The organism is Nocardioides sp. (genome assembly GCF_035481145.1).
Taxonomy (GTDB): domain Bacteria; phylum Actinomycetota; class Actinomycetes; order Propionibacteriales; family Nocardioidaceae; genus Nocardioides.
In genome coordinates this window covers 1-52,402 of record NZ_DATIHB010000139.1, presented here as the reverse complement: position 1 = coordinate 52,402, position 52,402 = coordinate 1, and the positions used below count along the sequence as shown (strand labels likewise).

Genomic DNA, 52,402 nt, shown 5'->3' with positions numbered 1-52,402 from the left:
GCTGCCGACGGCGCGCTCCCCTTCGCGCTCGTCCTCAGCCAGGGCAGCTACAACCCCGGCGGCGACCCGACCTCGGCCGGCACCCACGACGGCGGCGGGGTCGTCGACCTCTCCGTCACCCGCCTCACCTGCACGCAGCGGTGGCAGGCCGTGCAGGCGCTCCGCACCGTCGGTTTCGCGGCCTGGCTGCGCACCCCCGACCAGGGCGACTGGCCGGCGCACATCCATGCGGTGGCGGTCGGCGACACCGACGTCTCCGCGGTCGCCCGCAACCAGGTCGCCGACTACCACGTCGGCCGCAACGGACTGGCCAACCACAGTGGCGACAACACACCAGCGGCGTACCGGGTGCCGTTCACCTGGTGGGAGCGGCACCTGCGCGCCTGACGAAGAGCGGGGCCTTGCTTGCGTGATGCACGGAGTTCACCGGAGCGACACCCGTGGCCGCCGCGGCCGTCACCCGCCCCTCCTACCGTCACGAAGCATGACGACGACTGGAATGCGGAGGCGGGCGCTCCCCCTCTTCACCGACGGACCACACGGGTCCCGCTCTGCCGCCACCTGCCACTACCGCTGCGGCAACGCGTGCGACGCTCCCGAGCCCAACACCTCGGGCAACCCCCACATCAGCTCCGTCCTGCGCCAGGCGCTCGGCCGCCGGACCGTCCTCGGCGGCACCGGCGCCGGCGTCGGCGTCGTGCTCCTCGGCGGCTCGCTCGGCACGGCCGCGGTCGCCGGCCGCGGCGCTGGTGGGGGCAGCGGCACCGGGGTCACCGGCGCCTGGACGCCGGTCCCGCCCAACGTGCGCGACGCGATCACCGTCCCCGAGGGCTTCCGCAACCGCACTGTCATCGCCTGGGGCGACAAGGTGTACGCCGACGCCCCGGCGTTCGACCCCCACGCGCAGACCGAGGAGTCCGCGGCCCGGCAGTTCGGCTACAACTGCGACTACGTCGGCGTCCTGCCGCTCAACGACACCCAGGCGCTGCTCGTCACCAACCACGAGTACACCAACGAGGAGCTGATGTTCCCTGCGGGCGTCTACTCCCCCGAGCAGGTCAAGCGGATCGCGATCCAGTCCCACGGCATGTCGGTGGTGAAGGTGCAGCGCAACGGCCCGTCGGCCGGCGAGTGGCGCACCGCCGACCCGGACAACCGCTACAACCGCCGGATCACCGGCACCACGCCGTTCGACCTGACCGGCCCGGCTGCCGGCGACGCGCGCCTGCGGACGACCGCCGACCCCTCGGGCCGCCGTGTGCTCGGCACCTTCAACAACTGCGCCGGCGGCACGACCCCGTGGGGCACGGTGCTCTCCGGCGAGGAAAACTTCAACCAGTACTTCGGGGCGTCGGGCGCGAAGGACGCCCGCTACGCCACGTCGTACGCCCGCTACGGGATCACCGGTTCGGGCGACCGGGGCTGGAAGGACGTCGACCCGCGCTTCGACCTGACCGCCGAGCCGCACGAGCCGTTCCGCTTCGGCTGGATCGTCGAGCTCGACCCGCTCGACCCGAAGTCGACCCCGCGCAAGCACACGATGCTCGGCCGCTTCAAGCACGAGGGCGCCAACATCCAGATCGCGCCCGACGGCCGCGCAGTGGCCTACATGGGCGACGACGAGCGCGGTGACTACCTCTACAAGTTCGTCTCCGCCGACACGTTCGACCCCCGCGACACCCAGGCCGCGAAGCTGCGCAACCTGCAGCTGCTGACCCGCGGGACGCTCTACGTCGCCCGGCTCACCGGCGACGACCCCTACACGGTCGACGCGGCGGGCAACTTCACCCCTGCCGACGGAGCCTTCGACGGCACCGGCGAGTGGATCCCGCTGACCAGCGACACCACGTCGTACGTCGCGGGGATGAGCGTCGCCGACGTCCTCATCGACACGCGGCTCGCCGCCGACAAGGTCGCCCCGACGCGGATGGATCGTCCCGAGGACGTCCAGCCAAACCCGGTCAACGGCAAGGTCTACGCCGCGCTGACCAACAACTCCGATCGCGCGAAGAAGTGGCCGGTGGACGAGGCGAACCCGATCGGCTCGTCGTACGTCCGCGCGGAGCTGGGTGCGCCGCTGGAGAAGAAGTCCGGCAACCGCAACGGCTACGTCCTCGAGCTCACCGAGGCCGGCGGCAACCACGCCGGCACGCGCTTCGCCTGGGCGCTGCTGCTCGTCGCGGGCGACCCGGCCTCGGCGGAGAGCTGGTTCAGCGGCTTCCCGAAGGAGAAGGTCAGCCCGATCTCCTGCCCGGACAACCTCGCCTTCGACACGCTCGGCAACCTGTGGATCTCCACCGACGGCAACGTCCTCGGCTCCAACGACGGCCTCTTCCGCTGCCCCGTCGAGGGTCCCTCGCGCGGTCACGTCGAACAGTTCCTCACCGTGCCCGTCGGCGCCGAGACGTGCGGCCCGCTGCTCACCCACGGCGACCGCTCGGTCTGGGTCGCGGTGCAGCACCCGGGCGAGAGCACCGGATCGACCTTCGACTCCCCCGCCTCGACCTGGCCGCACACGCATGACTTCCCGCGGCCGGGCGTCGTGGTGACCTGGAAGGCCTGACCACCACCTCGCAAAGCAGTTGCAGACCCCACTAGTTTGGGGGCATGTCAGACGTACGCCGCGGCCTCCTCCTGGGGGCCGCGGCGTACGGCATCTGGGGGCTCTTCCCGCTCTTCTGGCCGCTGCTCGAACCGGCGACGCCGCTGGAGATCCTCGCGCACCGCGTGCTCTGGTCGGTGCTGGCGATGGGTCTGGTCGTGGTGGCGCTGCGACGCGGGCATGCGGTGCGTCGGCTGTGGGGCGACCCGCGCCGTCGGGCCTGGCTGGCACTCGCCGCGGTGGTCGTCGCGTGCAACTGGGGCGGCTACATCTGGGGCGTCAACAACGGCCACGTCGTCGAGACCTCGCTCGGCTACTTCATCAACCCGCTGGTCACCGTGCTGCTGGGCGTGACCGTCCTCGGCGAGCGCCTCCGCACGTTGCAATGGGCCGCCCTCGGCCTCGCGCTGGTCGCCGTCGTGGTGCTCACCGTCGACTACGGGCGGCCGCCCTGGGTGGCGCTGGTGCTCGCGGTCTCGTTCGGCGTCTACGGGCTCGCCAAGAAGCAGGCCGCCGCGGGTGCTGTCGAGAGCCTCGCCCTCGAGACCTCCTTCCTCGCTCCGCTCGCCCTCGCATACGCCGTCGGCCTGTCGCTCACGGGTGGCGCGACGTTCGCCTCGGACGGCGTCGGCCATGCCCTGCTGCTGGCGTCCGCGGGGCTGGTGACTGCCGTACCGCTCGTCCTCTTCGGCGCCGCGGCCACCCGGATGCCGCTGGTGATGCTCGGCCTGCTGCAGTACTTCGCGCCGATCCTGCAGTTCGCGCTCGGCCTGCTGGTCTTCGACGAGGAGATGCCCCCGGGCCGCTGGATCGGCTTCGGCCTGGTCTGGGTGGCGCTCGTCATGCTGACCGCCGAATCGCTCCGGCACCACCGTCGCGCCCAGCTCGCGCGTGCGGCCGAAGCCTTCACCGCCGCCTGACCTTCGCCGAGCCGGCGCAAACCTGCAGCAGACACACCCCGAGGCGGCGCAAACCTGCAGCACACGTGTAAGTGCGCGCCGCCTCGGCGCGTCAGACGTGCAAGTGCGCGCCGCCTCGGCGCGTCAGACGTGCAGGTTCGCGCCGCCTCGGCGAAAGCGGGCGGATCAGGCGGTGCGGGTGGCGACCACGTCGGCGAACGCCTCCAGCGCGTCACGCACGGGTCCCTCGGGGAGGACCTTGAGGAGATCCTTCGCCTCGCGGGCCCGCTCGACCACGTAGGCCCGTGCCTCGGTCATCGCCGGGTGGGCGCGCAGCAGGCCGAGGGCCTCGGCCAGGTCCGCGTCAGCCTCGAGCCCGCCGTCGAGCAGCGAGATCAGCCGCGCATCCTCGGGGCGGCCGGCGCGACGCACCAGGAGCACCGGAAGCGTGGGGACGCCCTCGCGCAGGTCGGTGCCGGGGGTCTTGCCCGACTCCTCGGTCTCGGAGGCGATGTCGAGGATGTCGTCGCTGATCTGGAAGGCGGCGCCGACGATCTCGCCGTACGCCGCGAGGGCCTCCTCGACCTCGGCCGGGGCCCCGGCGAAGCGCGCGCCGTAGAGCGCGGAGGTGGCGATCAGCGAGCCGGTCTTGCCGGCGACGACGCGCAGGTGATGCTCGAGCGCGACCTCCTCCGACTTCGGCGGCACGGTCTCGAGGATCTGGCCCTCGACGAGGCGCGAGAAGGTCTCGGCCTGGATCTTGACCGCATCCGGGCCGAGGCCGGCGGTGAGCTCGGACGACTTCGAGAAGAGCCAGTCGCCGGTGAGGATCGCGACGTGGTTGTCCCAGCGGGCGTTGGCCGAGTCGGCGCCGCGGCGCAGGGCGGCCTCGTCCATGACGTCGTCGTGGTAGAGCGAGGCGAGGTGCGTGAGCTCGACGACGCATGCGGCGTCGATGACCTCCTGCGACGCAGCCCGCGGACCGCACTCGGCCGCGAGCAGCACCAGCAGCGGGCGGAACCGCTTGCCGCCGGCGTCCATGAGGTGGCGGGCCGCCTCGGTGACGAAGTCGGCCTCGCTCCGGATGTGGCCGGAGAGCGCCTCCTCGACCTCGACCAGGCGTGCCTTCAGACGGGCAGCCAGAGCCTCGTCGAGGACGGGCAGGGCCAGACCGCTCGAGGCGGCGGAACCAGTAGGAGTCGTGCTCACCTGATGAAGTCTCCCGCATGGGCCGCGAGATCGAGAACCGGGCCGGGTACGACGCCCAGGACGACCGTCGCGACGGCCGTCACCGCGATCGTCGCCGACGTCAGGATCGACGGCACCGCGACCGCCGGACCGTCGGCCGCAGGCTCGCTGAAGTACATCAGGACGATGACCCGGATGTAGAAGAACGCCGCCAGCGCGGAGGTCAGCACGGCGGCCACGACGACCGGCCAGGCACCCCCACCCATGGCCGAGGCGAAGACGACCCACTTGCCCGTGAAGCCAGCCGTGAACGGCAGGCCCGCGAGCGAGAGCAGGAAGAGTGAGAAGACACCCGCGACCACCGGCGAACGCCGGGCCAGTCCGGCCCAGCCGCGCAGCTCACCGGACTCGCCCGCCGCATCGCGCACCAGCGTGAGCACCGCGAAGGCGCCGAGCGTCATGAAGCCGTAGGTGACGAGATAGAAGAGGACCGCCTGCGTGGCGCCGATCTGGTCCTCGCCGAGTGAGGCGCCCGCGCCGAGGATGCCGGTCAGCACGAAGCCGGTGTGCGCGATCGAGGAGTAGGCGAGCATCCGCTTCACGTCGGACTGCGCGACCGCCAGGACCGCACCGATGACCATCGTGAGCAGTGCGACGGCCCAGAGCATCGGCAGCCACGACCAGCGCTCGCCGCCGAGCGCGACGGAGAAGAGGCGCAGCATCGCGACGAACGCCGCCACCTTGGTGCCGGCGGCCATGAACGCCGTGACCGGGGTCGGAGCGCCCTGGTAGACGTCGGGGGTCCACGCCTGGAACGGCACCGCGCCGACCTTGAAGAGCAGGCCGACCGAGAGCAGGCCGATGCCGGCGAGCAGCAGGCCGCGCGAGCCGGTGGTGTTGGCGATCGCGTCGGCGATGCCCGCGAACTGCACGGTGCCGGCGTAGCCGTAGACGAGGGCGATGCCGTAGAGCAGGAAGCCGGAGGAGAAGGCGCCGAGGAGGAAGTACTTCATCGCCGCCTCCTGCGAGAGCAGGCGCCGACGCCGGGCCAGCCCGCAGAGCAGGTAGAGCGGCAGCGAGAGGACCTCGAGCGCGACGAAGAGGGTCAGCAGGTCGTTGGACGCGGCGAAGAGAAGCATGCCGCCGACCGCGAAGAGGAGCAGCGGGTAGACCTCGGTGTGCTCGAGGCCGCGCTCCCCCACGCGGCGTTCGGCGTCGGTGCCGGGCAGCGCCGCCGCCTGGCCGGAGAACGCCGAGACGCCGCCGTCGAGGTGTCGCTCGGCGAAGAGCAGGACGCCGAGGAAGGCGACGAGGAGCAGCAGGCCCCACGCGAAGACAGCCGGGCCGTCGATGGCGACCGCACCCTCCGCGACGACCGAGCCACGCGCCGCTCCCTCGGCGCGCTCGTCCAGCCGGGTCGCGACCAGGATCGTGCCACCGAAGGCGACGCCGAGGGCGACCAGGGTCAGCAGGACCTGGGTCAGGTAGCGCCACGCGCGCGGCACGAACGCCTCGACGACGATGCCGGCGCACGCGGCGCCAAGCACCACGAGGAGCGGCCAGATCAGGTCGTAGCCCAGCGCGGGGTTCTCGAACGCGGTCACGGTCGGACCTCCTCAGTGGCCTGAATGCAGGGCTGTTCGGCGGTCTCGACACAACCGGCGATCTCGACCGTCCGCAGGCTCGACGGGTTGATCACCGACAGTGCGAGCTGCGGCGCAAAGCCGAGCAGGAGCATCAGCGCGACCAGCGGCGCGACGACGGCGACCTCCCGGGCACCGACGTCACGGATGCCGGCCAGCGACTCCCGCTCGGGGCCGGTGACCGCGAGGCGGTAGGCCCGCAGCACGTACGCCGCGGCGAGCACGATGCCGGTGACGGCGATCGCGCCGACCCACCAGGCGTACTGGAAGGCACCGAGCATCACGAGGAACTCCGAGGCGAACGGTGACAGGCCGGGCAGCCCGAGCGTGCCGAGCCCGCCGAGGAGCAGCAACGCGGCGAGCACGGGGGCCTTCTTCTCGACGCCACCCATCTGCGAGAGGAGCGGCGTGCCGGTGCGCGTGATCAGGTAGCCCGCGGCGAGGAAGAGCACCGCGGTCGCGAGGCCGTGGTTGAGCATGTAGAAGGTCGCGCCCGAGACACCCTGGTCGTTGAGGACGAAGATGCCGAGGACGATGAAGCCGAAGTGGCTCAGCGACGTCAGGCCGGTCAGCACGAGCAGGTCGTCCTGGCCCAGCGCCAGCAGCGCGCCGTACACGATGGAGATCAGCGCGAGGCCGACGACGACCGGCGTCGCCCACTCCGAGGCGCCCGGGAAGAGCTCGAGGCAGAAGCGGAGCATGCCGTAGGTGCCGATCTTGTCGAGCACGCAGATCAGCAGGACGCTCGTGCCGGGGGTCGCGTTGCCGGTGGTGTCGGGCAGCCAGGTGTGGAACGGGAAGAGCGGTGCCTTGATCGCAAAGGCGAGGAAGAAGCCGAGGAAGAGCAGCCGCTCCTCGTTCGTGGACAGCGTGAGGCCGGAGAGGTCCGAGATGAGGTACGACGCCGCGCCCTCGCGTGCCGAGAAGGCATAGAGCGCGACGACCGACGCCAGCATCACCAGGCCGCCGGCGAGCATGTAGAGCAGGAACTTCACCGCCGCCGCCGTACGCGCCGGGCCGTGGCCGAAGCTGCCGATGAGGAAGTACGCCGGGATCAGCGTCGCCTCGAAGACGAGGTAGAAGAGGAAGACGTCCTGCGCGCAGAAGACCGCGAGCGCGAGCGACTCGACGACGAGCATGAGCGCGAAGAAGCCGCGGGTGTTACGGGCATCGGCGTCGTGCCACGACGCGCCGATGACGACCGGGACGAGCAGGACGGTGAGCAGCACCATCGTGACGCCGAGGCCGTCGACGGCGAGCGCCCAGTGCGCGCCGATCGGCTCGATCCAGGTGTGCTCCTCCGCCCAGGTCTTGCCCGAGTCGGCGTTGGCGATCCCGATGATCGCTCCGACCACCAGGGTGGCGAGCGAGAAGGCGAGCGCGACCCACTTGGGCAGCACGTCGCCCGGGCGGCCCGGCAGGAAGGCCACGACGAGGGCGCCCACGAGCGGCAGGGCGATGAGCAGGCTCAACATCATTTGGCGGGGTCCCCGTTCGGAGCGGAGCGGAGCGAGCATTCGAATGGGGTGGCCATCAGAGGTTCACCACCAGGAGCGCGAGGACGACGAGCACGGCACCGCCGGCGACGGAGAGCGCATAGGAGCGGACGAAGCCGTTCTGGATCCGGCGCAGCTGGAGCGAGCCGCCGACCGTCGCGGCAGCCTGGCCCATGACGACGCCGTCGATGACCGCCTTGTCGAAGACCATCAGACCGTCGACGAGCCGCATGGTCGGCTGGACGACGAGGCCGTCGTTGATCGCGTCGCCGTAGAGGTCGGCGCGGGCGGCCCGGACCGGCCACGCGACGTCGGCCGGAGCCTTGCGCGGGATGAAGCGCGTGCCGTGGGTGAACCACGCGATGGCGACACCGGCAGCGACCGTCAGCATGACGAGCAGCGTGATCACGATCGCCGGCATCGGCAGCTCGTGGTGCTCGGCGTGGCCGACGACCGGCTCCAGCCAGTCGGTGATCCAGCCGCCGGCGAGCATCAGGCCACCGAGGACGGAGAGGGCCGCGAGGACGATGAGCGGGATCGTCATCACCCGCGGGGACTCGTGCGGGTGGACGCCCTTCTCCCAGCGCTTGTCGGTGAAGAAGGTCAGCAGCATCAGCCGGGTCATGTAGAAGCCGGTGATGCCCGCGCCCAGCAGCGCAAGCGCGCCGACGAGCGGGTTCTCGGCGAACGCAGTCTCGATGATCTTGTCCTTCGACCAGAAGCCCGAGAAGCCCGGGAAGCCGATGATCGCCAGGTAGCCCATCGCGAAGGTCAGGAAGGTCACCGGCAGCAGCCGGGCCAGCCCGCCGTAGTGGCGCATGTCGACGTCGTCGTCCATCGCGTGCATCACCGAGCCGGCCCCGAGGAACATGTTGGCCTTGAAGAAGCCGTGCGTGATCAGGTGGAAGATCGCGAACGCCATGCCGACGGGGCCGAGCCCCGCGCCGAGCATCATGTAGCCGATCTGGCTCATCGTGGAGCCGGCGAGCGCCTTCTTGATGTCGTCCTTGGCGCAGCCGAGGACCGCACCCCACAGCAGTGTCACGACGGCGACCACGACGACCGCGGTCTGCGCGATCGGCGCGGCCTCGAAGACGGCGCCGGAGCGGACGATCAGGTAGACGCCGGCGGTCACCATGGTCGCGGCGTGGATGAGTGCCGAGACCGGGGTCGGGCCCTCCATCGCGTCGAGGAGCCAGGCCTGCAGCGGGACCTGTGCGCTCTTGCCGCAGGCTGCGAGGAGGAGCGCGAGGCCGATCCAGGTCAGCGTCTGCTCGCTCGGCACCGGCAGCCCCGGGTAGGCCGTCGCGGCGCCTCCATGGACGCCCATCTCGACACCGAGGAAGCTGATCGACCCGAAGTTCACGAACATCAGGAACATCGCCAGCAGCAGGCCCATGTCACCGACGCGGTTCATCACGAAGGCCTTGCGCGCGGCCAGGGCCGCGGAGTGCTTGTGCTGCCAGAAGCCGATCAGGAGGTACGACGCCAGGCCGACGCCTTCCCAGCCGATGAAGAGCATCAGGTAGTTGCCGCCCAGGACCAGCAGGAGCATCGCGGCGACGAAGAGGTTGAGGTAGCCGAAGAAGCGGCGGCGACGTGCGTCGTGCTCCATGTAGCCCACGGAGTAGAGGTGGATCAGCGAGCCGACGCCGGTGATCAGCAGCACGAAGAGGATCGAGAGCCGGTCGGCGTACAGGTCGGCGCCCACCTGGAGCGAGCCGACGTGGAGGAAGGTCCACAGGTGCTGCGAGACCGCACCCCCGTGGTCGCCGGCGGCGATCCGGCCGAAGGCGACCAGCCCCAGCACGAACGACGTGGCGACCGTCGCGACCCCGAGCCAGTGGCCCCAGCGATCGGTGGAGCGGCCACCGAGCAGCAGGATCGCGGCGCCGAGGAGCGGCAGGCCGATGATCAGTGCGAGCACGTCAGCACCTCACAGCTTCAGCAGGTTGGCGTCGTCGACCGAGGCCGAGCGGCGGGTGCGGAACAGGGTCATGATGATCGCCAGGCCCACGACGACCTCGGCCGCGGCGACGACCATCACGAAGAACGCCGCGATCTGGCCGGTCAGGTTGCCGTGGTGGCGGGCGAAGGCGACGAGCGCGAGGTTCGCGGCGTTGAGCATCAGCTCGACGCACATGAAGACGACGATCGCGTTGCGGCGTACGAGCACGCCGATGCAGCCGATCGTGAAGAGGATCGTCGACAGCACGATGTAGGGACCGACCTGGAACGACTCGTTCACCGCACGTCACCGCCCTTCGACTCCTTGACGAGGCGTTCGATCGCCTTCACGTCCTTCGGCGGGGTCGCGGCGTCGCTCCGGCGGACCAGCGTGCGGTTGAGGGAGTCCTCGCTCGGTGAGCCGTCGGGCAGCAGCGCGGGGGTGTCGACGGCGTTGTGGCGGGCGTAGACACCGGGGGCCGGGAGGGGGCCGAGGTGGCGTCCGGAGTCGGCGTACTCCTGGACCCGGCGGGCGGCGAGCTCCTTCTGACCTGCCTTCGGCTCGAGGCGCTCGCGGTGGGCGAGGACCATCGCGCCGACGGCGGCGGTGATGAGCAGGGCAGAGGTGGTCTCGAAGGCGAGCACCCAGTCGGAGAAGAGCAGGTCCGCGAGGGCCGGGACGTTGCCGCCCTCGTTGGCTGCCGAGAGGCCGACCGCCGTGCCGTAGGAGACCTGGCCGACCGCGAGGCCGATGGTCAGGCCGAAGAGGACGCCCACCACGAGTGCTGCGATCCGGTGGCCCTTGATGGTCTCCGTCAAGGAGTCGGAGGCGTCGACGCCGACCAGCATCAGCACGAAGAGGAAGAGCATCAGGATCGCGCCGGTGTAGACGATGATCTGCACCGCGAAGAGGAACGGCGCCTCGAGGCTGGCGTAGAGCACCGCGAGGCTGATCATCACGACCGCGAGCAGCAGCGCGGCGTGCACGGCCTTGCGGACGACGAGGATGCCGAGCGCGCTCACCACCATGATCGGGGCGAGGGTCCAGAAGGCGATCACTGGTGGCCCTCCTTCAGCAAGTCGGCGAGCCGCGCGGGCTCCTCGACGAACTCACCGCGGAAGTAGTTCTTCTCGTCACCGAAGCGGGGCGCGTGGGGCGGGGCCTCCATGCCGGGCTGCAGCGGCGCGAGCAGGTCGGACTTCTCGTAGATCAGGTCGGCGCGGTTGTCGTCGGCCAGCTCGTACTCGTTGGTCATCGTCAGCGCGCGCGTCGGGCAGGCCTCGATGCAGAGCCCGCACAGGATGCAGCGCAGGTAGTTGATCTGGTAGACCGCGCCGTAGCGCTCCCCCGGACTGAACCGCTGGCTGTTGCCGTCGGCATCCAGCTCGTCGGAGTTGTCGGCGCCCTCGACGTAGATCGCGTCGGCCGGGCAGGCCCAGGCGCAGAGCTCGCAGCCGACGCACTTCTCCAGACCGTCAGGCCAGCGGTTGAGCTGGTGGCGGCCGTGGAAGCGCGGTGCGGTCTGCGCCTTCTCGAAGGGGTACTGCTCCGTCACCGGCTTCTTGAACATCGTCCGGAACGTCACGCCGAAGCCGGCGATCGGGTCCCAGAGGGTTTCCTTCACGCCCATCAGCGGTCACTCTCCTCGAAGACGAGCGGGGCAGCGGCGCCGCGCACGGCACCGGCCTCCGGAAGGTCGGGGGTCGGGAACGCTCCCGGTCGTACGGTGGGGCGCGCGGCCGGCTCCGTCGCGCCGGCGGCGGGGGCCGGCGTACGGGAGGGCCAGAACATCAGCGCCAGGCAGGCCACGATGACGAGTCCGGCGACGATCGGCACGACCGGCCCCTCGAGATTGTCGAACGTGCCCTCGTTGCGGGCGACGCGCAGGGTCGCGACGAGCATGATCCAGGCCAGCGAGACCGGGATCAGCACCTTCCAGCCGAACGCCATGAACTGGTCGTAGCGCAGCCGCGGCAGCGTGCCGCGGAGCCACACGAAGAAGAAGATGAAGACCAGGATCTTGCCGAAGAACCACAGCAGCGGCCAGTAGCCCTCGTTGGCCCCGGGCCAGACCTGCGCGAGGCCGAACGGCGCGCGCCAGCCGCCCAGGAAGAGCGTCGTCGCGAGCGCGGAGACCGTCGCCATGTTGATGTACTCGGCGAGGAAGAAGAGCGCGAACTTCAGCGAGCTGTACTCGGTGTGGAAGCCACCGACGAGCTCGCCCTCGGCCTCCGGAAGGTCGAACGGCGCGCGGTTGGTCTCGCCGACCATCGCGATCACGTAGATCGCGAAGCTGGGCAGCAGCACGAAGCCGAACCAGACATCCTCCTGCGCGGCGACGATCGCACTGGTCGACATCGAGCCGGCGTAGAGGAAGACCGCGACGAGGCTGAGCCCCATCGCGACCTCGTAGGAGATCATCTGGGCGCTCGAGCGCAGGCCGCCGAGCAGGGAGTAGGTGCTGCCCGAGGCCCAGCCGCCGAGGACGATGCCGTAGATGCCGATGCTCGCGATCGCCATCACGAAGAGGACCGCCATCGACATGTCGGTCAGCTGCAGCGGCGTCGTGCGGTCGGTGAACGGCAGCCCGACCACGGGCCCGAACGGGATCACCGCGAAGGTGATGAACGCCGGGATCGTCGCGATCACGGGGGCGATGATGAAGACCACCTTGTCGGCGGCCTTGGGGATGATGTCCTCCTTCAGCGCCAGCTTGACGCCGTCGGCGAGCGACTGCAGCAGGCCGAAGGGACCGTGCACATTGGGGCCGATGCGGTGCTGCATGCGCGCGACCACGCGGCGTTCGAACCAGATGTTGAAGAGGGTCAGCAGCACCAGCACGAGGAAGATCGCCAGCACCTTGGCCAGGATCAGCCACCACGGGTCCTGGCCGAACGCCGAGAGGTCCTCGGCCGCCATGCTCACGAACGGGGCGGTCATCGCTGGACTCCCTTCACCGAGACGGAGGCACCGGGGCCGGCGAGGGTGGCGAGTACGCCGCCCGGCCACGCGTTGGCGGGCACCCAGACCACGCCTTCGGGCAGGTCGGCGACCTCGACCGGGAGCGTGACCTGGCCACGGTCACCGGTCAGCGTCACCTCGGTCGCACCGCGGAGCATGTCGTGGGTCTCCGCGGTGATCCGCGCGACGGCCGGACGCTGCGTCTCGAGCAGCACGTCGGCGTCCTCGAGGAGCGAGCCGTGACCGACCAGCTGCTTCCAGGTGGCGAGCACGAGCTTGGTCTTGAGCACCTTGCGCTCCGGAGCGGGCGCCTGCGTGGGAGCGGCAGGACGGAGGCCGTCCCACGGGCCCACCTGCTCCATCTCCGCGCGGGCACCCTCGGTGGTCGAGAAGCCCAGCGGCGTGCCCATCTCGTCGGCGATGCCGGCCAGCACGCGGAGATCGGGCAGCGAGCCGGGCACCTCGAAGATCTTCGCGAAGGTCCGCGGACGGCCCTCCCACGTCACGAACATGCCGGCCTTTTCCGTCACCGGGGCGACCGGGAGCACGACGTCGGCCAGGCGCGTCACGCTGGTCTCGGTCAGCTCCAGGCTGACCACGAAGCCCGCGGCATCGACCGCGGCGAGCGCGTGGGCCGGGTCGGCGAGGTCCTCGGCATCCACACCACCGATGACGAGGCCACCGAGCTCGCCCGAGGCGGCAGCGGCGAGGATGGCGTCACCGTCGCGACCCTCGGTCGCGGGTAGGTGCTCGACGCCCCAGGCGGCACCGAGGTCGACACGGGCGCCCGGCTCCTCGACAGGACGGCCACCGGGCAGGAGGTTGGGCAGGCAGCCGGTCTCGACCGCGCCCCGGTCACCAGCACGGCGGGGCACCCAGGCCAGTCGGGCACCACTGCTCGCCGCGAGCGCGGCGGCCGCGGAGAGGGCACCCGGGCTCGTGGCGAGGCGCTCACCGACCAGGAGCACGGTGTCGGCTCCGATGTCGGTGAGCTCCGCGATGACGCGCGCCTCCTCACCGGGGGCGGCGGTCACCAGCTCGCCGCCGAGCTTGCGTAGGCCCCGGCTCGCGAACGGCGCCACCGAGACGACCCGGAGTCGGCTCGCCCGCACGGCCTTGCGCAGCCGCAGGAAGAGCGTGCCGGCCTCGTCCTCCGGCTCGAGGCCGAGCAGGACGACGGACGCGGCGCGGTCGAGATCGGCGTACTGGACGTCGTTGCTGAGCGCGACCGTGGAGGCGAGGAACTGCGCCTCCTCCGCGGAGTGCGGACGGGCGCGGAAGTCGATGTCGTTGGTGCCGAGGACGACGCGGGCGAACTTGGAGTACGCGTAGGCGTCCTCGCCGGTCACCCGCCCGCCCGTCAGGACGCCGATGCCGCCGGTCTGCTGCGCGGCTGCGAGCCCGCGGGCGGCGACGGTGAACGCCTCGGGCCACGAGGCGGCACGGAGCTCGCCGGTCTCGGCGTCACGGACCAGCGGGTGCTGCAGGCGAGCAGCAGGACGCTGGTAGCGGAACGCGTAGCGGTCCTTGTCGGAAATCCACTCCTCGTTGACCTCCGGGTCATTGCCGGAGAGCCGGCGCACGACCTTGCCGCGGCGGTGGTCGACGCGGATGGCCGCACCGCAGGCGTCGTGCTCGGCGATGCTCGGGCTCGAGACCAGGTCGAAGGGCCGCGCGCGGAACCGGTAGTCGGCCGACGTCAGCGCGCCGACCGGACAGATCTGCACGATGTTGCCGGAGAAGTAGGAGTCGAACGGCGCGTCCGTCGCGGTGCCGATCTGCTGCATCGCGCCGCGCTGGATCAGCGCGATGCCCGGGTCGCCCGGGATCTCGGCGGCGAAGCGGGTGCACCGCTGGCACACGATGCAGCGCTCGCGGTCGAGGAGGATCTGCGGCGAGATCGGGATCGGCTTCTCGAAGGTCCGCTTCACGCCGCCCTGTGCCGCGAAGCGGCTCTCACCCTGGCCCGACGACATCGCCTGGTTCTGCAGGGGGCACTCGCCGCCCTTGTCGCAGACGGGGCAGTCGAGCGGGTGGTTGATCAGCAGCAGCTCCATCACGCCGCGCTGGGCCTTCTCTGCCACCGGGTTGGAGACCTGGGTCTCCACGACCATGCCCTCGGCGCAGGTGAGCGTGCAGGAGGCCTGCGGCTTCGGGATCGGACGGCCGTTGCCCCCGTCAGGGACCTCGACCAGGCACTGGCGGCAGGCACCGACGGGTGCGAGCAGCGGGTGGTCGCAGAACCGCGGGACCTGGACGCCGACCTGCTCGGCGGCACGGATGACCAGGGTGCCCTTCGGCACCGTCACGCTCATGCCATCGACGGTCAGCGTGACCTTGTCGGTCTGCTGGGTGAGCTCGCTCATGCGTGCACCTCCTGCCCCTGGTTGCGTGGTGCCCACGCGGTCGAGGCCGCGGGATCGAAGGGACAGCCGCCGTGCTCGAGGTGCGCGAGGTACTCGTCGCGGAAGTGCTGGATCGACGACACGACCGGCGAGGTCGCGCCGTCACCCAGCGCGCAGAAGGAGCGGCCGGCGATGTTCTCGCACTGGTCGAGCAGCTGGTCGAGGTCGGCCGCGCTGCCCTGGCCGTTCTCCAGCCGGGTCAGCACCTGCACGAGCCACCACGTGCCCTCACGGCACGGCGTGCACTTGCCGCACGACTCGTGCTTGTAGAACTCCGACCACCGCAGCACCGCGCGTACGACGCACGTGGTCTCGTCGAAGATCTGCAGCGCGCGGGTGCCGAGCATCGAGCCCGCCGCACCGACCGCCTCGTAGTCGAGCGGGACGTCGAGGTGCTGGTCGGTGAGGATCGGGGTGCTCGAGCCACCCGGCGTCCAGAACTTGAGCTGGTGCCCGTGGCGCACTCCCCCGGCGAGGGCGAGCAACTCGCGCAGCGTGATGCCGAGCGGCGCTTCGTACTGCCCCGGACGGGTCACGTGCCCCGACAGCGAGTAGATGACGAAGCCCTTCGACTTCTCGGTGCCCAGGCTGGCGAACCACTCCTGGCCGCGACCGATGATCGCCGGCACCGAGGCGATCGACTCGACGTTGTTGATGACCGTCGGGCTCGCATACAGACCAGCGACCGCGGGGAACGGCGGACGCAGTCGCGGCTGGCCCCGTCGCCCCTCGAGCGAGTCGAGGAGCGCGGTCTCCTCGCCGCAGATGTAGGCACCGGCACCGGCGTGGACGATGAGGTCCACACCCGCCGGGCTGTCCGGACCGAGGTGCCCTGCGGCGTACGCCTCGGCGACCGCGGCGCGCAGGCGGCGGATCACGTGGAGCACCTCGCCGCGGACGTAGATGAAGGCCTGCTTCGCGCGGATCGCGTAGCTGCTGATGATGACGCCCTCGACGAGCGTGTGGGGCGACGCCATCATCAGCGGGATGTCCTTGCAGGTGCCCGGCTCGGACTCGTCGGCGTTGACCACCAGATAGCGCGGGGTCGGCGACTCCTCGTCGTACGGCGGCAGGAAGCCCCACTTCATGCCGGTGGGGAAGCCGGCGCCTCCACGACCGCGGAGGCCGGAGTCCTTGACCGCCGCGACGACCTCGTCGGGGCTCTTCGTGAGCGCCGTGGCCAGCGCCTCGTAGCCGCCCTGCTGGGTGTAGGCATCGAGCGTCCAGCTGCGGTCGGCGCCCCAGTTGGCGGTGAGGACCGGGGTGATCGGACTCGTCACTTCTCCTCCAGGGTGCGGAGACCAGCGAGGGAGGCCTCGCCCGCGGACGGGCCCTCGTCGGCACGGCCGTCGTCGTAGCCGGCGAGCACGCGCTCGGCCTCACGCCACGAGCAGATCTTCGCGCCACGCGAGGCGGTGACCTCACGGCCCGCGCGCAGGTCGTCGACGAGCTGCTTCGCCGACTCGGGGGTCTGGTTGTCGAAGAACTCCCAGTTGACCATCACGACGGGCGCGTAGTCGCAGGCGGCATTGCACTCCACGTGCTCGAGGGTGACCTTGCCGTCCGGGGTCGTCTCGTCGTTGCCGACCTGGAGGTGCTCCTTGAGCTCGGCGAAGATCTGGTCGCCGCCCATCACCGCACAGAGGGTGTTGGTGCAGACGCCGACGTGGTGCTCGCCGACGGGCTTGCGCTTGTACATCGTGTAGAAGGTCGCGACGCCGCTGACCTCGGCGGCCGTCAGCCCGAGGATCTCGGCGCAGGCGTTGATGCCCTCGGGTGTCACCCGGCCCTCGGCGGACTGCACGAGGTGGAGCATCGGCAGCAGCCCCGAGCGGGCCTGGGGGTAGCGTGCGGCGATCTCGCGCAGCTCGGCGTACGTCGTCTGGTTGATGGCCATCAGCGCTGACCGACCCCTCGGTCGCTCGCTCGTGCCTCGCTCGACTCGGTCGGGGTCATCGGTCCACGCCTCCCATCACGGGGTCGATCGAGGCGATCGCGACGATGACGTCGGCGACCGCGCCGCCCTCGCTCATCACGCTGGTCGCCTGCAGGTTGGTGAAGCTGGGATCGCGGAAGTGCACGCGGAAGGGGCGGGTGCCGCCGTCGGAGACGACGTGGGCACCGAGCTCGCCGCGCGGGCTCTCGATCGGCACGTAGGCCTGGCCGGCGGGGACCCGGAAGCCCTCGGTGACGAGCTTGAAGTGGTGGATCAGCGCCTCCATCGACTCCCCCATGATGTGGCGGATGTGGTCGAGGGAGTTGCCCATGCCGTCGGCGCCGATCGCGAGCTGGCTGGGCCAGGCGATCTTCTTGTCCGCCACCATCACCGGCGCGCCCTCCAGCCCGGCGAGCCGGTTGGCCGCCTGCTCGACGATGCGCAGGCTCTCCTCCATCTCGGCCAGGCGGACCCGGAAGCGGCCGTAGGCGTCGGCGGTGTCCCAGGTGATGACATCGAAGTCGTAGTCCTCGTAGCCGGAGTACGGGCTCGTCTTGCGGAGGTCCCACGCGTAGCCGGTGGAGCGGAGCACCGGGCCGGACATGCCGAGCGCGAGGCAGCCCTCGAGGTCGAGGTGGCCCACGCCCTCCAGCCGCGCCTTGAAGATGGGGTTCGCGTTGCACAGCGCGGCGTACTCCGGGAGGCGCTTGCGCATCAGCGCGACGAAGCCGCGGATCTCGTCGAGCGCGCCCGGCGGGAGGTCCTGGGCGACGCCGCCCGGGCGGATGAACGCGTGGTTCATCCGGAGGCCTGTGATCAGCTCGAAGAGGTCGAGCACCAGCTCACGCTCACGGAAGCCGATCGTCATGACCGTCAGCGCGCCGATCTCCATGCCACCGGTGGCGATGCAGACGAGGTGCGAGGAGATCCGGTTGAGCTCCATGAGGAGGACGCGCATGACCTGCGCCTTCTCCGGGATCTGGTCCTCGATGTCGAGGAGCCGCTCGACGCCGAGGCAGTAGGTCGCCTCGTTGTAGAACGGCGACAGGTAGTCCATGCGGGTGCAGAACGTGACGCCCTGCACCCAGCTGCGGAACTCCATGTTCTTCTCGATGCCGGTGTGGAGGTAGCCGATGCCGCAGCGGGCCTCGGTCACCGTCTCGCCCTCGAGCTCGAGGATCAGCCGGAGCACACCGTGGGTCGACGGGTGCTGCGGGCCCATGTTGACGACGACCCGCTCGTGGGCGTCATCTCCGAGCTCGTTGGTGAACTCGTCCCAGTCCTGGCCGCCGACCGTGAAGACCCGGCCCTCGGTGGTCTCGGTGCTGGTCGCGGCGTACGCGTCTGCTGCTTCGTTCTGCGTGCTCATCGGGGTCCCCGTGCAAAGCGGAGCGAAGCGAGCATTTGGATGGGGTGATTCATCAGCTGTAGGACCTCCGCTGGTCCGGCGGCGGGACGGTGCCGCCCTTGTACTCGACCGGGATGCCGCCGAGGGGGTAGTCCTTGCGCTGCGGGTGGCCCGGCCAGTCGTCGGGCATCTGGATCCGCGTCAGCGCAGGGTGGCCGTCGAAGACCATGCCGAAGAAGTCCCACGCCTCGCGCTCGTGCCAGTCGAGCGTCGGGTAGATCGCGACGCAGCTGGGCAGGTGGCGGTCGCTGTCGGGGGTGGTCGTCTCCACCCGGATCCGCCGGTTGTGCGTCATGCTCAGCAGGCTGTAGACCGCGTGGAGCTCGCGCCCCGCGTCGTCGGGGTAGTGCACGCCGTTGACGCCCGCGCAGAACTCGAAGCGCTGCTCGTCGCGGAGCGTCCGCATCGCCTTCTGCAGGTTGCCGCGCGCGATGTGGAAGGTGATCTCGCCACGGTGGATGACGACGCTCTCGACAAGGCCCTCCAGCGAGTCGGCGACGATGTCGTGCCACCCGCCGTACGGGCGCTCGGCCTGGCCGGGGTAGACGATCGGCGCCACGAGGCCGCCGTAGCCGCTGGTGTCGCCGCCGTCCTTCGCGCCGAACATCCCCTTGCGTACGCCGACGGCGGGGCTGCGGACGAAGCCGGACGTCGAGTCGGTCGTCGCCTCGATCTCGGGCGAGCTCGGCTCGTGGGTGGCCGGCTGGGGGTCCTTGCCCGGGCCGCCGGGGGTGGTGTCACTCACCGCGCATCAGGCCCTTCATCAGGCTGGTGGGGGTGGCGATCAGGCCCTCTGCCTCGAGGTCGCGGATCTGCGCGGTGCGGTTGGCGCCGAGCTTGCCGTGCTGGACCTGGTCGTGGAGCTTGAGGATCGCGTCGATCAGCATCTCGGGGCGCGGCGGACAGCCGGGGAGATACATGTCGACGGGGACGACGTGGTCGACGCCCTGGACGATCGCGTAGTTGTTGAACATGCCGCCCGAGCTCGCGCAGACGCCCATCGCGAGCACCCACTTGGGCTCGGCCATCTGGTCGTAGATCTGGCGCAGGACCGGAGCCATCTTCTGGCTCACACGGCCGGCGACGATCATCAGGTCGGCCTGACGGGGGCTCGCGCGGAAGACCTCCATGCCGAAGCGGCCGAGGTCGTACTTCGGGCCGCCGCTGGTCATCATCTCGATGGCGCAGCAGGCCAGGCCGAACGTCGCCGGCCAGAACGCCGCCTTGCGCATGTAGCCGGCGAGGCCCTCGACCGTCGTCAGCAGGACTCCGCTGGGGAGCTTCTCTTCCAAGCCCATGTCAGGCCTCCTCTGAGGGTCGGGAGGTGCGCGCGCTGCCAAGGCGGAGGAAGGAAGGCGACCTTCGTGCGGAGCGCAGCGGAGCGGTCGCCGACTGACGACAACGCAGGCAGGGTGCGTACATCTCGGGCCTCAGTCCCAGTCCAGTCCGCCGCGGCGCCATACGTAGGCGTAGGCCACGAACACCGTGCCGAGGAAGACCGCCATCTCCGCGAGACCGAACCAGCCCAGGGCGTCGAAGTGGACCGCCCACGGGTAGAGGAAGACGATCTCGATGTCGAAGACGATGAAGAGCATCGCGATGATGTAGTACTTCACCGGGAAGCGGCCGCTCAGCGCATTGGGCGTCGGCTCGATGCCGCACTCGTAGGCGTCGAGCTTGGCGCGGTTGTAGCGCTTCGGGCCCGTGAAGCTGCTCATCACGACCGAGAAGATCGCGAACCCAGCCGCCAGCACTGCCAGTGCCAACACGGGAACGTAGAGCTCCACAACACCCTCCTGCGCGCTTGTGAATTGGTTCACTAAGTGGCCCGGGTCACAGTCTAGGGATGTGGCGGTCATGCGCAAGGAGGGGGGTCTGCGCGGCGTGGAGGAAGCCGGACATTCCGGCGTACGGCGGGGTGGTGGGGCGCGGGGCAGCGCCGCGTGCGGCGTGTTCGGGTGGCGGTGGGGGCGCGCCGCGTGGCGGTGGGGCGCCGGCAGGGGGCGGCGGCATTCATGAGTTCGCACATGCGCGTCGGGGCCAGGTCGTGCACAGTCAGGACCGTGCACCGATTCGCGCGTGCGAACTCATGAATGCAAGTAGTCGCTCTTCACCGGGAAGTGCGGTCTCCAGTCCTCGCTCAACACCCGAGGAAGTCCGGGAAGTCGCGCCTTGCGCAGCACTCTGGCGAGACGATCGAGCGTCCGGTCGGGCCTGCGGAAGATGTCCTTCGCGACGAACACGAGGATGCGCCACTCGTCGTCGTCAATCGCCTCGCGACGTTCGAGATCGGCCTCCCACTGCTCGATCACCTCGACGTGGTGACGGCCGTCGTACTCGACGATCATGCGGACTCCGGGCCAGCTCAGGTCGTAACGACGGACGCCTCGCCCACCTACGCCCCGAATCTCGCGATTGACCTCGGGCTCCGGGATGCCAGCCAGCACGATCAGCATCCTCAGGCGAGTCTCCATCGGTGAGTCCACTCGCTCGCGGACGTACACAACGGCCTGGCGTGCACCTGCGGCGCCAGCGCCAGATGCACGCTTGCAGGTGGCGCGGAGCCGATCGAGGCTGACCAGCCGTTGCCGCACCAGCCAGTCGCCCACGACGACCAGATCAACCAGGGTCAGCTGCTCGCCGAGCTCGACGAAGACTTGCGCTGGCGCTGACGCACGGATGCCGTCGACGAGCACCACCCGAGCAGACTTCCCGCCGACGTGACACCGAACTCCGCTGCGCCGCAGTCGCTCGGCGGCTTCGCGCACACACGCGTGCTCGTCAGGGAGCGGCGGCAGCGGTACGCCGAGGAGCCGGGCCGCCGTCGCATGGCTGACCCACGCAGACGGCGGAAGCAGGCACAGGACGGCGGCCGCCTGGAGGGCAGGCGTCGCAGGGACCGAAGCCTCGACGTACACGCCAAGCAGGAGGCGGCGGAACCGCCCCGACTGCAGGTCCTTGCGTGTAAGACCCGCGGCCAGCCCCTCCTGCGAGGTGAATGGCTTCCGCGGGTCAAACGTCCCTGCCGGTCGCGGAGTACGCCTACGCTTCCTACGGGTGGTCTGTTCGGTCACTCGACCAGCGTGCTCGACTTTGGCAGGAGCGGTCGCCCGTCATCCACAGGCTGCCGCACCATGGCGCGGAGGCCGCCGCGCCCCGGCCGACGGCCATCAATGCGCAGCTGCGAATCCGTGCCGAGTCATGGACTCGCACGGCCTGCCACGGCCTCGCATATGCGAAGTCCGATCGGTGACCATGGGAGCGGTTGCTACCGGTAGCAACCGCCTCCCCCGCCGCCTACGACGGCGTACGGCGCATCGGGCAGGCGTACACCGTCAGGCAGGCGGCCGCGCGTCAGGCGTCGGGCGCGACCTTCGCGAGAGCGTTGATGATCCGGTCGTGGGCATCGCCCTTGTGGTCGGTGAGGTTCGCCATCAGCTTCAGCGTGAAGCGCATCAGTGCGGGGCGCGGGAGGCCGTGCTTGGTCGCGAACTTCATCACGCGCGGGCTGCCGATGATCTTGGCGAAGCCACGACCGAGGGTGAAGTACCCGCCGTAGGCCTGATCGAGCGCAGTCGGGTAGCCCTCGAGCACGCGCTCACGGCCGAGACCGGCGGGCCGCGCGAGGGCCTGGACCATCACCTCGGCGGCGAGGTGGCCGGCCTCGAGGGCGTAGTCGATGCCTTCGCCGTTGAACGGGTTGACCATGCCACCGGAGTCGCCGACGAGCAGCAGGCCAGCGCGGTAGTGCGGCTTGCGGTTGAAGCCCATCGGCAGGGCGGCAGAGCGGACCTCGCCGACGAGGTTCTCCTCGGTGAACCCGAGTACAGGGTCGGTGTGCGCGAGCCAGGCGCGGATCGCGGCCTTGGAGTCGTAGGTGCGGAACGCCGAGGACGAATCGAGGATGCCGAGGCCGACGTTGGCGGTGCCGTCGCCGCACGGGAAGATCCAGCCGTAGCCGGGCAGCTGGTTGGACTGGCCGGGAGCGCCGTCCCAGAGCTCCAGGTGCGACTCCATCCACGGGTCGTCGTGCATGGGCGTCTTGTAGTAGGCGCGAGCCGCGACGGCCATCGGCCGGTTGGCGCGGCGCTCGATGCCGAGGCCCGTGGCCAGGCGCGACGAGACGCCGTCGCAGGCGACGACGAGCTGTGCGCGGTAGGTGACCTCGTCACCGGCACGGCGTCCGTTGGCGTCGAGGGCGCGTGCGGTCACGCCGACGACGCGACCGGAGGCGTCGAGGACCGGACCGGTCACCGACGTGCGCTCCATGAGGCGGGCGCCGGCCTTCTGCGCGTGGCGGGCGAGGAGCTCGTCGAGCTGCATGCGCGGCCGCACCATGCCGTACGACGGGAAGCTGGCGAGGTCGGGCCAGGGCAGCTCGATCCGGTGGCCGGCACCGATGATCCGCAGGCCCTTGTTCTTCTGCCAGCCCGGCTCGTCGAGGTCGAAGCCCATGCCGATGAGCGACTTCACCGCGCGTGGGGTGAGGCCGTCGCCGCAGACCTTGTCGCGCGGGAAGGAGCCCTTCTCGAGCAGCAGCACGTCGATCCCGGCGTTGGCCAGGTGGTAGGCGGTCGCAGCGCCGGCGGGGCCGGCACCGACGACGATGACCTGCGCCTCACGCTCGTCACGCGCGGGGGTCAGGCCGAAGAGCGCGTCGGCGGGCGACGACATCAGGCGACCCCGCGGTGCAGGGCGACGATGCCGCCGGTGAGGTTGCGGTGCTCGACCGAGGTCCAGCCGGCCTCCTGGAGCAGGCGCGCGAGACCCGCCTGGTCGGGCCAGGCCCGGATCGACTCGGCGAGGTAGACGTAGGCGTCGGGCGACGAGGACACACCGCGGGCGACGGCCGGGAGCCCCTTCATCAGGTACTCCAGGTAGGCGGTGCGGAAGACCGCGTTGGTCGGGTGGGAGAACTCGCACACGACGAGCCGGCCGCCCGGGCGGGTGACCCGCCGCATCTCGCGCAGGCCGGCGACGGTGTCGACGAAGTTGCGCAGGCCGAAGGAGATCGTGACCGCGTCGAAGGTGTCATCGGCGAACGGGAGCTTCGTGCCGTCGCCCGCCACGAAGTCGAGCGTCGGCCGGACCTTCTTGCCGGCCTGGAGCATGCCGACCGAGAAGTCGCACGGGACCACCTGGACGCCGGCCTCGGCGAAGGCGACGCTGGAGACGCCGGTGCCCGCCGCGAGGTCGAGGACCCGATCCCCCGCGCGCGCGTCGACGGCCGCGATCATCTCCTTGCGCCACTTCCGGTCGATGCCCGCCGAGAGCACGGTGTTGGTCACGTCGTAGCGCTTGGCCACGGCGTCGAACATCCGGCGTACGTCGGTGGGCTTCTTGTCCAGCTCGGCTCGGGTCACAGGCAAAGAGTAGGACCTTCACGCAGGCCGGCCGCTGACGCCCCATCCGGCAGGGCAACCGCACCGAATCACCCCTGAACCCTCCCGTTAGGCTGCGCCCATGAACGAAGCTGGCGACGGCGGCTCCGCGACCCGGAGCGCCCTCGACGTCCGGACCGTCCTGGTCCCCACGTCGGACCCGGCCGCCAGCGCAGAGCTGATCGACCTGCTCCCCGCGGACGCACCACTCAGCTGGCTGCGCCGGGGCGAGGGACTCGTCGGGTGGGGCGTCGCCGCCACGGTGCGGACGAGCGGACCGACCCGCTTCTCCGACGCCGCGAAGTGGTGGGCCGAGACGGTCGCCGCCGCGACCGTCGACGACGCCGTCGAGGAGCCCGGCACCGGCCTGGTCTGCTTCGGTGCGTTCACCTTCTCCGACGAGGCGCACGTGGACGGCAGCGACTCGGTGCTCGTCGTGCCGCAGGTCGTCGTCGGCCGCCGTGGCGACCTCACCTGGGTCACCACCATCGGCATCGCCTCGGCCGACGTCGCGGTCACCGACGCGCCCGCTCCCCCGGTCGACCTCACCTTCGCCGACGGGGCCCTCAGCGGCACCGAGTGGATGGACGTCGTCGCCGATGCCGTCGCACGGATCGAGGCCGGCGACCTCGAGAAGATCGTGCTCGCCCGCGACCTCGTCGCCACCGCGTCGGCCCCGATCGACATCCGCTGGCCGCTGCGGCAACTCGCGGCGACCTACCCCACCTGCTGGACCTTCCACGTCGACGGTCTCTTCGGCGCCACCCCCGAGATGCTCGTACGCCGCGAGCGCGGCCTCGTCACCTCCCGGGTGCTGGCCGGGACCATCCGGCGTACGGGTGATGACGAGCGCGACCTCGCCCTGGCCGCGATGCTCGCGCACTCGAGCAAGGACCTCGAGGAGCACGAGTACGCCGTCCGGTCGGTCGCCGAGGCACTGGAGCCGTACTGCTCGTCGATGAACGTGCCGGAGACGCCGTTCGTGCTGCACCTGCCGAACGTCCTGCACCTCGCGACCGACGTTGCGGGCGTCGCGCGCGACGGGGAGAGCGCGCTGGAGCTCGCTGCCGCCCTGCATCCCTCCGCCGCGGTCGGCGGCACGCCGACAGCGGTCGCGCGGTCGCTGATCACCGAGATCGAGGGCATGGACCGCGGCCGCTACGCCGCTCCGGTCGGCTGGATGGACGCCGACGGCGACGGCGAGTGGGGCATCGCGCTGCGCTCCGGCGTGCTGTCGGACAACCAGGTCCGGCTCTTCGCGGGCTGCGGCATCGTCGGCGGCTCGGACCCGGCCGCCGAGCTCGCTGAGTCGCAGGCGAAGTTCGTGCCGGTGCGCGAGGCGCTCGGCGGCTGAGGAGCCGTCAGCCCGTCAGGAGGTCGCTGCCCTCGGGCAGGCGGGAGTAGTCGTGCCCGAGGGCACCGAGGAAGCGGCCGAAGTGAGCGTCGGCGATGCCCAGGCCGCGCTCGCTGTAGACCTCGTCGTGGATGCCGAGGTTGTGAGCCGCGCCCACCCCGCGCGCGAAGTCGATCGCCTCGGAGATCTTGAGCCACGGTGCGCTGACCGGCAGGCAGAGCACGTCGACGTGCTCGCTGGGAGCCGTGAGCGCATCACCGGGGTGGAAGAGGCGGGTCTGCCCGTCGCTGACGAGGTAGCCGCTGTTGTGGACGCGCGGGAGCTCCTCGTGGATGACCGCGTGCAGCTCCCCGACCGTCTCGACCTGGAGCCCGGCGGCCGTGAAGCCGGTGCCCGGCGGGAGCACCCGGACCCGCTCGTGCAGGTCGGGCGCCTCCCCCGCGAGGTGCTGCGCGACACCGAGCACGGTGAAGACCTCCGCATCCGTACGCCGCAGCAGGTCGGCGTTCACGTGATCGGGATGCTCGTGCGTGACGAGGACGACGTCGACGCCGTCGACGGCCTCCGGCGAGGTCCACCCGCCCGGATCGATGACGAGTGCCTTCCCGCCGTGCTCGATGCGGACGCAGGCGTGACCGAACTTCGTGATCCTCATGCCCTCGAAGTTACGCCGTGGTGTGGTCGAGGTAGCACCAGCGCCAGTCCTCGCCGGGCTCCGCGGACTCCATCACCGGGTGCCCGGTCGCGTGGAAGTGGGCGGTCGCATGCTGTCCGGCCGAGGAGTCACAGCACCCGGTGTGACCGCACGCGAGGCACTCGCGCAGCGAGACCCAGGCGCGGCCCTCGGCCACGCACTCCTCGCAGAACGTGCCCGTCGTCTCCCGCGCCGGGAAGCTCCGCAGGTGGCTGCAGTCCGCGCCGGCCTGCCGAGCGCTGCTGGCCGTCACGACCCGCGAACGCTCCGCCGTGGCGGTCACGAGCACCGACTCCTCGACGTCCAGCATGCCGAGCACCTGGCGTACGACGTCGGACGGCACCGTGCCGGCGCTGCGGATCTCGAGGACCCGCTCGCGCTCGGCCGCGATCAGCTCGAGCCGGATCCGCGAGTAGAGGTCGCTGGGACTCTCGTGGTCCTCAGCGGTGGCGAGCCGCTCCCACGCGGCGAAGTTGCGCCGGTCCATCTGCTGCCGGACCAGGTCCACGACGCCGTGCCGGTCGTCGTACTCGAGGTCGTCGAGGCGTTCGTGGGCTGCCTTCGTGGCCTGCTGGAGGAGGGTGGCCCGGGCGAGCGCGTCCTCCGTGGGGTCGGGACTCGGCACGGCAAGGGTGCGTGCCAGCCACGGCAGGCTCAGCCCCTGCAGGAAGAGGGTGCCCGCCACCACGGTGAAGGCGATGAGGAGCAGCACCTCACGGTGGGGTGTGTCGGTCGGGATGACGAACGCCGCCGCCAGCGTCACCACACCGCGCATGCCGGCCCAGCCGAGGAGGAAGGTGTAGGTCCACGGCGCGCGCTCGCCGGTGACCGGATCGTTGCCCGGCCGCACGAGGAGGTAGCGCGCCGGGAAGACCCAGAGCAGGCGGAGGACGATGACCGCCGCGAGCGACGCACCGCAGACCGCGACGATGCGCGCCCAGCCCAGCGTCGAGTTCCCCGCGTCCTGGATGATCCACGCCGCCTGGAGCCCGATGAGGAGGAAGACGGCGTTCTCGAGGACGAAGGCGATCGTCTTCCAGTTGGTGCGCTCGGCCATCCGGCTCTGCGCCGACTGCAGGATCGGCGCCTTGTGGCCGAGCAGCAGGCCCGCGACGACCACGGCGATCACCCCGGAGGCGTGGAAGCGCTCCGCCGCGACGTACGCCGCGAAGGGGGTCACGAGGCTGACCGCGGTGTCGAGAACGGGGTCGGTGAGGAGCTTGCGCACCTTGGCGACGATCACGAAGGCGAGCAGCCCGACGAGTACGCCGCCACCGGCCGCCTTGAGGAAGTCGAGTCCGACATGGGTCACCGAGAAGGCGCCGGCGCTGGCGGCGATGGCGGTGCGGAGCGCGACGAGCGCAGTGGCGTCGTTGAGCAGGGACTCGCCCTCGAGGATCGTGACGAGCCGGCGTGGGAGTCCGATGCGCCGGGCGATCGCCGTGGCCGCCACGGCGTCCGGCGGCGCGACGACGGCACCGATGGCGAGCGCGGCGGGCCAGCCGAGGCCGGGGATCAGGGCATGGACGACCGCACCGACCCCGATGGTCGTGAAGACCACGAGGCCGACGCTGAGCAGCAGGATGGGTCGCCGGTTGGCGTTGAAGTCGACGAGGCTGGTCTGCAGCGCCGCGGCGTACAGCAGCGGCGGCAGCAGGCCGAGGAGCACCACCTCGTGGTGCAGGTGCACCTCCGGGACGAAGGGCAGGTAGGACCCGAGGACACCCAGCGCGATCAGAGCCAGCGGTGCCGGGAAGCCGATCCGCTCGGACAGGGACGAGCCGGCGAGCACCGCGACGGCGAGCAGGACGAGAAGGAACGCGATCTCCACGCGCACATCCTCCCCCGAAGTGGGGCTTGTGGTGCGTCGAGGTGGGGCTTGTGGTCAGGCCAGGGCGCGGATCGCGGCGTCGAGCTCGCGCCGGTTGTCCCGGCGTACGCGGACCTCGATGACCTCGATGCCCCCGTTGGGGCTTGCGAGCGCCTGCTGCAGCTCGGGAAGGCTCTCGACCTTCCAGTGCGGGGTGCGTGTGCTCGCGCAGAGGCTGGCGATGTCGACGCCATGCGGGGTGCCGAAGAGCCGGTCGTACTGCGCGGCGTACGCCGGGGCGCCCTGCTCGAGCATGGTGAAGATCGAGCCGCCGTCGTCGTTGACGACCACGAGGGTCAGGTCGGGGCGGGGCTCCTGGGGACCGAGGACGAGGGCGCCCGCGTCATGGAGGAAGGTCACGTCGCCCATCAGCGCGAGGACGCGGGCGTCGGGGTCGCGGGTCTGGCGAGCGAGCGCGGCGCCGATCGCGGTCGAGATGGTGCCGTCGATGCCTGCGACGCCACGGTTGGCGATCGTCTTGCGGCGTCCGCCGACCTGGCTGGGCCGGGTCATCAGGTCCAGGTCGCGGATCGGGCTGGAGGCGCCGACGACCAGCAGACCCCCGCTGGGTACGGCGGCACTCACCGCCCCTGCCACCTCGTGCGGGGTGAGCTCGGGTTGTTCGTGGAGCAGGCGGTCCAGCGCCCGGCCGGTGGTGCGGTCGAGCTCGCGCCAGGCGTCGAGCCAAGCCGGATCGGTCTCGCCCTCCTCGACCCAGACCGCGGAGTGCTCGGAGGCGACGGGGAAGGGACGCTCGGCCCAGATGCCGGCGTGCGCGACGGAGATGACCTCGACGTCCTCGCGGGCGAGGAGCCGCGCGACCGGCCTGCTGAGGGTGGGGTGGCCCACGACGACGACCTGCTCGATCTGGTGGGCGAGGTCGGTGTCGAGCAGCACACGATAGGTGCGGAGGGCGTGGTCACCGGTGCGCGAGCCGGAGGTGGGTTCGGCGAAGAGCGGCCAGCCGCCGGCCTCGGCGATCTGGCGGGCACGGGCTCCGGCGTCGTCGCCGGCGACCACGACCGTGCGGGGGCCGAGGGTGAGGAGCGTCGGCTCCTGGCGCTGGTCCGGGCCGTGGCAGCGACCGGTCGCTGGCTCGGGTGCTGTGAATGCCGATGGCTCCCCCTCGGGCGTCAACGGCAGCTCGAACTGAACATTGAGGTGCGCGACGCGAGACGGCGGGTGGCCGTCGTACGAGAACCAGCCGTACTCCTCGGCGACCAGGGCGGCGAGAGCTTCGGCCCCCTCGGACTCCCGCAGCTGCCGGGAGCCGCGGAGTTCGGCCCGCTCGCTCTCGCGGGCGAAGTCGGCAGCCGACAGGTCGAGGAAGCGGGCGAAGCAGCCGAAGACCTCGACCTGATCCGTGGTCTGGCTGGCGCCGGTGCCGCGGAGGTTCGCCGGACGGTCGGCGGTGACGACGACGAGCGGGATGCCGGAATGCGCGGCCTCCATCACCGCTGGCAGGAGGTTGGCGACCGCGGTGCCGCTCGTGCACGCGACAGCAGTCCGACGACCCGACTTCGTCAGCCCGAGCGCGAGGAATCCCGCCGTCCGCTCGTCGATGCGCGTGTGGAGCCGGAGCAGGCCCTGCTGGTCGGCGTCGTACGCCGCGAAGGCGAGCGGCGCGTTGCGGCTGCCTGGGGCGAGGACGAGCTCGGTGACGCCGGCGTCGATGAGCGCCTGGACGACGGCTCGGGCGAGGGTGGTCGACGGGTTCACAGGGGCCGATCCTGCCGCACGCGCGCGAGGTCGCGCTCGGGGTCGTGCTGCACACGCGTGAGCCGCCGCTGCCAGTGGGCGCTTCGGTCGGCGTCGGCCGCGAGGCGGGCCAGTGCGGCCCGGTCTGCATGCACAGGACGGACGGGCAGGGAGCCATCCACAGGCAGCAGCGGCTCGGCCGCGACGTCGTCGGTGAGCAGCTGGACTGTGGCCAGACCACAGGCGTGGGGCAGCTCCGGCAGTGCGGCCGCGAGCGCCACCCCCGCCGCGATCCCGAAGGAGGTCTCCAGTGCACTGGACACGACGACCGGCAGGCCGATCTCCTCCGCGATGCGCGGGCAGGCCCTCACACCGCCGAGCGGCTGCACCTTGAGGACGGCGATGTCCGCTGCCTCCAGGTCGCGCACCCGATAGGGATCGGCGGCGCGGCGGATCGACTCGTCCGCCGCAATCAGCACACTGGCCCGGCGCCGCACCGTGGCCAGCCCCTCGACCGTGGCGACCGGCTGCTCGGCGTACTCCAGGCCCCCGGCAGCACGATCGAGCACCGACAGCGCCCTGACGGCGGTGTCGACGTCCCAGCCTCCGTTGGCGTCCACGCGCACGAGGCCCGATGCGCCGAGTGCGTCCCGCACCGCTTCGAGGCGGGCCTCGTCGTCGGCGAGCGTCTGGCCGGGTTCTGCCACCTTCACCTTGGCGGTCCGGCAACCGCCTGCGGTGACGATGGCGTGCGCCCGCTCGGGGTCGACCGCGGGCACCGTGACGTTGACCGGCACGGCGTCACGCAGCGGCGCGGGCCAGTCGCCGGCGAGCGCCTCGAGCGCGCACTCCAGCCAGGGGCGCGCGACCTCGTCGTCGTACTCGAGGAAGGGTGACCACTCGCCCCAACCACCCGTGGCGGGGTCGTGGAGGAGCACGCCCTCGCGCGCCGTGATGCCGCGGAAGCGGGTACGCATCGGGATCGAGAAGACGTGGGTCTCGACCGTCACGAGGCACCCTCAGCGAGGGCGCGGACCGCCTGGCGGTCGACCTTGCCGTTGGCCAGGAGCGGGAGCTCCTCGACGACGACGAGCCGGCGAGGTGCCCAGGTCCGGGGGTGAGCCGCGGCCACCCAGTCGCGGGCCTCCTCGAGCCGCATCGCCGGCATGGAGGCGAGGCCTGGCGTGGCGACGACCGCGACGACGGCCTGCCCCCACTCGGGATCGGGGACGCCGACCACCTCGGCGCCGGCGACCGCAACGTGCTCGGCAAGGCGGCGCGCGACCGCGGGGCCGGGCACCTTCACGCCCCCGCTGATCACCATGTCATCGACACGGCCGATCACGGTGAGGCGGCCGTCGTCGGCCAGCTCACCGAGGTCGGAGGTGATGTACCAGCCGTCGACCAGGGTCGTGGCCGTCAGCCCGGGGTCATCGAGGTAGCCGTCGAAGAGCATCGGTCCGCGCAGCTTGATCCGGCCGTCATCGGTCAGCGCCACCTCGACGCCCGGCAACGGGTAGCCGTCGTACACGCAGCCGCCGCAGGTCTCGCTCGAGCCGTAGGTCGCGTGCACGTCGACCTCCCACGAGCGCACCTGCGCGACCGCGAGGCGATCGACCGGACCGCCGCCGACGAGCACGCAGTCGAGCTCGCGGAGCGCTTCGCGACCCTCGTCGTCCGCGATCAGCCGACCGAGCTGAGTCGAGACGAAGCTGGCGAAGCGGGGGCCGTGCTTCCACGTGAGCCCGTTGGCCACGACCGGGTCGTGCCCTGCCAGGAGCGAGCGTGCGATCACGTTGACACCGGCGACGTAGTTCGACGGCAGCGCGAGCACCCACTGGCCGTGCCCCATGGCGCGGGCGGAGGCGCCGGCCGATGCGAGCACGGCGGACCGCGAGAGCAGCACACCCTTCGGCGTACCGCTGGAGCCAGAGGTCTCGATGAGGAGGCGCTGGTCGTCCTCTGCGGCCAGCCAGTGGCGCAGCTCGCGGATGTCGGTGTGCGGGTCACCGGTCAGGCGCAGTGGCTCGGTCGACGAGGACATGGGCCGAACCTACCGCCGTTCGCTGCGCGTCGGGCCCACCCGGATACTGGCGCCATGGACCTCACCTGGGAGCTCGTGCACCACCGCGCGCTGACCGCCCGGCAGACCTACGAGATGTTGCGGCTCCGCGGGATCGTCTTCGTCGACGAGCAGCAGGTCCCTGCGGAGATGGAGATCGACGGCGTCGACCTCGCCGGCGAGACCCACCACCTCTTCGGCTGGCTCGACGGCGCACTCCTCGCCTATGCCCGAGTGCTCGAGCCCGACCAGCACGGCGCCTCCCACCTCGGCCGCGTCGTCGTGGCACGCGACGCGCGCGGCGGCACCGGCACCGAGCTGGTACGCCGGGGAGTCGTCGCCTGCGAGGAGCTCTGGCCCAGCCAGCCGATCATGCTCGGCGCGCAGAACCACCTGCGCGCGTTTTACGGGCGGCACGGGTTCGAGCCGGTCGGCGAGATCTACGACGAAGCCGGGATCCCGCACATCGACATGGTCCGTCCGCCTGCTTGAATCACCTCCCATGGCCACCCCCGCTGAATGGATCGCCGGCGCCCGTCCGCGCACGCTTCCCGCCGCCGTCGCTCCTGTCCTCGCCGGCACCGGCGTGGCCGCCTGGTTCCACGAGCCGGTCTGGTGGAAGGCGGCTCTCGCGCTGGTCGTCTCGCTGGCCCTCCAGGTGGCGGTCAACTACGCCAACGACTACTCCGACGGCATCCGCGGCACCGACGACGAGCGCGTGGGACCGATGCGCCTGGTCGGCTCCCGCCGCGCGACGCCGCAGGCGGTGAAGCGTGCGATGCTGCTCGCCTTCGGCGTCGCGGGCCTCGCGGGCGTCGTCCTCGCGCTCACGACGGCGTGGTGGCTGATCGCCGTCGGACTCGTGTGCGTCGTCGCCGCGTGGTTCTACACCGGTGGCTCGAAGCCCTACGGCTACCTCGGCCTCGGTGAGGTCATGGTCTTCGTCTTCTTCGGGCTGGTCGCCACGGTCGGCACGACGTTCGTGCAGGTCACCGGCGGCCCACAGCTGCGGTGCTACACCTGCGGGCCGAGCTACGACTGGCTGCTCCCCGCCCTCCTGGCCGGCACCGCGATCGGCGCACTGGCCTGCGCGATCCTCGTCGCCAACAACCTGCGTGACATCCCCACCGACACGGTCGCCGGCAAGATGACCCTCGCCGTACGCCTCGGGGAGGAGCGCACGCGCGGGTTCTACGCCGCGCTCGCCGCGCTCGCGCTGGCGGCGCTGGTCGGGCTGGCCGCCCTCACCAGTTGGTGGGCGCTGCTCGGCCTGGTCTTCCTGCTGCCGGAGATCAAGGGTGTCCGCACCGTCGTCTCCGGCGCGACCGGCCCGGCGCTGATCCCCGTGCTGCAGTCCACCGGCATCGCCGAGCTGCTCCTCGGGGTCGGAGTCTTCGTCGGCCTGCTCATCGCCTGACTCGCCGCCTCCGACGCGCAGGTTCGCGCCGCCTCGGCGACCTCGACGCGCAGGTTCACGCCGCCTCGGCGACCTCGACGCGCAAGTTCGCGCCGCGTCAGGAGCGGAGCAAGGCCTCCAGCTCCGCGGCGTACGGCGCGGGGTCGATGCCCTGCTCGGCGAGCCAGGGCTCGGAGTAGTAGGTGTGGGCGTAGCGCTCGCCACCGTCGCAGATCAGCGTGACGACCGAGCCCACCTCGCCAGCCGCCCGCATCGATGCGATCAGCTGCAGCGCACCCCACATCGACGTGCCGGTGGACGCACCGACGCGGCGACCCAGCACGCGCGAGCACCACTGCATCGCAGCGACCGAGGCGGCGTCGGGCACCTGCAGCATGTGGTCGACGACGCCTGCGACGAAGGAGGGCTCGACGCGTGGCCGGCCGATGCCCTCGATGCGGGAGCCACACGCGGTCACCGACCGGTCACCCGTCTGCCAGGACGAGAAGAAGGCCGAGCCCTCGGGGTCGACGACACAGAGCCGGGTGTCGAGCTGGCGGTAGCGGAGGTAGCGGCCGATGGTGGCCGACGTGCCGCCGGTGCCGGCCCCGACGACCACCCAGGTGGGCGCCGGGTGCCGCTCCAGCGCGAGCTGGTCCAGCACCGACTCCGCGATGTTGTTGTTGCCGCGCCAGTCGGTCGCGCGCTCGGCGTACGTGAACTGGTCGAGATAGTGGCCGCCGCACTCCTCCGCCAGCGAGCGCGCGACGTCATACACGTCCCCGGCAGAGTCGACGAAGTGGCAGCGACCGCCGTAGAACTCGATCAGCTCGACCTTCTCGACCGATGTCGTGCGCGGCATGACGGCGACGAACGGCAGCCCGAGCAGACGCGCGAAGTACGCCTCGGAGACCGCCGTCGAGCCGGACGACGCGTCCACCAGCGTGGTGTCCGGGGTGATCCAGCCGTTGGCCAGCCCGTAGAGCACCAGCGAGCGGGCCAGACGGTGCTTGAGCGAGCCCGTCGGGTGGACCGACTCGTCCTTCAGGTAGAGGTCGATGCCCCACGACGCGGGCAGCGGGAAGACGTGCAGGTGCGTGTCGGCGGACCGGTTCGCGTCGGCCTCGACGCGGCGTACGGCCTCGGCCGCCCACGCACGCGACATCAGTCCTCCCGGGTCCGCATCTCGTCGATCTTCGAGACCGCCTTCGACGCACGCTCCTCGACCCGGCGGGCGAGCGCCTCGCGCTGGCGCGCGAGCACGAAGTACGACGCGACACCGGAGATCAGGAACGCACCGATGACCGCCCAGAAGAGCTCTCCGGAGGAGACGCTGTCGTCGCCGAGGGCCAGCTTCCAGACGCCGAGGATGACCACCAGCGAGCAGACGAAGAGGACCAGGCGGAGCAGGGTGTACACGACGAAGGCCTTCACGGAGCACAGCGTAGGCGGCCACCCTCGACCGCTGGGACGCCGGTCTACATTGGAGGTGTGCTGAAGTTCCTGCTCGTCGTCGTGGCCATCGCCCTGGTGGTCTACGGCTGCGTCATGCTCGTGGACCGTCAGCTCAACGGCACCAAGCGCCCCGGCCCGTTTCGTCCCCCGCGGCCGGGTCGGGGTTCCACGCCGCAGCGTCCGCTCGGTCCCGACGACGACCCCGACTTCCTCTGGAAGCTCAACCAGCGCAACCGTCGCAAGCCGCCGAAGTCCGACGACTCCTGACCTCACGACGCCTTCGGCCGTACGCCGAGGCGCGCGGGCGTCTCGTCGTCGCACGCCGCGAAGAAGCCGCCCACCGCGTCGACCATGTGGTCGAACGACTCGGCCGCGAAGAGCACCGGCTGGTAGTGCGTGATGTCGTAGTCGATCGTCGCCATCGCGGCGAAGTCGATCGGCCGGATCTCCATGGCGCCGAACTCCTCGATCTCGCCGTAGGACGAGAGGATCCCGGCCCCGTAGGCCTTCAGTGACCCCGCCTCGTGGAGCACCCCGAACTCGACGGTGAACCAGAAGACGTCCGCGACGACCTGCAGCGCCTCCGGTGTCGTCACCCGGCGGGCAGCGGCGCCCGCCAGCCGGTTCACCTCCGCCACCTGCGGGTCGGCGAGCAGGTTCCCGTGGCCCATCACCTCGTGGAGGATGTCCGGCTCCGGGGTGTAGAGCGGCGCGGCGTGGTGCCTCAGGTACTGCGTCGAGTGGAAGAGCCCGTCCGCCAGCGAGCCGTAGAACTCCTCCAGCGGCACGATCCCCGGCGCCGGCACGTAGGAGAACCCGGTGAGCCGCTGCAGCCCGGCCGAGACCTCGTCGAGCTGGGGCACCCGGTCGCGCGGCAGGTCGAGCGCCGCGACGGCGTCGTTGAAGGCCCGGCAGGCGTACTGCTCATGGAGCGGCCCCAGGTGCTCACACACCGTGCGCCAGACGTCGTGCTCGGTCTCGGTGTAGGCGATGCGCGGCACCGGCTGCCCGGGGTGCCAGGCCAGCGAGGCGGCAGCGATCTCGTTGCGCCGGCGGCGGTACTCCGCGTCGTTCTCGCCCGGGTGTCCCTCGACCAGGTGGACGGTCACGTTGCCGTCCTCGTCGGTGGTCACCGGCGAGTAGAGCTGCGCCTCCTCAAACATGGGCCTTCTCCTCGTTCTCCACAGCCTGTACGCCGGGGCGCGCGGCCGCCGCACCCGCCGTGGCGCCCAGCACCGCCGGCGTCTCCACGCGGCGTACGGACAGCGGCGGCTCGGTGGCCGCCCGGATCTGCTCCTCGGTGACCCCCGGAGCCAGCTCGACGAGCGCCAGCCCTTCGGGCTCCACGTCGATGACACCGAGGTCGGTGATGACCCGCTTCACCACCGCACGACCGGTCAGCGGCAGCGAGCAGTCATGCACGATCTTGAAGCCGCCGTCGCGGGCCAGGTGCTCCATCAGGACGATCACGCGGCTGGCGCCGTGGACCAGGTCCATCGCCCCGCCCATGCCCTTGACCATCTTCCCGGGGATCAGCCAGTTGGCGATGTCCCCGGTTACCGAGACCTGCATGGCTCCGAGGATGGCGACGTCGACCTTGCCGGCGCGGATCATCCCGAAGCTCGTGGCGGAGTCGAAGAAGGCGGCTCCGCGGCGGACGGTCACGGTCTCCTTGCCGGCGTTGATCAGGTCGGGGTCGACGTGCTCCTCGTCGGGATAGGGGCCGACGCCGAGGATGCCGTTCTCCGCCTGCAGGACGATCTCGACGTCGTCGGGGACGAAGTTCGGCACCAGCGTCGGCAGTCCGATGCCGAGGTTGACGTAGTCGCCGTCGCGCAGCTCCGCTGCAGCCCGCGCCGCCATCTGCTCACGCGTCCACACGCCGGTCACCTCCCTTGATCTGACCGCTTATCTGCCCACCGACGAGGGTGGTCCGCTTCTCGATCCGCTTCTCCGCCGCCTGCGCGGGAGTCAGCGGGACGACCCTGTGCACATACACACCCGGGAGGTGCACGTGGTTGGGGTCGATCTCGCCGGGCTCGACCAGCTCCTCGACCTCCGCGACACAGATCCGGCCGGCCATCGCGGCGAGCGGGTTGAAGTTGCGCGCAGCGTCCTTGAAGACGAGGTTGCCGTGGCGGTCACCGCGCCAGGCCCGCACCAGGGAGAAGTCGGCGACGAGGGCCTCCTCCAGCACGTACTCCTTGCCGCCGAAGACCTGCCTCTGCTTGGCCGGGCTCGCCACGACCACGGCGCCGGACGCGTCGTACCGCCAGGGCAGCCCGCCGTCCGCGACGAGCGTGCCGACCCCCGCGGGCGTGTAGAACGCCGCGATCCCGCTGCCGCCCGCGCGCAGCCGCTCGGCGAGCGTGCCCTGTGGCGTCAGCTCCACCTCGAGCTCGCCGGCGAGGTAGCGGCGGGCGAACTCACGGTTCTCCCCGACGTACGACGCCACGATGCGCCGCAGCCGGCCGGCGGCGAGCAGCAGCCCGAGGCCCCAGTCGTCGACGCCGGCGTTGTTGCTGACCACCTCGAGGTCGTCGGTGCCGGCGTCGAGAAGCGCCTGCACCAGCACCGCCGGGATGCCGCAGAGGCCGAAGCCGCCCACGGCCAGCGTCGCCCCGGACGGGATGTCGGCGACGGCCTCAGCCGCGCTCCGGACCACCTTGTCCATCACTCCACCTCCGTGTCGACGACAAGCTCGCGGGCGGGCAGGATCCGGCCGCGCGCCTCGCCGAAGCCGACGCGTCGTCCGTCGGCCAGTCGTGCCTCGCCACGGAGGACGACCTCGTCGCCGTCCTCGAGGAAGCCGCGCTTCTCGCCACCGACGACGATCGGCTCGGTGCCACCACGCGTCAGCTCGATCAGCGACCCCTGCTGTGCGGCGTCCGGACCCGAGACCGTGCCGCTCGCGAAGAGGTCGCCGGTGCGCGTCGGCGCGCCGTTGACGGTCAGGTGGGCGAGCATCTGCGCCGGCGACCAGTACGTCGCGGCGTACGGCGGGCAGCTGACGACCTCGCCGTTGATCACGACCTCGAGGGCGATGTCGAGCCCCCACGGCCGCTCCATCTCGAGGTAGGGCAACGGCCCGGGCTCCTGGGCCGGGACCGGCACGCGCGCGCCCTCGAGCGCTGCCATCGGCACCACCCACGGTGACGCCGTGGAGGCGAACGACTTGCCGAGGAACGGCCCGAGTGGGACGTACTCCCAGGCCTGGATGTCGCGCGCGGACCAGTCGTTGAAGAGGACCACGCCGAAGAGGTGCTCCTCGGCCTCATCGACCGCGATCACCTCGCCGATGGACGACCCGGTGCCCACGACGAACCCGAGCTCGGCCTCCAGGTCGAGCCGCACCGAGGGCCCGAAGACAGGCGCCGACTCCCCCGGAGGCAGCCGCTGGCCACACGGCCGCACCACGTCGGTGCCCGAGACGACGATCGAGGCTGAGCGTCCGTGGTAGCCGATCGGCAGGTGCTTCCAGTTGGGCGTCAGCGGGTCGGGCGCCTCCGGGCGGAAGAGCCGGCCCAGGTTGGAGGCGTGGTGCTCGGAGGCGTAGAAGTCGACGTAGTCCGCGACCTCGAACGGCATCTCGAGCCGGACGTCTGCCAGGCGATGCACGGCGGCGGGGTCGACGTCGCCGGCGAGCGCGTCAGCGAGGGCCTCGCGCACCGACGCCCACCGCGATGGCCCCTGCGCCATGAACGCGTTGAGCGAGGGCTGCGCGAAGACCTCGTCGCCCAGCAACAGCGCCAGGTCGACCACGTGCTCCCCCACCCGGGTCGCCACGCGCGGCGAGCTGCCGGCGACGCGGTAGACGCCGTACGGGAGGTTGTGGAGGCCGAAGCGGTCGTCGGCACTGACGGAGAGCCTCATGCGGCGCCTTCCTTCCAGGCGTGGGGCAGCAGGTCGAGCCGGGCCAGCTCGTCGAGGGGTTCGCGGATCGAGCAGGTGCCGAAGGAGCGGAACGCCGTGCGCACGTCGGGCGTCAGCTCGAGCGCGGCGCGCGCCACCGCGCCGTCGTCTCGCGACGCCAGTGCAGCGGCGATGTCACCCAGCGGCCGGCCGGCCTGCGCCCGGGCGGTGGCGAGCATCAGGTTGAGGAACCCGTGGTGCTCGAAGCCGGTCGCGGGATCGGTGTGACGCACGGCGTGGTGGAGCCCGGCGGTCGCCTTGAACGCGACGCCGGCGCCGACGGCCAGCTCGATCGCCGCCGCGAGCTCGGGGATGGTCGGGAAGAGGTCGGCGCTCAACCCGCCGGTGCGGAACTTGGCCGACAGTCCGGCTGTCGCGAGCTCCCGGATCACCGACGTCCGCCGGGCGTCACGCGGCACCTCGACGAAGACCTCCACGCCGAGCGAGGCGAGCGCCCGCACCTCGTCGGCCGTCGCGTGCGCGGGGAGGCTCACTTCGAGCGACCGGAGGCGGGATCCCGCCGCAGCGACCGCGGCATGGGCCTCGTCCAGCCCGGTCACCACGGCGACCTCGGTGGCGCCGGCTCCGGGGAGGTCGGCGCCACGGACGACGAGCGGGCCCAGCGCGGCGGCGTACGGACGGTGCCGGTGGACGGCGTGCTCGGCCACCGCGACCGCCAACGGCGCATTGCCCGGCGGGAAGATCGCCGCGTCGTCGAGGAGCCCGACGAGGAGGAAGGGGGAGAGCCCGCTCATCCGGCCCCCTCCTCGGTGACCGCCCCGTCTCCGCGGTCGCCGCGGGACCACGAGGACGCGTAGACCCCGTCGTCGCTCGCGCGACCGGCCTCGCCGAGGTCGATCGGGCGGAAGGTGTCCACCATGACCGCGAGCTCGTCGAAGAACTCGGCGCCGATCGAGCGCTCGTAGGCGCCCGGCTGTGGGCCGTGCGGGTGACCACCCGGGTGGAGCGTGATCGACCCCTGCGCGATCCCGCTGCCCTTGCGCGCCTCGTAGTCACCGGCGACGTAGAACATCACCTCGTCGGAGTCGACGTTGGAGTGGTAGTACGGCACCGGGATCGACAGTGGGTGGTAGTCGACCTTGCGCGGCACGAAGTTGCAGATCACGAAGTTGACGCCCTCGAAGACCTGGTGCACCGGCGGCGGCTGGTGCACCTTGCCGGTGATCGGCATGAAGTCGGCGACGTTGAAGGCGTACGGGTAGAGGCAGCCGTCCCATCCGGCCACGTCGAAGGGGTGGTGCGGCAGCGTGTGGACCGTGCCGCCGATGCCGCCCGGCAGGCCGGACACGCGATGCTTGATGAGTACGTCGAAGCCGTCGTCGCCGGCCCCGTCCGAGCTCGGCTCGGGGTTGTGCCAGACCGGCCCGCGCAGGTCCCTCTCGCAGTACGGGGCGTGCTCCAGCAGCTGGCCGAAGCGGCTCAGGTAGCGCTTCGGCGGGGTGATGTGGGAGTTGCCCTCGATGGCGTAGATCCGTGCCGGGCCGTCCGGGACGATCCGGTGCGTCGTCGCGCGGGGCACGACCAGGTAGTCACCCGGGCCGAAGGCGAGGTCGCCGAAGACGGTCTCCAGCACACCCGAGCCGTCCTCGACGAAGAGGCACTCGTCGCCGATGCCGTTGCGGTACAGCGGGCTCGTCGCGTCGGCCACGACGTACGAGATGCGGACGTCGGCGTTGCCGAGCAGGAGCCGCCGGCCGGTGACGGCGTCGGTGCCCTCGTCGAAGGAGAGCGCGTGCGTGGAGAGGTGGCGCGGGAGCAGCGGGTGGTTGGGCGTCAGCGCCTGGTCGGGCAGCTCCCAGACCCTGCTGGCGGCGACGGCGGAGGGGATGAAGCGGTGGTAGAGCAGCGAGGAGTCCGAGGAGAAGCCCTCCTCCCCCATCAGCTCCTCGAAGAGGAGCTCGCCATCGGGACCCCGGTGCTGGGTGTGGCGCTTCGGAGGGACGTCGCCGACCGACCTGTAGTGGGGCATCAGAGGTTCCCCCGTCGCTCCTGCTCGCGCTCGATGGACTCGAAGAGCGCCTTGAAGTTGCCCTTGCCGAAGCCGAGGGAGCCGTGGCGCTCGATCAGCTCGAAGAAGACCGTCGGCCGGTCGCCGAGGGGCTCGGTGAAGATCTGCAGCAGGTAGCCGTCCTCGTCGCGGTCCACGAGGATCCCGCGCTTCTTCAGCTCCGCCACGGGGACCCGCACCTCGCCGATCCGGGCACGCAGCTCCGGGTCGTCGTAGTAGGCGTCGGGGGTGTCCAGGAACTCCACGCCGCGCGACCGCAGCACGTCGACGGTCCGCAGGATGTCGCCAGTGGCAAGGGCGAGGTGCTGCGCACCGGGGCCGCCGTAGAACTCGAGGTACTCGTCGATCTGGCTCTTCCGCTTCGCGGGAGCCGGCTCGTTGAGCGGGAACTTCACCCGGTGATTGCCACTCGCCACGACCTTCGACATGAGGGCGGAGTAGTCGGTGGCGATGTCGTCGCCGATGAACTCCGCCATGTTCACGAAGCCCATGACCCGGTTGTAGAAGCCGACCCACTCGTCCATCCGGCCGAGCTCGACGTTGCCGACGATGTGGTCGAGCGCCTGGAAGAGCCGCCGCTCCTTGCGCTCCTGCTGGTGGCGGGCGGGGCCGGCTGCGACGAACCCCGGCAGGTAGGCGCCGGTGTAGCGGACCCCGTCGACCTCGCGCTGGACGAGCGTGTGCCGGGTCTCGCCGTACGTCGCGATCGCCCCGACCCGGACCGTGCCGTGCTCGTCGGTCAGGTCATGGGCGTCCTCGAGGACGGTGGCGCCCGCCGCACGGGCCTGGGCGATGCAGCGGTCGACGTCGGGCACCTCGAGCGCGATGTCGACGACGCCGTCACCGTGGCGCGCGTGGTGGTCCACCAGCGGGCTGGTCGCGGTGACCGCACCCTGCAGCACGAAGCGGATCGAGCCCGAGCGCAGGACGAACGACTTGTGGTCGCGCACGCCCGTCTCCGGTCCGGCGTACGCCTCGAGCTCCATGCCCCAGACGTTCTGGAAGTACGCCGAGGCCTGGGTCGCGTTGCCCACGACGAAGACGATCGCGTCCCAGCCCGTGATGGGGAACGGGTCCTGCGTCTCGTCGTACTCCACGAGGCCGACGAGCTGGCGCAGCTGCGCCAGGTCGAGGCCGGCGCGCTGCTCGGCCTCCGTGAGGACGTCGTGCGGGGACATGCGGACTCCTTCGAGGACTGTGACCCGGGTCTCCTCGATCAAACTCCGGCCTGACGGGCTCGGCAACAGCACCAGTTCTTGTTGGCCACGCTGCACCTTTGGTCCATGATTTCCTCAGATCAACTAGGCAACCTGACCACCAAGGAGCAGCATGCAACGGAGCATCGAGCTCGACGAGATCGACCTGGCCCTGCTCACCTCCCTGCACGAGGCGCCGCAGATCGGGGTGCTCGAGACGTCGCGGCGGATCAAGGTCGCGCGCGCGACCGTGCAGGCCCGCCTGAAGAAGCTCGAGGACGCCGGCGTGATCGCCGGCTGGCAGCCCCAGATCGACGTGGCCGCAGCGGGCTTCGGCGTCCAGTGCTTCGTCCAGCTGCACATCGCGCAGGGCGAGCTGGACTCGGTGGCCGAGGAGCTCGCTGCGATCCCCGGCGTGATCGAGGCCTGGGCGACGACGGGAGAGAACGACATCCTCTGCCGGGTGGCTGCGGCGTCGCACGAGGACCTGCAGCAGACACTGATCCAGATCGCCCGCTCCCGCTACGTCGCCCGGTCGAGCAGCATCGTCGTCCTCTCCAGCATCGTGAAGCCGCGGGCCCTCCCGCTGCTGCAGACCGTCGAGGCGAAGCCGTCACGCGCGCCGCGCTATCCACGTCAGGCGTAGAACGGTCCTCCACTAGTCATCCTGCCTAGCGCAGATGCCGCTTCGCTGGCCGGAAGTTGGCTTGACGTTCATGTTGCTGTGCGGATGTTGCACGTGACCACAGCCAGCGCGCACGGTGAGCGCATGAAGGACCTGCTGGCCCGCTTCGAGCACACCCCTCCCGAGGTCGTCTTCGAATGGCACGACCCCGAGACCGATGCCACCGGCTGGATGGTGATCAACTCGCTGCGCGGCGGTGCCGCCGGCGGAGGCACGCGGATGCGCCCCGGCCTCAACCGCCGCGAGGTCGAGTCGCTCGCGAAGACGATGGAGGTCAAGTTCACCGTCGCCGGGCCGCCGATCGGCGGCGCCAAGAGCGGCATCGCCTTCGACCCCGCCGACCCGCGCAAGGAGGGCGTGCTGCGCCGGTGGTTCGCCGCGGCCGCTCCCCTGCTCAAGGCCTACTACGGCACCGGCGGCGACCTCAATGTCGACGAGGCCTCCGAGGTCGTGCCGATGACCGAGGCCAACGGCCTGTGGCACCCCCAGGAGGGCATCGTCACCGGCCACTTCCACGCCGAGGGCTTCGAGCGGATCCAGCGCGTCGGACACCTCCGCGCCGGCGTCGCCAAGGAGGTCACCGACCCGGCATATGCACCGCCGGCCGGCCCCCACGGCGTACCCACCGTCGCGGACCTGGTCACCGGCTGGGGCGTCGCCGAGGCGGTCCGCCACCACTACGACCTGTACGGCGGTGGCCTGGCGGGCAAGCCGGCGATCGTGCAGGGGTGGGGCACCGTCGGCGCGACCGCGGCGTACTACCTCTCCCGGATGGGGGCGCGGATCGTCGGGATCATCGACCGCAGCGGCGGCCTGCTGGCTCCTGAGGGGCTGAGCCCGGAGCGGGTGGCCTCGCTCTATGCCGGCCGTCGCGGCAATGAGCTCGTCGCACCCGACCTGCTCCCGTTCGAGGAGGTCGACGCCGCGATCTGGTCGATGGGCGCAGCGGTCTTCCTGCCGTGCGCGGCCTCACGCCTCGTGACGCGCGCCCAGGTCGACGCGATGATCGCCGGCGGCCTCGAGGTCGTCTCGTGCGGCGCCAACGTGCCCTTCGCCGACGACGAGATCTTCTATGGCCCCACCTACGAGCACGCCGACCGGAACGTCGCGGTGATCCCCGACTTCATCGCCAACTGCGGGATGGCGCGCACCTTCGCGATGCTCATGGACGGCAGCGGCGCGGTGACGGACGGGGCGATCTTCGGCGACGTCTCCGCCACGATCCGCGACGCCCTGGCCGCGTGCAGGTCCCGCTCCCCCGAGGCCACCGGCATCGCCAGCACGGCGTTCGAGATCGCCCTCGAGCAGCTGGTCGCGCGCCCCGACGTACCGCTCACGCAGACCGCCTGACCTCCGCCCACCAGTCCCGCACACCCGACCCTGCCCTGACCATGCACGACTTCGCACATGCGAACTTCTCGTCCGTCACGGACTCGCACGGGCCGCCACAACGTCACACATGCGGGTTGGTGGCCCGCCCGGCGCGGCCGAGCGTGCACGCGCGATACCCCAGAGGCGGTCAGGTCACTTCGAGTACGAGTGCACCGAGGATCCGCCGAAGAAGAAGTTGATCCCGATGAAGTTGAACCAGAGCGTCGCCAGGCCAACCAGCGCGACGATCGCGGCCGCGCGCCCCTTCCACCCGGCGGTCGCGCGGGCGTGGAGGTACGCCGCGTAGACGACCCAGGTGATGAAAGCCCAGACCTCCTTCGGGTCCCAGCCCCAGTAGCGCGACCAGGCCTGATGGGCCCAGATCGGGCCGGCGATCAGCACGGCGAAGGTCCAGATCGGGAAGCCGAACGCATGCAGCCGGTACGAGATCCGGTCGAGCACCTCGGCCGCCGGCAGGGACGAGAGCCGTCCCGAGGCGCGCACCAGGTAGAGGATCGAGACCAGTCCGCCGAGCGTGAAGACGCCGGTCGCGACGATCGCGGCGATCACGTGGATCACGAGCCACGGCGAGGAGAGCGCCTCCGTCAGCGGCGCCATCGGCTCGTAGAGCCAGACCACGTCGAGCATCAGCACGACCATCACCAGGCCGACCGCCCACGGCCCGAGGAAGGCGAGGTTCCAGCGCCGGAAGAAGAGCAGCGTCACCACCGTAACGACGAGCGCGGCAGTCAACGTGAACTCGTACATGTTGCCCCACGGCACGCGGTTCGGGTCGGCGGCGAGGCCACGCGCGACGAGCGCCAGCAGGTGCACCCCCGCGGCCACCACCGTCAGCAGGAAGGCGAAGCGCCCGAAGACATCAGCACGCGGAGACCCCTCCTCCGTGGCGGCCCCACGACGGGCCGCCCACTGGGCCGAGTAGGCCAGCAGTGCGAGGAAGTACACGACACCCGCCGCGCTGACCGCCTGGATGCTGAGCGTGTCCCACGCCTGGTCCGTCACTGGTCCTCCTGTACGCCGGCAGCACCGGCAGTCACGTCAGTTGCAGCCCCCTGCAGGGCAGCCACGAAAGCAGTCAGGTCGTCCGCGAGGTCGCTGCGCGCCGACCGGTCGAGCCCCGCGACCTCGACCAGGGTCTCGCCCGAGGCCGAGCGCACCGCGCGCACCCAGAGCCGGCGCGGCCGGATGTAGAGCGAGCCGCAGAGGCCGACGAGGGCGACGATTGCACCGCCGAGGGCGAGCCAGGTGCCGGGCTTCTTCGCGACCTCGACCCGCACCCACGGCTTGACCCCCTCGAAGGTCACCGAGCCGTTCGCACCGGGCAGGTCGACGGACTCGCCCACGTGCAGGTCGACGCGGAACATCCCGCCGTCCTCGCGCGCGAGCGCCTTCATCTTCGAGGTGTCGAGCGCATAGACCGACTGCGGCTTCCCCTCGCCGAGGCCCAGGTCGCCGACGTACGCGCGCAGGGTGATGAAGGGGTTCTTGTCATCGCCCAGGATCGACCCGAAGTTCATCGGGTCCTCGTTGTACGTCGGCAGGAAGAGCCCGTCGAGCCCGATCTGCTTCGGCTGCGCGGTCGGCACCTTGATCACGCCGTACGACTGGAAGGTCTGCTGGTTCTCCGGAAGGAACGGCGTGGGTCCGCTGTAGGCGACGTCGCCGTTGCCGTCGCGCACCGTGATGACCGGCGCGTAGCCGTGGCCGATGAGGAAGACGTCGGTGCCGCCGATGTTCAGCGGGTGGTTGACGCGGAGGTCGTACGTCGACTCCGTGCCCTTCTCGTCCCACCACGTGAGGCCGGCGACGAACTTGCGGGCCATGCCCTTGCGCGGGCCGCTGTAGAGCCACTCGATGTCGAAGTCGTCGACGCGGAAGGTGAAGCTGTCGAGCGCACCGGCACGGGTGAGCTGGCCGGGCGTGAAGTCGTCGTACTGCGTCGGGGTGTTGGAGAAGCTGCCGTCCTCGACCACGATCACGCCGCCCTTGTAGCCCCACAGCGACCCGATCGCGAAGCCGGCCAACACGACGAGCACGGCGATGTGGAAGAGCAGGTTGCCTGCCTCGCGCAGGTAGCCCCGCTCGGCCGACACCGCGCCGCCGCCGCTGACGACCCGGTAGCGCTTCTTCTTCAGCAGCATCCGGGCGCGGTCCAGCACCACCTCGGGCGTCTCGCCGGTCGTGTACGCCGCGGAGTCCGGCAGGCGGGTCAGGTTGCGCGGCGCGGTCGGCGGGGCGGCGCGGAGGCCGCGCCAGTAGACCCGCGTCCGCGGCAGGATGCAGCCCACCAGCGAGATCGCCAGCAGCACGTAGATCGCGGAGAACCAGACCGACGAGAAGACCTCGAACATGCCGAGCTTCTCGTAGATCGGCGCCAGCGTGGTGTGGTCGTCCTTCCACTCCGAGACCGCGAAGGAGTCGACCGAGGTCTGCGGGATCACCGATCCCGGGATCGCGGCGAGCGCGAGCAGGAGGAGCAGCACGAGCGCCGTGCGCATCGAGGTGAGCTGGCGCCAGGCCCAGCGGAGCAGCTCGCGGGCGGTCAGCTCACCGGGAAGGCGCTCGTTGCCCTGCGCGGGACCCTGCTCGTCGCGCTGAGCGGGAGACCCCTTCCGGGGCTCCTCCGGGGAGGCGCCCTTCTTGATCATCACCACGTCAGGCTCCCGATCCGAACTGCTCGATCAGGCGGACCTGGGTCCACTGGATCGCCACGTCCCACCAGCCGGTGACCATCGCCAGGCCGACCGCGACGAGCATCAGTCCGCCGGCGCGCATCAGCAGGGTCTGGTGCTGGCGCAGCCAGCCGAAGGCGCGGGTCGCCCGCTCGTAGGCCAGGCCGGCGAGCAGGAACGGAACTCCCAGGCCGAACGCGAAGACACCGGCCAGCAGCGCACCACGGTAGGCGTTGGCCTCGTCGAAGCCGAGCGCGATGATCGAACCGAGGGTCGGGCCGATGCACGGCGTCCAGCCGAGGCCGAAGAGGAGGCCGACCAGCGGCGCGGCGCCGAGACCGACGGCGGGCAGGCGGTGCACCCGCACGTCGCGCTGGAGGAACGGCACCCGGAGCAGGCCGGCGAAGAAGAGGCCCAGGACGATCACCACGCTGCCGAGCACGACGGTGAGCAGCCGGCGGTTGGTGTTGATCTGCGTGCCCAGGTCGCCCAGCGCACCGACCGTGGCACCCAACGGCACGAAGACCGCGGAGAACCCGAGCACGAAGAGCAGCGACCCGAGGAACATCCGGCCCCGTCGTACGCCGCCGCCGGAGGCGATCTCCGCGCCGGAGAGACCTGTCGCGTAGGAGAGGTAGCCCGGCAGGAGCGGCAGGCAGCAGGGCGAGAAGAACGAGATGAGTCCGGCGAGCAGCGCGACGGGCAGCGCCAGCACGAGAGAGCCGCTCATCACGGCGTCCTGGAAGTAGTCGCTCACGCCAGGGTGTCCTCGACGAGCCCGGTGAGGGTGAGCGTGCTCGGCACGACGCCGCCGATGCGGACGGCGACGCGCCCCTCGGCATCGAGGATCAGGGTCGACGGCGTCGAGTTGGGCGGCAGCACCCCGCGGAAGGCGAGCAGGGCCCGCCCGCCCTCGTCGGCGATCGAGGGCCAGGTCACCTCGTACTTCCGCTCGAACGACGCAGCACTCGCCGCGTTGTCACGCTCGTTGAGGCCGAGGAAGGCGACCGGCTGGCCGCGCAGCTGCTTCTCCGCAGCGACGATGTCGGGCATCTCCTCGTGGCACGGGCCGCACCAGTTGCCCCAGAGGTTGATCACCACGACCTTGCCCCGGTAGTCGGCGATGTCGATCGTCTCGCCGTCCCACGTCTTCCCGGTGAAGGCGACGGGCTCGTCGCGCTCGCTGACGGGGATCGACGTGTAGACGCCGCCCCCCGTGGCGGTCGAGTTGTTGCTGGTCGCCCCGAGGCCGCTGCACGCTCCGAGTGAGAGCACAGCGACGAGGGCGGCCAGCGCCGCGACGGGACGACGGATCAAGGCCGCAGGTCCTCGGGGGCGTCACCGGCCGAGAACGGCGCGTTCTTGTCACCGGCCGGGATCAGGTGGCCGGCGGGCTCGGAATAGGTGACCGAGGTGAGCTTGTCGCCGGTGAAGTTGAGCGAGGTCAGCGAGCAGAGCGTGCACTGGCGCTTGCGCGGGTCGTGGAGCATCGACCGCTTCTCGACGTGCATGCGGGTGGTCCAGATCGGCAGCTGGTGCGACACGATCACGGCCTCGTGGCCACGCGCGGCCTCGCGGGCGTCGTGGACCGCGGCCATCATGCGCGCGGCGATCTCGGCGTACGGCTCGCCCCAGGAGGGCTTGAGCGGGTTGTAGAGCTTGAGCCACAGGCGCGGGTCGCGCAGCGCGTTGTCACCCTTGGCGAACCGCTTGCCCTCGAAGTGGTTGGTCGACTCGAGGACCCGGTCGTCGGTGACGATCTCGAGCCCGGTGAGCTTGGCGAGGGGCGCGGCGGTCTCCTGCGCGCGCTCCAGCGGCGAGACCCGCAGGTGCGTGATGTCGCGGTCCTTGATCGCCTCGGCGACGACCTGTGCCATCTGCTGGCCCCGCGTGGAGAGGTGGTAGCCCGGGCGGCGGCCGTAGAGGATGCCCTCCGGGTTGTGGACCTCGCCGTGCCGCATCAGGTGGACGGTGGTCTTGTCGCTCACGCGGTGACTCCCTTGGTGGTGGTCGAGGCAGCGGCTGAGGCCGCGGCCGGGAGGGCGTCCAGCACCTGCTGGACCGCCCGGTCGTCGTGGGCCGACGACAGGAACCACGCCTCGTACGCCGAGGGCGGCAGGTAGACGCCCTGGTCGAGCATGGAGTGGAAGAACGCGGTGTACGCCGGCAGGTCCTGCTCCGAGGCCTCGGCGAAGTTGGTGACCGCCGCGTCCTTGAAGAAGACCGAGAACATCGTGCCGCTGGCCTGGATGACGTGCGGGACGCCCTCCTTGGCGAGCGCGGCAGCGACAGCGTCCTTGATCGTCTCTGCAGCGTTGCCGATGTGGTCGTAGACCTCGTCGGTCGCCAGGCGGAGCGTGGCGAGACCTGCGGTGGTGGCGATGGGATTACCGGCCAGCGTGCCGGCCTGGTAGACGGGCCCCTCCGGGCTGAGGTGGGCCATCACGTCGGCGCGACCGCCGAACGCCGCGGCCGGGAAGCCGCCGCCCATCACCTTGCCGAACGTCGTCAGGTCGGGGACCCAGCCCTCCACCGCGCCGTCGAGGCCCCACTGCCCCTGCTTGCTCGCACGGAAGCCGGTCATCACCTCGTCGCTGATGAAGAGGGCACCGTTCTCCCGACAGATCTGCGCCAGGAAGGCGTTGAAGCCGGGCGCCGGCGGGACGACACCCATGTTGCCGGGACTGGCCTCGGTGATGAGGCACGCGATGCGGTCGCCGTACTCCGCGAACGCGGCAGCCACCGCGACCTTGTCGTTGTAGGGCAGCACGATGGTCAGGCCGGCGCTGCTCGCAGGCACGCCAGGCGTACCCGGGACGGCGAGGGTGGCGAGGCCGGAGCCGGCGGAGGCCAGCAGGGCGTCGACGTGGCCGTGGTAACAGCCCGCGAACTTGATGACGATCTCGCGGCCGGTGAACCCGCGCGCGAGCCGGATCGCCGACATCGTGGCCTCGGTGCCACTGCTGACGAAACGGACCTTCTCGACCGCCGTGCGCGCGACGATCTCCTCCGCGAGCTCCACCTCGGGCACCGTCGGGGTGCCGTACGACGTGCCGCGCGCGACCGCCTCGGCGACCGCTGCCTGCACCTCCGGGTGGGCGTGGCCGAGCAGCATCGGGCCCCACGAGCAGATCAGGTCGACGTACTCGTTGCCGTCGACGTCGGTGAGCCAGGCGCCCTGCGCGGACCGGACGAAGCGCGGCGTGCCGCCGACGGCGTTGAACGCGCGGACGGGTGAGTTCACACCGCCGGGGGTCACCGCGCGGGCGCGCTCGAAGAGGGCGGCCGAGGTCTCGGTCTGCAGGATGCTGGGGCTCATCACCGCGCCATTCTCGCTGACGCGCGAAGGGCCCGCGAACGCCGCCCGTGTGTCGATTCCGGATTCTCAGCAAAAAATCTGTTACGTGCGCGTCATACTTGTGCGGATCGCACGTTTCCTCACTGGCGAGGTAATCTGCGCCACAGCCTGTGAGGGGCCGCCGGGGAGGGACCGGCAGCGCATCTCACTCGATTTGGGGAGAACCAACAGCATGTCTGCACCGCGTTTCGGCAAGATCCAGAAGGCCACCGCTCTGGTCCCGCTGGCTCTGCTGTCGACCGCCTGGACCGCCAGCCTCGCCGGCGTCAGCGGCACCACGGCGAGTGACACCAGCCTCCCCGACGGCTCCCAGGTGCCGATCGAGAGCCTCCAGGACCCCGCCAGCTACACCGCACCCGGTCAGGTCGGCCTCGGCCTGACCGCCGCAGACGGCGACAAGATCATCGCCGCTGCCTCCACCAACGGCATCCCGACCGCCGCCCTGGCTGCCTACCAGCGCGCCGAGCAGGTCATCAACGACGCCGACAAGTCCTGCCACATCGACTGGGCTCTCATCGCCGCCATCGGCCGCGTCGAGTCCGACCACGGCCGCTACGGCGGCAACACCCTCGACACCAAGGGCGTGTCCCACCCGGGCATCTACGGCATCGCGCTCAACGGCACCAACAACACCCAGGCCATCTCCGACACCGACGGCGGCCTCTACGACAACGACAAGGTCTGGGACCGCGCCGTCGGCGCCATGCAGTTCATCCCCCAGACCTGGTCGCGCGTCGGCGTCGACGCCGACGGCGACGGCAAGCGCAACCCCCAGGACATCGACGACGCCGCACTGGCCTCCGCTGTCTACCTCTGCTCCGGCACCGACGACCTCGGCAGCGAGGCCGGCCGCCGCGCCTCGGTCTTCCGCTACAACCACTCCAACGACTACGTCGACCTCGTCCTGCGCGTCCGCGACGCCTACCTCGAGGGCAACTACACCGCAGTGCCCAACTACATCACCTCGGCCTACACCTTCAGCCCGCCGAGCTCCTACGCGTCGTACGGCGGCGGCGGTGGCACGGGCGGCGTCTACAAGCCCGGCACCGGCAAGCGCGACGAGGGCAAGACCGACTGCACCGGGACGTGCGGCACGTACACGCCCCCGGGCGACGACGGCGGCACGGGCACCCCGACCCCGACCCCGACGCCGACCCCGACGCCCAGCAACCCGCCGCTCGGTGGTGGCGGTGGCAGCGAGACCGTGACGAAGCCGATCGAGAAGATCATCGAGGACACCACCAAGGTCGTCGAGGACACCACCAAGGCCGTCACGCTCACGGTCGCCAGGACCCTCTGCACCACCGAGGCGACCACGAAGAACCTCACGACGCCGCTCGTCAACGACTACGCGACGTTCTACAACCAGTGCATGACGCGGCTCGGCTACCCGGGTCAGTGACCTGACGGGCATCAACGGCCCCGGCTCCCGCGAGGGAACCGGGGCCGTTCGTCGTTCCCGGACCCTGCTGTGCTCACCGCCAGAGGTGACCGGGCCACACGTCGCCCCCCACACGACGTACACCTGCGGGCGTCACAGCACCCGGGCGCGCGGCATGAGGCACCCACAACGCCTCGGGTGTACGTCATCCGAGGGCGCCCGTGCTGCCCTGAGCCACGTCGACGCCTGCCGCCGGAGCCGGGTCACCGCCCGAGCCTGTCGGCTTCGGCCCTATGCTCCGGCGCAGGCCGGAGTCAGCGCAGCAGGCGCGCAGCCTCGGCGGCCCAGTAGGTCAGCACGACGTCGGCGCCCGCGCGCCGGATCGAGAGCAGCGTCTCGATGATCGCGGCCTCGCGGTCGATCCAGCCGTTGGCGGCGGCGGCCTCCACCATGGAGTACTCCCCCGAGATGTTGTACGCCGCGACGGGGACGTCGACGGCCTCCCTCACCGCACGGATCACGTCGAGGTAGGCGAGCGCGGGCTTCACCATCACCAGGTCGGCCCCCTCGGCGACGTCGAGCAGCGCCTCGCGGACGCCCTCGATGACGTTGCCGGAGTCCTGCTGGTAGGACTTCCGGTCACCCTCAAGCGAGGAGTCGACCGCCTCGCGGAAGGGGCCGTAGAAGGCGGAGGCGTACTTCGCCGAGTAGGCCAGGATCGCCACGTCGGAGGACCCGACCAGGTCGAGCGCCTCGCGGATGACCGCGACCTGGCCATCCATCATCCCGCTGGGACCGACCACGTCGACGCCGGCGGCAGCCTGCGCGCGTGCCATCTCGGCGTACACCGCGAGGGTGAGGTCGTTGTCGACCGTGCCGGCGGCGGTGAGCACGCCGCAGTGGCCGTGGTCGGTGAACTCGTCGAGGCAGAGGTCGGCCATGACCGGCAGTGCGTCGCCGACCTCGGCCTTCACGTCGGCGATCGCGACGTTGAGGATGCCGTCGGGGTCGACCGCCCCGGTGCCGGCCGCGTCCTTCGACTCCGGCACGCCGAAGAGCATGATGCCGCCCAGGCCCAGCTCGGCCGCCTCGGCCGCTGCCCGCTTCAGGCTGTCGCGGGTGTGCTGGACGACGCCGGGCATCGACGAGATCGCCTGCGGCTCCGCGATGCCCTCGCGCACGAACGCCGGCAGGATCAGCTGGCGCGCCTCGAGCGACGTCTCCGCGACCAGGCGCCGCAGGGCCGGCGTACGACGGAGACGGCGCGGGCGGACGACGGGGCCAAGCGGGTCGGTCATGGCGTCATCCTCTCACTCGCCGAGGCGGCGCGAACCTGCACCCGCAACGCGCTGAGGCGGCGCGAACCTGCAGATTCCTGCAG

The 52,402-nt window shown here is 71.0% G+C and carries 48 protein-coding genes and 1 pseudogene; 10 read left to right on the top strand and 39 right to left on the bottom strand.

The annotated features are described in order from the left end of the window. The 3 genes and pseudogenes from VLF38_RS11785 to rarD all read left to right on the top strand — a co-directional run. Positions 1 to 387: pseudogene (locus tag VLF38_RS11785) on the top strand (hypothetical protein); the annotation flags it as partial. A gap of 97 nt (positions 388 to 484) precedes the next feature. Next, positions 485 to 2,563, top strand: coding sequence for a PhoX family phosphatase (locus VLF38_RS11780; RefSeq protein ID WP_325271452.1), 2,079 nt, complete (start codon positions 485 to 487; stop codon positions 2,561 to 2,563). Between the two features lie 44 nt (positions 2,564 to 2,607). After that, positions 2,608 to 3,522 (top strand): EamA family transporter RarD, encoded by a 915-nt coding sequence (rarD, locus tag VLF38_RS11775; RefSeq protein WP_325271451.1) that lies wholly within the window; start codon positions 2,608 to 2,610, stop codon positions 3,520 to 3,522. A 165-nt stretch (positions 3,523 to 3,687) separates the two neighbouring features. Here rarD and VLF38_RS11770 read toward each other — a convergent pair whose 3' ends face one another. The 18 genes from VLF38_RS11770 to VLF38_RS11685 form a co-directional block, all read right to left on the bottom strand. Continuing rightward, a complete protein-coding gene (locus VLF38_RS11770; protein ID WP_325271450.1) occupies positions 3,688 to 4,710 on the bottom strand; it encodes a polyprenyl synthetase family protein in 1,023 nt (340 codons plus the stop codon). Then, positions 4,707 to 6,293 (bottom strand): NADH-quinone oxidoreductase subunit NuoN, encoded by a 1,587-nt coding sequence (gene nuoN / locus VLF38_RS11765; protein WP_325271449.1) that lies wholly within the window; start codon positions 6,291 to 6,293, stop codon positions 4,707 to 4,709. The genes VLF38_RS11770 and nuoN overlap by 4 nt, the downstream gene beginning before the upstream one ends. Further along, a complete protein-coding gene (locus VLF38_RS11760; protein WP_325271448.1) occupies positions 6,290 to 7,810 on the bottom strand; it encodes an NADH-quinone oxidoreductase subunit M in 1,521 nt (506 codons plus the stop codon). The genes nuoN and VLF38_RS11760 overlap by 4 nt, the downstream gene beginning before the upstream one ends. 55 nt (positions 7,811 to 7,865) lie before the next feature. Continuing rightward, positions 7,866 to 9,755: an NADH-quinone oxidoreductase subunit L gene (nuoL, locus tag VLF38_RS11755; RefSeq protein ID WP_325271447.1), complete on the bottom strand. Its 1,890-nt coding sequence runs from the start codon at positions 9,753 to 9,755 to the stop codon at positions 7,866 to 7,868. Positions 9,756 to 9,764: 9 nt separating this feature from the next. After that, positions 9,765 to 10,076: an NADH-quinone oxidoreductase subunit NuoK gene (gene nuoK, locus VLF38_RS11750; protein ID WP_325271446.1), complete on the bottom strand. Its 312-nt coding sequence runs from the start codon at positions 10,074 to 10,076 to the stop codon at positions 9,765 to 9,767. Then, positions 10,073 to 10,834: an NADH-quinone oxidoreductase subunit J gene (locus tag VLF38_RS11745; RefSeq protein ID WP_325271445.1), complete on the bottom strand. Its 762-nt coding sequence runs from the start codon at positions 10,832 to 10,834 to the stop codon at positions 10,073 to 10,075. Before VLF38_RS11745 ends, nuoK begins: the two co-directional genes overlap by 4 nt. Further along, positions 10,831 to 11,406, bottom strand: coding sequence for an NADH-quinone oxidoreductase subunit NuoI (gene nuoI, locus VLF38_RS11740; RefSeq protein ID WP_325271444.1), 576 nt, complete (start codon positions 11,404 to 11,406; stop codon positions 10,831 to 10,833). The genes VLF38_RS11745 and nuoI overlap by 4 nt, the downstream gene beginning before the upstream one ends. Beyond that, positions 11,406 to 12,716, bottom strand: a complete 1,311-nt coding sequence (gene nuoH / locus VLF38_RS11735) for an NADH-quinone oxidoreductase subunit NuoH (RefSeq protein WP_325271443.1) — start codon at positions 12,714 to 12,716, stop codon at positions 11,406 to 11,408. The genes nuoI and nuoH overlap by 1 nt, the downstream gene beginning before the upstream one ends. Then, complete coding sequence (locus tag VLF38_RS11730; protein WP_325271442.1) at positions 12,713 to 15,103, bottom strand: NADH-quinone oxidoreductase subunit G; 2,391 nt, start codon at positions 15,101 to 15,103, stop codon at positions 12,713 to 12,715. The genes nuoH and VLF38_RS11730 overlap by 4 nt, the downstream gene beginning before the upstream one ends. Then, the gene (gene nuoF, locus VLF38_RS11725) at positions 15,100 to 16,422 is read right to left on the bottom strand and encodes an NADH-quinone oxidoreductase subunit NuoF (RefSeq protein WP_325271441.1); all 1,323 of its coding nucleotides are present in this window, start codon (positions 16,420 to 16,422) and stop codon (positions 15,100 to 15,102) included. The genes VLF38_RS11730 and nuoF overlap by 4 nt, the downstream gene beginning before the upstream one ends. After that, positions 16,419 to 17,039: an NADH-quinone oxidoreductase subunit NuoE gene (nuoE, locus tag VLF38_RS11720; protein WP_325271440.1), complete on the bottom strand. Its 621-nt coding sequence runs from the start codon at positions 17,037 to 17,039 to the stop codon at positions 16,419 to 16,421. Before nuoE ends, nuoF begins: the two co-directional genes overlap by 4 nt. A gap of 55 nt (positions 17,040 to 17,094) precedes the next feature. Beyond that, positions 17,095 to 18,447, bottom strand: a complete 1,353-nt coding sequence (locus VLF38_RS11715; protein ID WP_325271439.1) for an NADH-quinone oxidoreductase subunit D — start codon at positions 18,445 to 18,447, stop codon at positions 17,095 to 17,097. A gap of 52 nt (positions 18,448 to 18,499) precedes the next feature. Beyond that, positions 18,500 to 19,231: an NADH-quinone oxidoreductase subunit C gene (locus VLF38_RS11710; RefSeq protein ID WP_414689392.1), complete on the bottom strand. Its 732-nt coding sequence runs from the start codon at positions 19,229 to 19,231 to the stop codon at positions 18,500 to 18,502. Further along, entirely contained in the window at positions 19,224 to 19,784 is a 561-nt protein-coding gene (locus VLF38_RS11705; protein WP_325271438.1) for an NADH-quinone oxidoreductase subunit B family protein, read from the bottom strand. The genes VLF38_RS11710 and VLF38_RS11705 overlap by 8 nt, the downstream gene beginning before the upstream one ends. Positions 19,785 to 19,916: 132 nt before the next feature. Further along, a complete protein-coding gene (locus VLF38_RS11700; RefSeq protein WP_325271437.1) occupies positions 19,917 to 20,273 on the bottom strand; it encodes an NADH-quinone oxidoreductase subunit A in 357 nt (118 codons plus the stop codon). A gap of 300 nt (positions 20,274 to 20,573) precedes the next feature. Continuing rightward, positions 20,574 to 21,185, bottom strand: coding sequence for a DUF559 domain-containing protein (locus VLF38_RS11695; RefSeq protein WP_325271436.1), 612 nt, complete (start codon positions 21,183 to 21,185; stop codon positions 20,574 to 20,576). Positions 21,186 to 21,840: 655 nt separating this feature from the next. Next, a complete protein-coding gene (locus VLF38_RS11690; RefSeq protein ID WP_325271435.1) occupies positions 21,841 to 23,160 on the bottom strand; it encodes a geranylgeranyl reductase family protein in 1,320 nt (439 codons plus the stop codon). After that, positions 23,160 to 23,849, bottom strand: a complete 690-nt coding sequence (locus VLF38_RS11685; protein WP_325271434.1) for a demethylmenaquinone methyltransferase — start codon at positions 23,847 to 23,849, stop codon at positions 23,160 to 23,162. The genes VLF38_RS11690 and VLF38_RS11685 overlap by 1 nt, the downstream gene beginning before the upstream one ends. 100 nt (positions 23,850 to 23,949) lie before the next feature. Here VLF38_RS11685 and VLF38_RS11680 point away from each other — a divergent pair, with 100 nt between their 5' ends. Next, entirely contained in the window at positions 23,950 to 25,221 is a 1,272-nt protein-coding gene (locus tag VLF38_RS11680; protein WP_325271433.1) for an isochorismate synthase, read from the top strand. A 7-nt stretch (positions 25,222 to 25,228) separates the two neighbouring features. Here VLF38_RS11680 and VLF38_RS11675 read toward each other — a convergent pair whose 3' ends face one another. Genes VLF38_RS11675 through VLF38_RS11655 form a run of 5 tightly spaced genes read right to left on the bottom strand, consistent with a single transcriptional unit; the run spans position 25,229 to position 31,527 of the window. Beyond that, entirely contained in the window at positions 25,229 to 25,876 is a 648-nt protein-coding gene (locus VLF38_RS11675; RefSeq protein ID WP_325271432.1) for an MBL fold metallo-hydrolase, read from the bottom strand. A 10-nt stretch (positions 25,877 to 25,886) separates the two neighbouring features. Continuing rightward, complete coding sequence (locus VLF38_RS11670; protein WP_325271431.1) at positions 25,887 to 27,746, bottom strand: Na+/H+ antiporter; 1,860 nt, start codon at positions 27,744 to 27,746, stop codon at positions 25,887 to 25,889. 54 nt (positions 27,747 to 27,800) lie between these two features. After that, positions 27,801 to 29,504, bottom strand: coding sequence for a 2-succinyl-5-enolpyruvyl-6-hydroxy-3-cyclohexene-1-carboxylic-acid synthase (menD, locus tag VLF38_RS11665; protein WP_325271430.1), 1,704 nt, complete (start codon positions 29,502 to 29,504; stop codon positions 27,801 to 27,803). After that, a complete protein-coding gene (locus VLF38_RS11660; protein ID WP_325271429.1) occupies positions 29,501 to 30,493 on the bottom strand; it encodes an o-succinylbenzoate synthase in 993 nt (330 codons plus the stop codon). The genes menD and VLF38_RS11660 overlap by 4 nt, the downstream gene beginning before the upstream one ends. Continuing rightward, positions 30,490 to 31,527, bottom strand: coding sequence for an AMP-binding protein (locus tag VLF38_RS11655; RefSeq protein ID WP_325271428.1), 1,038 nt, complete (start codon positions 31,525 to 31,527; stop codon positions 30,490 to 30,492). Before VLF38_RS11655 ends, VLF38_RS11660 begins: the two co-directional genes overlap by 4 nt. Before the next feature lie 54 nt (positions 31,528 to 31,581). Between VLF38_RS11655 and VLF38_RS11650 the strand changes: the two genes are divergently transcribed. Then, complete coding sequence (locus VLF38_RS11650; protein ID WP_325271427.1) at positions 31,582 to 32,037, top strand: GNAT family N-acetyltransferase; 456 nt, start codon at positions 31,582 to 31,584, stop codon at positions 32,035 to 32,037. Positions 32,038 to 32,047: 10 nt separating this feature from the next. Continuing rightward, a complete protein-coding gene (locus tag VLF38_RS11645) occupies positions 32,048 to 32,962 on the top strand; it encodes a 1,4-dihydroxy-2-naphthoate polyprenyltransferase (protein WP_325271426.1) in 915 nt (304 codons plus the stop codon). Positions 32,963 to 33,059: 97 nt separating this feature from the next. Here VLF38_RS11645 and VLF38_RS11640 read toward each other — a convergent pair whose 3' ends face one another. Together VLF38_RS11640 and VLF38_RS11635 are read right to left on the bottom strand one after the other, a co-directional pair. Further along, complete coding sequence (locus VLF38_RS11640) at positions 33,060 to 34,106, bottom strand: PLP-dependent cysteine synthase family protein (RefSeq protein ID WP_325271425.1); 1,047 nt, start codon at positions 34,104 to 34,106, stop codon at positions 33,060 to 33,062. Beyond that, on the bottom strand, positions 34,106 to 34,375 hold the full coding sequence (locus VLF38_RS11635; RefSeq protein WP_325271424.1) for a DUF4229 domain-containing protein: 270 nt from the start codon (positions 34,373 to 34,375) through the stop codon (positions 34,106 to 34,108). The genes VLF38_RS11640 and VLF38_RS11635 overlap by 1 nt, the downstream gene beginning before the upstream one ends. Before the next feature lie 57 nt (positions 34,376 to 34,432). Here VLF38_RS11635 and VLF38_RS11630 point away from each other — a divergent pair, with 57 nt between their 5' ends. After that, complete coding sequence (locus VLF38_RS11630) at positions 34,433 to 34,663, top strand: hypothetical protein (protein WP_325271423.1); 231 nt, start codon at positions 34,433 to 34,435, stop codon at positions 34,661 to 34,663. 2 nt (positions 34,664 to 34,665) lie between these two features. On the opposite strand, the gene VLF38_RS11625 is transcribed toward VLF38_RS11630, so the two are convergent. Genes VLF38_RS11625 through hppD form a run of 7 tightly spaced genes read right to left on the bottom strand, consistent with a single transcriptional unit; the run spans position 34,666 to position 41,515 of the window. Beyond that, positions 34,666 to 35,559: a phenylalanine 4-monooxygenase gene (locus tag VLF38_RS11625; protein WP_325271422.1), complete on the bottom strand. Its 894-nt coding sequence runs from the start codon at positions 35,557 to 35,559 to the stop codon at positions 34,666 to 34,668. Continuing rightward, a complete protein-coding gene (locus VLF38_RS11620) occupies positions 35,552 to 36,277 on the bottom strand; it encodes a CoA transferase subunit B (RefSeq protein ID WP_325271421.1) in 726 nt (241 codons plus the stop codon). Before VLF38_RS11620 ends, VLF38_RS11625 begins: the two co-directional genes overlap by 8 nt. Further along, complete coding sequence (locus tag VLF38_RS11615) at positions 36,264 to 37,070, bottom strand: CoA transferase subunit A (RefSeq protein WP_325271420.1); 807 nt, start codon at positions 37,068 to 37,070, stop codon at positions 36,264 to 36,266. Before VLF38_RS11615 ends, VLF38_RS11620 begins: the two co-directional genes overlap by 14 nt. Further along, the gene (gene fahA / locus VLF38_RS11610; RefSeq protein ID WP_325271419.1) at positions 37,070 to 38,269 is read right to left on the bottom strand and encodes a fumarylacetoacetase; all 1,200 of its coding nucleotides are present in this window, start codon (positions 38,267 to 38,269) and stop codon (positions 37,070 to 37,072) included. The genes VLF38_RS11615 and fahA overlap by 1 nt, the downstream gene beginning before the upstream one ends. Further along, on the bottom strand, positions 38,266 to 39,063 hold the full coding sequence (locus VLF38_RS11605; protein ID WP_325271418.1) for a hypothetical protein: 798 nt from the start codon (positions 39,061 to 39,063) through the stop codon (positions 38,266 to 38,268). Before VLF38_RS11605 ends, fahA begins: the two co-directional genes overlap by 4 nt. Then, positions 39,060 to 40,298: a homogentisate 1,2-dioxygenase gene (locus tag VLF38_RS11600; RefSeq protein WP_325271417.1), complete on the bottom strand. Its 1,239-nt coding sequence runs from the start codon at positions 40,296 to 40,298 to the stop codon at positions 39,060 to 39,062. The genes VLF38_RS11605 and VLF38_RS11600 overlap by 4 nt, the downstream gene beginning before the upstream one ends. Continuing rightward, positions 40,298 to 41,515, bottom strand: a complete 1,218-nt coding sequence (hppD, locus tag VLF38_RS11595) for a 4-hydroxyphenylpyruvate dioxygenase (protein WP_325271416.1) — start codon at positions 41,513 to 41,515, stop codon at positions 40,298 to 40,300. The genes VLF38_RS11600 and hppD overlap by 1 nt, the downstream gene beginning before the upstream one ends. 151 nt (positions 41,516 to 41,666) lie before the next feature. Here hppD and VLF38_RS11590 point away from each other — a divergent pair, with 151 nt between their 5' ends. Together VLF38_RS11590 and VLF38_RS11585 are read left to right on the top strand one after the other, a co-directional pair. Next, positions 41,667 to 42,179: an Lrp/AsnC family transcriptional regulator gene (locus VLF38_RS11590; RefSeq protein WP_325271415.1), complete on the top strand. Its 513-nt coding sequence runs from the start codon at positions 41,667 to 41,669 to the stop codon at positions 42,177 to 42,179. A 93-nt stretch (positions 42,180 to 42,272) separates the two neighbouring features. Continuing rightward, entirely contained in the window at positions 42,273 to 43,568 is a 1,296-nt protein-coding gene (locus tag VLF38_RS11585; protein WP_325271414.1) for a Glu/Leu/Phe/Val dehydrogenase dimerization domain-containing protein, read from the top strand. A gap of 174 nt (positions 43,569 to 43,742) precedes the next feature. On the opposite strand, the gene ccsB is transcribed toward VLF38_RS11585, so the two are convergent. Genes ccsB through hemL form a run of 6 tightly spaced genes read right to left on the bottom strand, consistent with a single transcriptional unit; the run spans position 43,743 to position 49,601 of the window. Next, complete coding sequence (gene ccsB, locus VLF38_RS11580; RefSeq protein ID WP_325271413.1) at positions 43,743 to 44,612, bottom strand: c-type cytochrome biogenesis protein CcsB; 870 nt, start codon at positions 44,610 to 44,612, stop codon at positions 43,743 to 43,745. Next, positions 44,609 to 46,258, bottom strand: a complete 1,650-nt coding sequence (gene resB / locus VLF38_RS11575) for a cytochrome c biogenesis protein ResB (protein ID WP_325271454.1) — start codon at positions 46,256 to 46,258, stop codon at positions 44,609 to 44,611. The genes ccsB and resB overlap by 4 nt, the downstream gene beginning before the upstream one ends. A 7-nt stretch (positions 46,259 to 46,265) precedes the next feature. Continuing rightward, positions 46,266 to 47,039 (bottom strand): cytochrome c biogenesis CcdA family protein, encoded by a 774-nt coding sequence (locus VLF38_RS11570; RefSeq protein WP_325271412.1) that lies wholly within the window; start codon positions 47,037 to 47,039, stop codon positions 46,266 to 46,268. Further along, positions 47,036 to 47,599: a TlpA disulfide reductase family protein gene (locus VLF38_RS11565; RefSeq protein WP_325271411.1), complete on the bottom strand. Its 564-nt coding sequence runs from the start codon at positions 47,597 to 47,599 to the stop codon at positions 47,036 to 47,038. The genes VLF38_RS11570 and VLF38_RS11565 overlap by 4 nt, the downstream gene beginning before the upstream one ends. Next, positions 47,596 to 48,243: a histidine phosphatase family protein gene (locus VLF38_RS11560; protein ID WP_325271453.1), complete on the bottom strand. Its 648-nt coding sequence runs from the start codon at positions 48,241 to 48,243 to the stop codon at positions 47,596 to 47,598. Before VLF38_RS11560 ends, VLF38_RS11565 begins: the two co-directional genes overlap by 4 nt. A gap of 23 nt (positions 48,244 to 48,266) precedes the next feature. Then, positions 48,267 to 49,601 (bottom strand): glutamate-1-semialdehyde 2,1-aminomutase, encoded by a 1,335-nt coding sequence (gene hemL / locus VLF38_RS11555; protein WP_325271410.1) that lies wholly within the window; start codon positions 49,599 to 49,601, stop codon positions 48,267 to 48,269. A 211-nt stretch (positions 49,602 to 49,812) separates the two neighbouring features. Between hemL and VLF38_RS11550 the strand changes: the two genes are divergently transcribed. Beyond that, positions 49,813 to 51,042: a lytic murein transglycosylase gene (locus tag VLF38_RS11550; RefSeq protein ID WP_325271409.1), complete on the top strand. Its 1,230-nt coding sequence runs from the start codon at positions 49,813 to 49,815 to the stop codon at positions 51,040 to 51,042. A gap of 293 nt (positions 51,043 to 51,335) precedes the next feature. Here the strand turns inward: VLF38_RS11550 and hemB are convergent, their stop codons facing one another. After that, entirely contained in the window at positions 51,336 to 52,319 is a 984-nt protein-coding gene (gene hemB, locus VLF38_RS11545; protein WP_325271408.1) for a porphobilinogen synthase, read from the bottom strand. Positions 52,320 to 52,402 lie beyond the last annotated feature (83 nt).

What these genes read in the sequence shown, in the direction of transcription:
- VLF38_RS11560 (WP_325271453.1), bottom strand. Translation starts at nt 48,243, where the DNA reads ATGCGGCACGGCGAGGTCCACAACCCGGAGGGCATCCTCTACGGCCGC.
- nuoH (WP_325271443.1), bottom strand. Translation starts at nt 12,716, where the DNA reads ATGACCGCCCCGTTCGTGAGCATGGCGGCCGAGGACCTCTCGGCGTTC.
- VLF38_RS11605 (WP_325271418.1), bottom strand. Translation starts at nt 39,063, where the DNA reads ATGAGCGGGCTCTCCCCCTTCCTCCTCGTCGGGCTCCTCGACGACGCG.
- VLF38_RS11705 (WP_325271438.1), bottom strand. Translation starts at nt 19,784, where the DNA reads ATGGGCTTGGAAGAGAAGCTCCCCAGCGGAGTCCTGCTGACGACGGTC.
- VLF38_RS11675 (WP_325271432.1), bottom strand. Translation starts at nt 25,876, where the DNA reads ATGAGGATCACGAAGTTCGGTCACGCCTGCGTCCGCATCGAGCACGGC.
- VLF38_RS11690 (WP_325271435.1), bottom strand. Translation starts at nt 23,160, where the DNA reads ATGTCGTCGCCCGCCGACGCGCTCTTCGGCCTGACCCCCGCGCGTGAC.
- rarD (WP_325271451.1), top strand. Translation starts at nt 2,608, where the DNA reads ATGTCAGACGTACGCCGCGGCCTCCTCCTGGGGGCCGCGGCGTACGGC.
- VLF38_RS11780 (WP_325271452.1), top strand. Translation starts at nt 485, where the DNA reads ATGACGACGACTGGAATGCGGAGGCGGGCGCTCCCCCTCTTCACCGAC.
- hemB (WP_325271408.1), bottom strand. Translation starts at nt 52,319, where the DNA reads ATGACCGACCCGCTTGGCCCCGTCGTCCGCCCGCGCCGTCTCCGTCGT.
- VLF38_RS11730 (WP_325271442.1), bottom strand. Translation starts at nt 15,103, where the DNA reads ATGAGCGAGCTCACCCAGCAGACCGACAAGGTCACGCTGACCGTCGAT.
- VLF38_RS11650 (WP_325271427.1), top strand. Translation starts at nt 31,582, where the DNA reads ATGGACCTCACCTGGGAGCTCGTGCACCACCGCGCGCTGACCGCCCGG.
- VLF38_RS11645 (WP_325271426.1), top strand. Translation starts at nt 32,048, where the DNA reads ATGGCCACCCCCGCTGAATGGATCGCCGGCGCCCGTCCGCGCACGCTT.
- hppD (WP_325271416.1), bottom strand. Translation starts at nt 41,515, where the DNA reads ATGTCCCCGCACGACGTCCTCACGGAGGCCGAGCAGCGCGCCGGCCTC.
- nuoI (WP_325271444.1), bottom strand. Translation starts at nt 11,406, where the DNA reads ATGGGCGTGAAGGAAACCCTCTGGGACCCGATCGCCGGCTTCGGCGTG.
- VLF38_RS11615 (WP_325271420.1), bottom strand. Translation starts at nt 37,070, where the DNA reads ATGGACAAGGTGGTCCGGAGCGCGGCTGAGGCCGTCGCCGACATCCCG.
- VLF38_RS11655 (WP_325271428.1), bottom strand. Translation starts at nt 31,527, where the DNA reads ATGTCCTCGTCGACCGAGCCACTGCGCCTGACCGGTGACCCGCACACC.
- VLF38_RS11760 (WP_325271448.1), bottom strand. Translation starts at nt 7,810, where the DNA reads ATGATGTTGAGCCTGCTCATCGCCCTGCCGCTCGTGGGCGCCCTCGTC.
- VLF38_RS11680 (WP_325271433.1), top strand. Translation starts at nt 23,950, where the DNA reads ATGAACGAAGCTGGCGACGGCGGCTCCGCGACCCGGAGCGCCCTCGAC.
- VLF38_RS11640 (WP_325271425.1), bottom strand. Translation starts at nt 34,106, where the DNA reads ATGTCGCGTGCGTGGGCGGCCGAGGCCGTACGCCGCGTCGAGGCCGAC.
- nuoE (WP_325271440.1), bottom strand. Translation starts at nt 17,039, where the DNA reads ATGGCCATCAACCAGACGACGTACGCCGAGCTGCGCGAGATCGCCGCA.
- resB (WP_325271454.1), bottom strand. Translation starts at nt 46,258, where the DNA reads ATGATCAAGAAGGGCGCCTCCCCGGAGGAGCCCCGGAAGGGGTCTCCC.
- VLF38_RS11590 (WP_325271415.1), top strand. Translation starts at nt 41,667, where the DNA reads ATGCAACGGAGCATCGAGCTCGACGAGATCGACCTGGCCCTGCTCACC.
- VLF38_RS11625 (WP_325271422.1), bottom strand. Translation starts at nt 35,559, where the DNA reads ATGTTTGAGGAGGCGCAGCTCTACTCGCCGGTGACCACCGACGAGGAC.
- hemL (WP_325271410.1), bottom strand. Translation starts at nt 49,601, where the DNA reads ATGAGCCCCAGCATCCTGCAGACCGAGACCTCGGCCGCCCTCTTCGAG.
- VLF38_RS11600 (WP_325271417.1), bottom strand. Translation starts at nt 40,298, where the DNA reads ATGCCCCACTACAGGTCGGTCGGCGACGTCCCTCCGAAGCGCCACACC.
- VLF38_RS11550 (WP_325271409.1), top strand. Translation starts at nt 49,813, where the DNA reads ATGTCTGCACCGCGTTTCGGCAAGATCCAGAAGGCCACCGCTCTGGTC.
- VLF38_RS11715 (WP_325271439.1), bottom strand. Translation starts at nt 18,447, where the DNA reads ATGAGCACGCAGAACGAAGCAGCAGACGCGTACGCCGCGACCAGCACC.
- fahA (WP_325271419.1), bottom strand. Translation starts at nt 38,269, where the DNA reads ATGAGGCTCTCCGTCAGTGCCGACGACCGCTTCGGCCTCCACAACCTC.